Origin of the sequence: Blastococcus carthaginiensis (genome assembly GCF_030731085.1) — a bacterium.
Classification (GTDB): Bacteria; Actinomycetota; Actinomycetes; order Mycobacteriales; family Geodermatophilaceae; genus Blastococcus; species Blastococcus carthaginiensis.
Genome location: NZ_JASNFN010000010.1, coordinates 1 through 57,671 on the forward strand (window position 1 = coordinate 1; position 57,671 = coordinate 57,671).

The 57,671-nt window shown below is 73.6% G+C and carries 51 protein-coding genes and 5 tRNA genes (1 of these 56 running past the window's edge); 42 read left to right on the forward strand and 14 right to left on the reverse strand.

The genetic code is table 11. The annotated features are described in order from the left end of the window. From QOZ88_RS09555 to QOZ88_RS09590, 8 genes are all read left to right on the forward strand, one after another. Positions 1 to 1,341: HNH endonuclease signature motif containing protein (locus QOZ88_RS09555; RefSeq protein WP_305999549.1), on the forward strand; the 1,341-nt coding region annotated here is incomplete at its 5' end. 120 nt (positions 1,342 to 1,461) lie between these two features. Beyond that, positions 1,462 to 2,898, forward strand: a complete 1,437-nt coding sequence (gene trpB / locus QOZ88_RS09560) for a tryptophan synthase subunit beta (protein WP_305999550.1) — start codon at positions 1,462 to 1,464, stop codon at positions 2,896 to 2,898. Then, positions 2,895 to 3,695, forward strand: a complete 801-nt coding sequence (gene trpA / locus QOZ88_RS09565) for a tryptophan synthase subunit alpha (protein WP_305999551.1) — start codon at positions 2,895 to 2,897, stop codon at positions 3,693 to 3,695. The genes trpB and trpA overlap by 4 nt, the downstream gene beginning before the upstream one ends. Further along, positions 3,692 to 4,660, forward strand: a complete 969-nt coding sequence (gene lgt / locus QOZ88_RS09570) for a prolipoprotein diacylglyceryl transferase (protein ID WP_305999552.1) — start codon at positions 3,692 to 3,694, stop codon at positions 4,658 to 4,660. The genes trpA and lgt overlap by 4 nt, the downstream gene beginning before the upstream one ends. A gap of 355 nt (positions 4,661 to 5,015) precedes the next feature. After that, complete coding sequence (gene gltB, locus QOZ88_RS09575; RefSeq protein WP_305999553.1) at positions 5,016 to 9,731, forward strand: glutamate synthase large subunit; 4,716 nt, start codon at positions 5,016 to 5,018, stop codon at positions 9,729 to 9,731. Further along, positions 9,724 to 11,214 (forward strand): glutamate synthase subunit beta, encoded by a 1,491-nt coding sequence (locus QOZ88_RS09580; RefSeq protein WP_305999554.1) that lies wholly within the window; start codon positions 9,724 to 9,726, stop codon positions 11,212 to 11,214. The genes gltB and QOZ88_RS09580 overlap by 8 nt, the downstream gene beginning before the upstream one ends. Before the next feature lie 228 nt (positions 11,215 to 11,442). Further along, a complete protein-coding gene (gene pyk, locus QOZ88_RS09585; RefSeq protein ID WP_305999555.1) occupies positions 11,443 to 12,858 on the forward strand; it encodes a pyruvate kinase in 1,416 nt (471 codons plus the stop codon). After that, positions 12,855 to 13,733: an acyl-CoA thioesterase gene (locus tag QOZ88_RS09590; RefSeq protein ID WP_305999556.1), complete on the forward strand. Its 879-nt coding sequence runs from the start codon at positions 12,855 to 12,857 to the stop codon at positions 13,731 to 13,733. The genes pyk and QOZ88_RS09590 overlap by 4 nt, the downstream gene beginning before the upstream one ends. Positions 13,734 to 13,770: 37 nt before the next feature. On the opposite strand, the gene QOZ88_RS09595 is transcribed toward QOZ88_RS09590, so the two are convergent. Then, positions 13,771 to 15,408, reverse strand: coding sequence for an aminotransferase class V-fold PLP-dependent enzyme (locus QOZ88_RS09595; protein ID WP_305999557.1), 1,638 nt, complete (start codon positions 15,406 to 15,408; stop codon positions 13,771 to 13,773). A 300-nt stretch (positions 15,409 to 15,708) separates the two neighbouring features. Beyond that, positions 15,709 to 15,782, reverse strand: a tRNA-Leu gene (locus tag QOZ88_RS09600). Between the two features lie 75 nt (positions 15,783 to 15,857). Between QOZ88_RS09600 and QOZ88_RS09605 the strand changes: the two genes are divergently transcribed. Together QOZ88_RS09605 and QOZ88_RS09610 are read left to right on the forward strand one after the other, a co-directional pair. Then, the gene (locus QOZ88_RS09605; RefSeq protein ID WP_305999558.1) at positions 15,858 to 16,454 is read left to right on the forward strand and encodes an ANTAR domain-containing response regulator; all 597 of its coding nucleotides are present in this window, start codon (positions 15,858 to 15,860) and stop codon (positions 16,452 to 16,454) included. Positions 16,455 to 16,689: 235 nt separating this feature from the next. After that, positions 16,690 to 18,033 carry an ABC transporter substrate-binding protein gene (locus tag QOZ88_RS09610; RefSeq protein ID WP_305999559.1) on the forward strand — a complete coding sequence of 448 codons (1,344 nt, stop codon included), beginning with the start codon at positions 16,690 to 16,692 and terminating at the stop codon, positions 18,031 to 18,033. A 558-nt stretch (positions 18,034 to 18,591) separates the two neighbouring features. Here QOZ88_RS09610 and QOZ88_RS09615 read toward each other — a convergent pair. The 5 genes from QOZ88_RS09615 to QOZ88_RS09635 form a co-directional block, all read right to left on the reverse strand. After that, positions 18,592 to 19,506, reverse strand: coding sequence for an ABC transporter ATP-binding protein (locus QOZ88_RS09615; RefSeq protein WP_305999560.1), 915 nt, complete (start codon positions 19,504 to 19,506; stop codon positions 18,592 to 18,594). Continuing rightward, on the reverse strand, positions 19,503 to 20,516 hold the full coding sequence (locus tag QOZ88_RS09620; protein WP_305999561.1) for an ABC transporter ATP-binding protein: 1,014 nt from the start codon (positions 20,514 to 20,516) through the stop codon (positions 19,503 to 19,505). The genes QOZ88_RS09615 and QOZ88_RS09620 overlap by 4 nt, the downstream gene beginning before the upstream one ends. Continuing rightward, positions 20,506 to 21,504 (reverse strand): branched-chain amino acid ABC transporter permease, encoded by a 999-nt coding sequence (locus QOZ88_RS09625; RefSeq protein WP_305999562.1) that lies wholly within the window; start codon positions 21,502 to 21,504, stop codon positions 20,506 to 20,508. The genes QOZ88_RS09620 and QOZ88_RS09625 overlap by 11 nt, the downstream gene beginning before the upstream one ends. Before the next feature lie 3 nt (positions 21,505 to 21,507). Continuing rightward, on the reverse strand, positions 21,508 to 22,755 hold the full coding sequence (locus QOZ88_RS09630) for a branched-chain amino acid ABC transporter permease (protein WP_305999563.1): 1,248 nt from the start codon (positions 22,753 to 22,755) through the stop codon (positions 21,508 to 21,510). Between the two features lie 247 nt (positions 22,756 to 23,002). After that, entirely contained in the window at positions 23,003 to 23,419 is a 417-nt protein-coding gene (locus tag QOZ88_RS09635) for a PaaI family thioesterase (RefSeq protein ID WP_305999564.1), read from the reverse strand. A gap of 66 nt (positions 23,420 to 23,485) precedes the next feature. Between QOZ88_RS09635 and polA the strand changes: the two genes are divergently transcribed. Further along, the gene (gene polA, locus QOZ88_RS09640) at positions 23,486 to 26,224 is read left to right on the forward strand and encodes a DNA polymerase I (protein WP_305999565.1); all 2,739 of its coding nucleotides are present in this window, start codon (positions 23,486 to 23,488) and stop codon (positions 26,222 to 26,224) included. Between the two features lie 105 nt (positions 26,225 to 26,329). Further along, positions 26,330 to 27,397 (forward strand): AI-2E family transporter, encoded by a 1,068-nt coding sequence (locus tag QOZ88_RS09645; protein WP_305999566.1) that lies wholly within the window; start codon positions 26,330 to 26,332, stop codon positions 27,395 to 27,397. A gap of 15 nt (positions 27,398 to 27,412) precedes the next feature. Here QOZ88_RS09645 and QOZ88_RS09650 read toward each other — a convergent pair whose 3' ends face one another. After that, positions 27,413 to 28,261: a class I SAM-dependent methyltransferase gene (locus tag QOZ88_RS09650; RefSeq protein ID WP_305999567.1), complete on the reverse strand. Its 849-nt coding sequence runs from the start codon at positions 28,259 to 28,261 to the stop codon at positions 27,413 to 27,415. A gap of 220 nt (positions 28,262 to 28,481) precedes the next feature. Here QOZ88_RS09650 and rpsA point away from each other — a divergent pair, with 220 nt between their 5' ends. Then, positions 28,482 to 29,945: a 30S ribosomal protein S1 gene (gene rpsA, locus QOZ88_RS09655; protein ID WP_305999568.1), complete on the forward strand. Its 1,464-nt coding sequence runs from the start codon at positions 28,482 to 28,484 to the stop codon at positions 29,943 to 29,945. Positions 29,946 to 30,222: 277 nt separating this feature from the next. On the opposite strand, the gene QOZ88_RS09660 is transcribed toward rpsA, so the two are convergent. Then, the gene (locus QOZ88_RS09660; RefSeq protein WP_305999569.1) at positions 30,223 to 30,483 is read right to left on the reverse strand and encodes a hypothetical protein; all 261 of its coding nucleotides are present in this window, start codon (positions 30,481 to 30,483) and stop codon (positions 30,223 to 30,225) included. A gap of 145 nt (positions 30,484 to 30,628) precedes the next feature. On the opposite strand from QOZ88_RS09660, the gene coaE reads away from it, so the two are divergent. Beyond that, complete coding sequence (gene coaE / locus QOZ88_RS09665; protein ID WP_305999570.1) at positions 30,629 to 31,225, forward strand: dephospho-CoA kinase; 597 nt, start codon at positions 30,629 to 30,631, stop codon at positions 31,223 to 31,225. Next, a complete protein-coding gene (locus QOZ88_RS09670; RefSeq protein WP_305999571.1) occupies positions 31,218 to 31,970 on the forward strand; it encodes a GNAT family N-acetyltransferase in 753 nt (250 codons plus the stop codon). Before coaE ends, QOZ88_RS09670 begins: the two co-directional genes overlap by 8 nt. A gap of 53 nt (positions 31,971 to 32,023) precedes the next feature. On the opposite strand, the gene QOZ88_RS09675 is transcribed toward QOZ88_RS09670, so the two are convergent. From QOZ88_RS09675 to QOZ88_RS09690, 4 genes are all read right to left on the reverse strand, one after another. After that, a tRNA-Val gene (locus QOZ88_RS09675) sits at positions 32,024 to 32,098 on the reverse strand. 57 nt (positions 32,099 to 32,155) lie between these two features. Beyond that, positions 32,156 to 32,226 (reverse strand) — tRNA-Cys (locus QOZ88_RS09680). Positions 32,227 to 32,267: 41 nt separating this feature from the next. Beyond that, positions 32,268 to 32,340 (reverse strand) — tRNA-Gly (locus QOZ88_RS09685). Between the two features lie 95 nt (positions 32,341 to 32,435). Next, entirely contained in the window at positions 32,436 to 32,900 is a 465-nt protein-coding gene (locus QOZ88_RS09690; RefSeq protein ID WP_305999572.1) for an SsgA family sporulation/cell division regulator, read from the reverse strand. A gap of 127 nt (positions 32,901 to 33,027) precedes the next feature. Between QOZ88_RS09690 and QOZ88_RS09695 the strand changes: the two genes are divergently transcribed. The 25 genes from QOZ88_RS09695 (at position 33,028) to QOZ88_RS09815 (ending at position 55,798) form a co-directional block, all read left to right on the forward strand. Continuing rightward, on the forward strand, positions 33,028 to 33,678 hold the full coding sequence (locus QOZ88_RS09695; protein WP_305999737.1) for a sigma-70 family RNA polymerase sigma factor: 651 nt from the start codon (positions 33,028 to 33,030) through the stop codon (positions 33,676 to 33,678). Next, positions 33,675 to 34,469, forward strand: a complete 795-nt coding sequence (locus QOZ88_RS09700) for an anti-sigma factor (protein WP_305999573.1) — start codon at positions 33,675 to 33,677, stop codon at positions 34,467 to 34,469. Before QOZ88_RS09695 ends, QOZ88_RS09700 begins: the two co-directional genes overlap by 4 nt. Positions 34,470 to 34,495: 26 nt before the next feature. Beyond that, a complete protein-coding gene (locus QOZ88_RS09705) occupies positions 34,496 to 34,960 on the forward strand; it encodes a TIGR02611 family protein (RefSeq protein WP_305999574.1) in 465 nt (154 codons plus the stop codon). 26 nt (positions 34,961 to 34,986) lie between these two features. Then, positions 34,987 to 35,058: transfer RNA gene (locus QOZ88_RS09710), tRNA-Val, on the forward strand. Between the two features lie 110 nt (positions 35,059 to 35,168). Further along, on the forward strand, positions 35,169 to 35,552 hold the full coding sequence (locus QOZ88_RS09715) for an HNH endonuclease (RefSeq protein WP_305999575.1): 384 nt from the start codon (positions 35,169 to 35,171) through the stop codon (positions 35,550 to 35,552). 10 nt (positions 35,553 to 35,562) lie between these two features. Beyond that, entirely contained in the window at positions 35,563 to 36,108 is a 546-nt protein-coding gene (locus tag QOZ88_RS09720; RefSeq protein WP_305999576.1) for an MOSC N-terminal beta barrel domain-containing protein, read from the forward strand. A gap of 11 nt (positions 36,109 to 36,119) precedes the next feature. Beyond that, on the forward strand, positions 36,120 to 37,238 hold the full coding sequence (locus tag QOZ88_RS09725; protein WP_305999577.1) for a CapA family protein: 1,119 nt from the start codon (positions 36,120 to 36,122) through the stop codon (positions 37,236 to 37,238). A 77-nt stretch (positions 37,239 to 37,315) separates the two neighbouring features. After that, positions 37,316 to 39,346: a threonine--tRNA ligase gene (gene thrS, locus QOZ88_RS09730; RefSeq protein WP_305999578.1), complete on the forward strand. Its 2,031-nt coding sequence runs from the start codon at positions 37,316 to 37,318 to the stop codon at positions 39,344 to 39,346. Then, on the forward strand, positions 39,343 to 39,921 hold the full coding sequence (locus QOZ88_RS09735) for an HIT family protein (protein WP_305999579.1): 579 nt from the start codon (positions 39,343 to 39,345) through the stop codon (positions 39,919 to 39,921). The genes thrS and QOZ88_RS09735 overlap by 4 nt, the downstream gene beginning before the upstream one ends. Next, positions 39,922 to 40,539, forward strand: a complete 618-nt coding sequence (pgsA, locus tag QOZ88_RS09740; RefSeq protein ID WP_305999580.1) for a phosphatidylinositol phosphate synthase — start codon at positions 39,922 to 39,924, stop codon at positions 40,537 to 40,539. Further along, positions 40,536 to 41,474 carry a phosphatidylinositol mannoside acyltransferase gene (locus tag QOZ88_RS09745; protein ID WP_305999581.1) on the forward strand — a complete coding sequence of 313 codons (939 nt, stop codon included), beginning with the start codon at positions 40,536 to 40,538 and terminating at the stop codon, positions 41,472 to 41,474. Before pgsA ends, QOZ88_RS09745 begins: the two co-directional genes overlap by 4 nt. Next, positions 41,474 to 42,685, forward strand: coding sequence for a glycosyltransferase family 4 protein (locus tag QOZ88_RS09750; protein WP_305999582.1), 1,212 nt, complete (start codon positions 41,474 to 41,476; stop codon positions 42,683 to 42,685). The genes QOZ88_RS09745 and QOZ88_RS09750 overlap by 1 nt, the downstream gene beginning before the upstream one ends. A gap of 11 nt (positions 42,686 to 42,696) precedes the next feature. Further along, entirely contained in the window at positions 42,697 to 43,266 is a 570-nt protein-coding gene (locus QOZ88_RS09755) for a LemA family protein (RefSeq protein WP_305999583.1), read from the forward strand. 50 nt (positions 43,267 to 43,316) lie between these two features. Next, positions 43,317 to 44,225: a pyridoxal 5'-phosphate synthase lyase subunit PdxS gene (gene pdxS / locus QOZ88_RS09760; RefSeq protein ID WP_305999584.1), complete on the forward strand. Its 909-nt coding sequence runs from the start codon at positions 43,317 to 43,319 to the stop codon at positions 44,223 to 44,225. Beyond that, entirely contained in the window at positions 44,222 to 45,319 is a 1,098-nt protein-coding gene (locus QOZ88_RS09765) for a heparan-alpha-glucosaminide N-acetyltransferase domain-containing protein (RefSeq protein WP_305999585.1), read from the forward strand. The genes pdxS and QOZ88_RS09765 overlap by 4 nt, the downstream gene beginning before the upstream one ends. A 23-nt stretch (positions 45,320 to 45,342) precedes the next feature. Continuing rightward, entirely contained in the window at positions 45,343 to 45,984 is a 642-nt protein-coding gene (gene pdxT, locus QOZ88_RS09770) for a pyridoxal 5'-phosphate synthase glutaminase subunit PdxT (RefSeq protein ID WP_305999586.1), read from the forward strand. Continuing rightward, on the forward strand, positions 45,981 to 46,742 hold the full coding sequence (locus tag QOZ88_RS09775; protein ID WP_305999587.1) for a YebC/PmpR family DNA-binding transcriptional regulator: 762 nt from the start codon (positions 45,981 to 45,983) through the stop codon (positions 46,740 to 46,742). The genes pdxT and QOZ88_RS09775 overlap by 4 nt, the downstream gene beginning before the upstream one ends. A 200-nt stretch (positions 46,743 to 46,942) precedes the next feature. Beyond that, the gene (gene ruvC, locus QOZ88_RS09780) at positions 46,943 to 47,512 is read left to right on the forward strand and encodes a crossover junction endodeoxyribonuclease RuvC (RefSeq protein ID WP_305999738.1); all 570 of its coding nucleotides are present in this window, start codon (positions 46,943 to 46,945) and stop codon (positions 47,510 to 47,512) included. Next, positions 47,488 to 48,147, forward strand: a complete 660-nt coding sequence (ruvA, locus tag QOZ88_RS09785) for a Holliday junction branch migration protein RuvA (RefSeq protein WP_305999588.1) — start codon at positions 47,488 to 47,490, stop codon at positions 48,145 to 48,147. Before ruvC ends, ruvA begins: the two co-directional genes overlap by 25 nt. After that, on the forward strand, positions 48,144 to 49,268 hold the full coding sequence (gene ruvB / locus QOZ88_RS09790; protein ID WP_305999589.1) for a Holliday junction branch migration DNA helicase RuvB: 1,125 nt from the start codon (positions 48,144 to 48,146) through the stop codon (positions 49,266 to 49,268). Before ruvA ends, ruvB begins: the two co-directional genes overlap by 4 nt. Positions 49,269 to 49,415: 147 nt before the next feature. Continuing rightward, positions 49,416 to 49,727 carry a preprotein translocase subunit YajC gene (yajC, locus tag QOZ88_RS09795; protein WP_305999590.1) on the forward strand — a complete coding sequence of 104 codons (312 nt, stop codon included), beginning with the start codon at positions 49,416 to 49,418 and terminating at the stop codon, positions 49,725 to 49,727. A 14-nt stretch (positions 49,728 to 49,741) separates the two neighbouring features. Beyond that, a complete protein-coding gene (gene secD, locus QOZ88_RS09800) occupies positions 49,742 to 51,328 on the forward strand; it encodes a protein translocase subunit SecD (RefSeq protein ID WP_305999591.1) in 1,587 nt (528 codons plus the stop codon). Then, positions 51,325 to 52,677: a protein translocase subunit SecF gene (gene secF / locus QOZ88_RS09805; RefSeq protein WP_305999592.1), complete on the forward strand. Its 1,353-nt coding sequence runs from the start codon at positions 51,325 to 51,327 to the stop codon at positions 52,675 to 52,677. Before secD ends, secF begins: the two co-directional genes overlap by 4 nt. Next, positions 52,674 to 53,261, forward strand: coding sequence for an adenine phosphoribosyltransferase (locus QOZ88_RS09810; protein WP_305999593.1), 588 nt, complete (start codon positions 52,674 to 52,676; stop codon positions 53,259 to 53,261). Before secF ends, QOZ88_RS09810 begins: the two co-directional genes overlap by 4 nt. Positions 53,262 to 53,353: 92 nt before the next feature. After that, entirely contained in the window at positions 53,354 to 55,798 is a 2,445-nt protein-coding gene (locus QOZ88_RS09815) for a RelA/SpoT family protein (protein ID WP_305999594.1), read from the forward strand. A gap of 127 nt (positions 55,799 to 55,925) precedes the next feature. On the opposite strand, the gene QOZ88_RS09820 is transcribed toward QOZ88_RS09815, so the two are convergent. Beyond that, the gene (locus QOZ88_RS09820) at positions 55,926 to 56,765 is read right to left on the reverse strand and encodes a peptidylprolyl isomerase (RefSeq protein ID WP_305999595.1); all 840 of its coding nucleotides are present in this window, start codon (positions 56,763 to 56,765) and stop codon (positions 55,926 to 55,928) included. A gap of 146 nt (positions 56,766 to 56,911) precedes the next feature. Between QOZ88_RS09820 and QOZ88_RS09825 the strand changes: the two genes are divergently transcribed. Together QOZ88_RS09825 and hisS are read left to right on the forward strand one after the other, a co-directional pair. Beyond that, positions 56,912 to 57,595, forward strand: a complete 684-nt coding sequence (locus tag QOZ88_RS09825; RefSeq protein ID WP_305999596.1) for an MBL fold metallo-hydrolase — start codon at positions 56,912 to 56,914, stop codon at positions 57,593 to 57,595. Positions 57,596 to 57,668: 73 nt separating this feature from the next. After that, positions 57,669 to 57,671: the beginning of a histidine--tRNA ligase gene (hisS, locus tag QOZ88_RS09830; RefSeq protein ID WP_305999597.1), read on the forward strand. 1,260 nt of this gene lie beyond the right edge of the window; 3 of the gene's 1,263 nt are visible here — the first part of the coding sequence; it begins with the start codon at positions 57,669 to 57,671; its stop codon lies off the right edge, out of view.

Sequence of the window (57,671 nt, forward strand, 5' to 3'; positions counted from 1 at the left end):
AGTGAGTTCGTGCCCGACGAGTTGGCCATGGTGCACAACTGCAGCCGGACGGCGGCGGTGACCCTGCTGGAGCACGCCGATGTGCTCACCACCCGGCTGCCGGGCACCTTCGCGGCGCTGCGGCTGGGGTTGCTGGACTGGCCGCGGGCCCGGGCGATCGCCGCCGAGGTCGCCGCCGCCGGGTCCGACACCGACCCGGGAGTGATCGCCGGGGTGGAGGCCGCGGTGCTGCCCGGCGCGAGCGGCCTGGGGGTGGGCAAGCTGCGCGAAGCCGTCCGCGCCGAGCTGCTGGCCCGTGACGCCGACGCCGCCGAGCGGCGCCGGAAGGCCCGGCAGCGCGGCGCGGATGTGACGGTGCGCCCGGTCGGGGACGGCATGAGCGAGCTGCGCGCGCTGCTCCCGCATCCCGAGGCCCGCGCCTGCCGGGACGCCGTGGACCGGCATGCCCGCGCGGCGAAGGAGGCCGGCGACGAGCGGCCGATCGGCATGCTGCGCGCCGGCGCGGCCGCCGATCTGCTGCTGCGGCCCTGGCAGGAGCGGCCGGCGGTCACCGCGCAGCTGACCGTGGTGGCCCCGCTGACCGCGCTCACCCCCGCCGGGTTCCTCGCCGCCGGCGCCCCGACCCCGGACGCCTTCACCCCACCCGGCACCCCACCCGGCACCCGACCCGGGGTTCCCGAGCCGGTCGGGGAGGTCGACGGGGAGCCGATCACCGCCGCCCACCTGCGCGAACTGCTCGCCCAGCTCGACGCCTGCGGCATCCAGGCGCCACCGGCGGGCAGCCTGCAGATCGCGATCACCGACGCCACCGGGAAGCTGCGGGCGGTCACCGGCCGCCGAGAAGTGGAACGGCTGGCCCGCGCCGGCTGCCCCCACCACCCCGACCACCCCGACCACCCCGACCACCCCGAGCATCCCGACTCATCGTGCGGCTGCCCGCTGCTGGGCCCACCGGCGGCGGTGGACCGCTACCGCCCCTCGGCCGGCCAGCAGCAGTTCCTCCGCCTGCGCGACCGCACCTGCCGCCACCCCGGCTGCACCGTGCCCGCCGGCTGGGCCGACCTGGACCACGTCATCGCCCACACCGCCGGTGGGGCGACCGCCTGCGAGAACCTGTGCTGCCGGTGCCGCCGCCACCACCGGCTCAAGACCTTCCCCCCCGGCTGGCAGCACACGATGAGCGACGACGGCGTGCTCACCGTCACCACCCCCACCGGCGTCACCCGCACCAGCCGACCACCCGGCTACCGCGTCCTCACCGCACCACCGCAACCACCACCGGAACCGGACCCGAACCCGGACCGGCAGCTCGACCTGGACGACGACCCACCACCGTTCTGACTGCGCGGCCGGTCCGCCGATCGGATCCGTTCTACGGCGGAGCCGGTGCGCTGGTCCGATCCGGTGATGTCGCGCGCACCCCTGCGGCGATCGTGGTGCCCGGCGCGGGACACTGTGCGCATGACGACGACCAGCCCACCGCAGACCGGAGACCTCTCGCTCCCGGCGCGGCCGGGCTGGCCCGACGCCACCGGGCACTTCGGGGTCTTCGGTGGCCGGTTCGTGCCCGAGGCGCTGATCGCCGCACTCGACGAGCTCACCGAGGCCTACGAGGCCATGCGCGTCGACCCGGCGTTCCTCGCCGAGTTCGCCGCTTTGCAGCGCGACTACACCGGCCGGCCGAGCCCGGTGACCGAGGTGCCCAAGTTCGCCGCCCACGCCGGCGGTGCGCGGATCCTGCTCAAGCGGGAGGACCTCAACCACACCGGCTCGCACAAGATCAACAACGTGCTGGGCCAGGCGCTGCTCACCAAGCGGATCGGCAAGACCCGCGTGATCGCGGAGACCGGCGCCGGGCAGCACGGCGTCGCCACCGCGACCGCGGCGGCGCTCATGGGGCTGTCGTGCACCGTCTACATGGGCGAGGAGGACACCCGCCGTCAGGCGCTCAACGTCGCCCGCATGCGACTGCTCGGCGCCGAGGTCGTCCCGGTCACCACCGGCTCCCGCACCCTCAAGGACGCGATCAACGAGGCGTTCCGCGACTGGGTGACCAACGTGGAGACGACGAACTACGTCTTCGGCACCGTCGCCGGCCCGCACCCCTTCCCGGCGATGGTCCGCGACTTCCAGCGGGTCATCGGCGACGAAGCCCGCGCCCAGGTGCTCGAGCGCGAGGGGCGGCTTCCCGACGCCGTGCTCGCCTGCGTCGGCGGTGGCTCCAACGCCATCGGGATCTTCACCGCCTTCGTCCCCGACGAGGGTGTGCGGCTGGTCGGCCTGGAGGCCGGCGGCGACGGCGTGGACACCGCGCGGCACGCGGCGACGATCACCGGCGGGACGCCGGGCGTGCTGCACGGCGCCCGCTCGTTCCTCCTCCAGGACGAGAACGGCCAGACGGTCGAGTCGCACTCCATCAGCGCCGGCCTGGACTACCCCGGCGTCGGCCCCGAGCACTCCTACCTCCACGACATCGGGCGGGCCGAGTACCGGCCGGTCACCGACGCCGAGGCGATGGAGGCGTTCGCGCTGCTCTGCCGCACCGAGGGCATCATCCCGGCGATCGAGTCGGCGCACGCCCTGGCCGGCGCGCTGGTCCTGGGCAGGGAGCTGGGGTCGCGCGGGGCCGGTGGGCGGGGGGACGAGCCTCCGCTGCTCCTGGTGAACCTCTCCGGCCGCGGGGACAAGGACGTCGAGACGGCGTCCCGGTGGTTCGGGCTGGGCGACCGCCAGGAGGTCGACCCCGGCCCGGGCCTGGACACCGACCAGCGACCCACCGAGGGCGCGGTCAGCAACGCCGAGGCGATCCCACCGGACCGGGTCGGCGTCGATGCGGTCGGTGACGTCGCCACCGGCGGTCGGACGAGTGCCGGACCAGGAGCGGGGGAGACGGCGTGAGCGCGCTGCAGGAACGCATCGGGGCCGCGAAGGCGGAGGGGCGCTCTGCGCTGATCGCCTACCTGCCCGTCGGCTACCCGGACGTCGAGGGCTCGATCGAGGCCATGGTGGCCGCGGTCGGGGCCGGGGCGGACGTCATCGAGGTCGGCGTCCCGTACAGCGACCCGGGCATGGACGGGCCGGTGATCCAGGAAGCCGTGGACGTCGCCGTGCGCGCCGGGGTCGGCATGCGCGACGTGCTGCGCGCGGTCGAGGCGGTGACCGCGGCCGGCGCCGTCCCGGTGGTGATGAGCTACTGGAACCCGATCGAGCGCTACGGCACCGACCGGTTCGCCGCCGACCTCGCCGCGGCCGGCGGAGGCGGCGCCATCACCCCCGACCTCATCCCCGACGAGGCCGGAGCGTGGATCGCCGCGGCGCAGGAGCACGACCTCGACCGCGTCTTCCTCGTCGCGCCGTCGTCCACCGACGCCCGGCTCCGCTCGACCACCGCCGCCTGCCGGGGGTTCGTCTACGCGGCCTCCACCATGGGGGTCACCGGCACGCGCGCGACGGTCGGCGACGCCGCCGAGAAGCTGGTCGCTCGCACCCGCGAGGCCGCACCCGACCTCGCCGTCTGCGTCGGCCTCGGCGTCTCGGACGGCGACCAGGCCGCCGAGGTCGCCGCCTTCGCCGACGGCGTGATCGTGGGCTCGGCCTACGTGCGCGAGCTGCTGGAGGGCCGGGGGGCGGAGGGGGTCCGGGCGCTCACCCGGGACCTCGCCGCAGGGGTCCGCCGGGCGGGGGTGCGCGCGTGAGCGTCCTCGCCGCCATCCCCAGCCCGACGCAAGGCGTGTGGGAGCTGGGCCCGCTGCCCATCCGCGCCTACGCGCTCTGCATCGTGGCCGGCATCGTCGCCGCCGTCGTCCTCACCGAACGGCGCTGGGTCGCCCGCGGCGGGGCGCCCGGCGACGTGCTGGACATCGCCGTCTGGGCGGTGCCGTTCGGCATCATCGGCGGCCGCCTCTACCACGTCGTCTCCAGCCCGCGGCCGTACTTCGGCGAGGACGGCGACCCGCTGCGCGCCTTCGCGATATGGGAAGGCGGCCTAGGCATCTGGGGCGCCATCGCGCTCGGCGGCGTGGGGGCGTGGATCGCCTGCCGCCGCCGCGGCATCCCGCTGCCGGCGTTCGCCGACGCCCTCGCACCGGGGCTGCTGGTCGCGCAGGCGATCGGCCGGCTGGGCAACTGGTTCAACAACGAGCTGTACGGCGGTCCCACCGACCTGCCGTGGGCGCTGACGATCTACGAGTGGAGCGGCGGGCAGGCGGTCACCGGGCCGGACGGGGAGCCGGTGGTGCTCGGCACGTTCCACCCGACGTTCCTCTACGAGCTGCTGTGGAACCTCGCCGCGGCGGCGCTGGTCATCTGGGCCGACCGCCGCTTCCGCCTCGGGCACGGCCGGGCGTTCGCGCTCTACGTGGCCTCCTACTGCGCCGGCCGGCTGTGGATCGAGCTGCTCCGCACCGACCCCGCGGAGACCTTCTTCGGGGTGCGGATCAACGTCTTCACCTCGATCGTCGTCGGGCTGCTGGCCGTGGCCTACTTCGTGTGGCAGCGCGGCCGCCCGCGCGAGGTCATCGACCGCGGTGCCGCGGCGGCGGACGGCCGGCCGACCGAGCCGGGGTCCCCGGCGTCGTCCGGGACGTCGTCCGAGCAGGCGTCCGGGGCGACGGCGGCCGGGGCGCGTGAGGACGATCACCGACCGCCGCCGGCGACCTGAGCGGTCGGGCGGCGCAGCGCTCGACGAGCCCCCCGGCGCCCAGCGTGGGGCCGGTCACGGATCGGCGCCAGCCGTGTCAGGACGGTGTTACGGCTGTGTACGCTTCCGCCTGACCCGCCAGCGATCCTGGCGAGGTCGTAGTGTCGGACCGGGCCAGTGCTGCCCCGCGGACGACGGCTCGCCGGCACCCACCGGTGGGCTCGCGCGTCAGCCGGTCAGGGCCACCTGAGCCTCCCCGGTGTCCCGCGATCCGCATGTGCCGCCATCTCCGCCGCCCTTGAACCTCCGGCCCGGGCCCCGCCCCCGTCCGACCCTCGCCCCCGAGGGACGACGGTGCGCCGACGACGGGAGTGACATGACCGACCTTCCCGCCCCCGCCACCGCGGCAGCCACCACCGGCGCCGTGCCGCCGGCCGTGCCGTTCCCGGCCGTGCCCGCGGCTGTGCCCTTCTCCGCCCTCCCCGCCCCGACCGGTCTCTACGACCCGGCCAACGACAAGGACGCCTGCGGTGTCGCCTTCGTGGCCGACGCCCGCGGGCGCAAGAGCCGGCGCATCGTGCAGGCCGGCCTCACCGCCCTCCACAACCTCGACCACCGGGGTGCGGCCGGCTCCGAGCCGAACTCCGGTGACGGCGCCGGAATCCTCACCCAGGTCCCCGACGCCCTGCTGCGCGCCGACGTGGACTTCGACCTGCCACCCCTGGGCGAGTACTCGGTCGGCATCGCCTTCCTGCCCACCGACGCGGCCGAGCGCGCCGCCCGGTACGAGGACGTCGCCCGCCTCGCCGAGGAGGAGGGGCTCACCGTCCTCGGCTGGCGCGACGTCCCGGTCGACCCCGACGGCGCCGACCTCGGCCCCACGGCGCGGGCGGTCATGCCGCACTTCGCCCAGGTGTTCGTCGCCGAGACCATGGGTGCCCGGGCCGACGAGAAGGCCTTCGGCGGCAACGTCGTCTGCAACGGCGTCACCCGGCTGGAGCGCCGGTCGTTCGTGCTGCGCAAGCGGGCTGAGCGGGCCGCGGTCGACGCGGGCAGCTCGCTGTACCTCACCTCGCTGTCGTCGCGGACGATCACCTACAAGGGCATGCTGACCACCGACCAGCTGCCGCTGTTCTTCCCCGACCTGCGCGACGAGCGCTACGAGTCGGCGATCGCCCTGGTGCACAGCCGCTTCTCGACCAACACCTTCCCGAGCTGGCCGCTGGCCCACCCGTTCCGCTTCATCGCGCACAACGGCGAGATCAACACCATCAAGGGCAACCGCAACCGCATGCGCGCCCGCGAGGCCAAGCTCGCCACCGAGCTGTTCGACGGACCGGCCAGGGTGGGCGGGGAGGACAGCACGGAGCTCGGGCTGGACCGGATCTTCCCGGTCACCGCGAGCGACTTCAGCGACTCGGCCACCTTCGACGAGGTGCTGGAGCTGCTGCACCTGTCGGGCCGCTCGCTGCCGCACGCGGTGCTGATGATGATCCCGGAGGCCTGGGAGAACCACGACGAGATGGACCCGGCCCGCCGGGCCTTCTACCGGTTCCACTCCTCGATCATGGAGCCCTGGGACGGGCCCGCCGCCGTCTGCTTCACCGACGGCACGCTCATCGGCGCGGTCCTGGACCGCAACGGCCTGCGCCCGGGCCGCTGGTGGCACACCCGCGACGACCTGGTGGTCATGGCCAGCGAGGTCGGCGTACTGGACATCCCGGCCTCCGACGTCGTCGCCAAGGGCCGGCTGCAGCCGGGCCGCATGTTCCTCGTCGACACCGCCTCGGGGCGGATCGTCTCCGACGAGGAGGTTAAGGGTGCGCTGGCCGCGGAGCACCCGTACGAGGACTGGCTGCACGCCGGCCTCGTGCACCTGCCGCAGCTGCCCGAGCGCCGCCGCTCGCGCCCCAGCCACGAGTCCGTCGTCCGCCGGCAGATGCTCTTCGGCTACACCGAGGAGGACCTGCGGATGCTGGTCACGCCGATGGCCGCCAGCGGCGCCGAGCCGATCGGCTCCATGGGCACCGACACCCCGATCGCGGCGCTGTCGGACCGGTCCCGGCTGCTCTACGACTACTTCGGGCAGCTGTTCGCCCAGGTGACCAACCCGCCGCTGGACGCCATCCGCGAGGAGCTGGTGACCAGCCTGGGCCGCACCTTCGGCCCCGAGCAGAACCTGCTGAACGCCACGCCGGCGTCCTGCCGGCAGGTACACCTGCCGTTCCCGGTCATCGACAACGACGAGCTGGCCAAGATCCTGCACATCGACGACGACGGCGACCTGCCCGGCTACGCCGCCGTCCGGATCACCGGTCACTTCGACGTGAACGGCGGCGGCGCCGCCCTGGCCGAGGCCGTCGAGCAGCTGCGCACCAAGGTCTCCAAGGCCATCTCGGCCGGCGCCCGCATCATCGTGCTCTCCGACCGCGACTGCGACGAGCAGCGCGCCCCCATCCCGTCGCTGCTGATGACCGCCGCGGTGCACCACCACCTGGTGCGGGAGAAGACCCGCATGGAGGTGGGGCTCGTCGTCGAGTCCGGCGACTGCCGCGAGGTGCACCACGTCGCGCTGCTGCTGGGGTACGGCGCGGCCGCGGTCAACCCCTACCTGGCCTTCGAGTCGATCGAGGACCTGATCCGCGACGGCGTGCTCACCGGCGTCGAGCCCGCCCAGGCGGTGCGCAACGTGGTCAAGGCGCTGGGCAAGGGCGTCCTGAAGGTCATGAGCAAGATGGGCATCTCGACCGTCGGCTCCTACACGATGGCGCAGATCTTCGAGGCCGTCGGGCTCTCCCAGGAGGTCGTCGAGGAGTACTTCACCGGCACGTCCTGTCCCCTCGGCGGCGTCGGCATCGACGTGCTCGCCGAGGAGGTGGCCATGCGCCACCGCCGGGCCTACCCGGCCAACCCCACCGAGCGGGCGCACCGCCGGCTGGAGACCGGCGGGGAGTACCAGTGGCGCCGCGAGGGCGAGGTGCACCTGTTCAACCCCGAGACGGTGTTCCTGCTCCAGCACGCCACGCGGTCCCGGCAGTACGAGGTCTTCGAGAAGTACACCGAGAGCGTCGACAAGCTGTCGGAGGAGGCCGCCACGCTCCGCGGCCTGTTCTCGCTGAAGACCGGCGTGCGGCCGCCCGTGCCGCTCGAGGAGGTCGAGCCCGCGAGCGAGATCGTGCAGCGCTTCAACACCGGCGCGATGAGCTACGGCTCCATCTCGCAGGAGGCGCACGAGACCCTCGCCATCGCGATGAACCGCCTCGGCGGGCGGTCCAACACCGGCGAGGGCGGTGAGGACCCCGACCGGTTCACCCCCGACCCGAACGGCGACCTGCGCCGCTCGGCGATCAAGCAGGTGGCGTCCGGCCGGTTCGGCGTCACCAGCGAGTACCTGGTCAACGCCGACGACATCCAGATCAAGATGGCGCAGGGCGCCAAGCCCGGCGAGGGCGGGCAGCTGCCCGGCGGCAAGGTGTACCCGTGGGTGGCCCGCACCCGGCACTCCACGCCGGGCGTGGGCCTGATCAGCCCGCCGCCGCACCACGACATCTACTCGATCGAGGACCTCAAGCAGCTCATCCACGACCTGAAGAACGCCAACGACGCAGCGCGGGTCCACGTCAAGCTGGTCGCCGAGGTCGGCGTCGGGACGGTGGCGGCGGGCGTGAGCAAGGCGCACGCCGACGTCGTCCTCATCTCCGGGTTCGACGGCGGCACCGGCGCCGCGCCGCTCACCTCGCTCAAGCACGCCGGCTCCCCGTGGGAGCTGGGCCTGGCCGAGACCCAGCAGACGCTGCTGGCCAACGGGCTGCGCGACCGCATCGTGGTGCAGGTCGACGGGCAGATGAAGACCGGCCGCGACGTGATCGTGGCGGCGCTGCTCGGGGCCGAGGAGTTCGGCTTCGCGACCGCGCCCCTGGTGGTCTCCGGCTGCGTGATGATGCGGGTCTGCCACCTCGACACCTGCCCGGTGGGCGTGGCCACGCAGAACCCGGAGCTGCGCAAGCGGTTCACCGGCCGGCCGGAGTTCGTCGTCACCTTCTTCGAGTTCCTCGCCGAGCAGGTGCGCTCCTACCTGGCCGAGCTGGGCTTCCGCTCCATCGACGAGGCCGTCGGCCACGCCGAGCTGCTCGACACCCGCCAGGCCGTCGACCACTGGAAGGCCGCAGGCCTGGACCTCTCGCCGATGCTGGTCGTGCCCGAGCTGCCCGAGGGCACCCCGCGGCGCGCGGTCCGCGGTCAGGACCACGGTCTCGACGTCGCCCTGGACCAGACGCTGATCCAGCTGTGCGAGGGCGCGCTCCTCGACGCGCGGCCGGTCAGCCTCGAGCTGCCGGTGCGGAACGTCAACCGGACCGTCGGCACGATGCTGGGCTCGATGGTCACCCGTCGCTTCGGCGGCGAGGGGCTGCCCGACGGCACGATCGACCTCACCTTCGGCGGGTCGGCCGGCCAGTCCTTCGGTGCCTTCGTGCCGCGCGGCATCACCATGCGGCTCTTCGGCGACGCCAACGACTACGTCGGCAAGGGCCTGTCGGGTGGGCGGATCGTCGTGCGGCCCTCCCGGGAGGCGCCGTTCCTCGCCGAGGACAACGTCATCGCCGGCAACGTCATCGGCTACGGCGCGACCGGCGGGGAGATCTTCCTGCGCGGCCGCGTCGGCGAGCGGTTCTGCGTGCGCAACTCCGGTGCGCTGGCCGTCGTCGAGGGCGTCGGCGACCACGCGCTGGAGTACATGACCGGCGGCCGCGCCGTGATCCTCGGGGCGACCGGCCGCAACATCGCGGCCGGCATGTCCGGTGGCATCGGCTACGTGCTCGACCTCGCAAGGCACCGGGTGAACCCGGAGATGGTGGACGTCGAGCCGCTGGACGTCGAGTCCGCGCAGTGGCTGCGCGACGTGCTCGTGCGCTACGCGGCCGACACGGAGTCCAGCGTGGCCGCCGCGCTGCTGGCCGACTGGGGCCGCTGGTCGGAGCGGTTCAGCGTGATCATGCCGCGCGACTACCGGCGGGCGCTGGAGGCCCGGCGGGCCGCCGAGGCCGCCGGCACCGACGTGGATCGAGCAGTGATGGAGGCAGCACGTGGCTGACCAGACCGGTTTCCTGAAGTACGAGCGCGCGCTGCCGCCGCGCCGGCCCGTCGAGGTCCGCCTCCTGGACTGGAAGGACGTCTACAGCCGGCGGGAGAACGGCGAGGACCCGCTGTTCCCGACGGCCGAAGTGCGCACCCAGGCGGCCCGCTGCATGGACTGCGGCATCCCGTTCTGCCACCACGCCTGCCCGGTGGCGAACCTGATCCCGGAGTGGAACGACCTCGCCCGCCGCGACGACTGGCAGGACGCGATCGAGCGGCTGCATGCGACGAACAACTTCCCGGAGTTCACCGGGAAGCTCTGCCCCGCGCCGTGCGAGGGCTCCTGCGTGCTGAACCTGCAGGAGTCGCCGGTCACGATCAAGCAGATCGAGTGGGAGATCATCGACCGCGCCTGGGACGAGGGCTGGGTGCAGCCGCAGACCCCGGCCGAGCGCTCGGGCAAGAAGGTCGCCGTGGTCGGGTCCGGCCCCGCCGGGCTCGCGGCCGCCCAGCAGCTCACCCGCGCCGGGCACGAGGCCACCGTGTACGAGCGCGCCGACCGGATCGGCGGCCTGCTCCGCTACGGCATCCCCGAGTTCAAGATGGAGAAGTCCGTCCTGGACCGGCGGCTGGACCAGATGCGCGCCGAGGGCACCCGCTTCGTCACCGGGGTCGAGGTGGGCAGCGGCCGGGACGGCGACCCGACCGTCGAGCAGTTGCGCGCCGACCACGACGCCGTGGTGCTCGCCGTCGGCGCCACCATCGGCCGCGACCTGCCGGCTCCCGGCCGCGAACTGGCCGGCATCCACCTGGCCATGGAGTACCTGCCGTTCGGCAACCGGCAGGCCCTGGGCGAGCTGGACGACCCGCCGATCGACGCCCACGGCAAGCACGTGGTGATCATCGGCGGCGGTGACACGGGCGCCGACTGCCTGGGCACCGCGCACCGGCAGGGCGCGGCCTCGGTCACCCAGCTCGAGATCATGCCGGCGCCCCCGGACCTGCGGGACCAGGCGAGCAACCCGTGGCCGACCTACCCGATGGTCATGCGCGTCTCGAGCGCGCACGAGGAAGGCGGCGAACGGCTCTACTCGGTCAACACCGAGAAGTTCCTCGGCGACGACTCGGGCAACGTGCGGGCCCTGCTGCTGCACGAGGTCGAGCGGGTCGACGGCCGCTTCCAGAAGATCGAGGGCACCGAGCGCGAGCTCCCCGCGGACCTGGTGTTCCTCGCCATGGGCTTCACCGGCGCCCAGCGGGAGGGACTGGTCGACGCCCTCGGCGTGGAGGTCGACGGGCGCGGCAACGTCGTCCGCGACGACGAGTTCATGTCCACCGTCCCCGGCGTCTTCGTGGCCGGCGACGCGGGCCGCGGCCAGTCGCTGATCGTGTGGGCCATCGCCGAGGGCCGGGCCGCGGCCGCCGGCGTCGACACCTGGCTGACCGGGGAGTCCATGCTGCCCCGGCCGGTGACCCCCATGGCGGTCGCCCTGCGATGACATTGCGCTCCTCCGGACCGCACCGCGGCCACGTGCCGTCCCCCGGTCCGGAGGAGCGCGTCCGTCGCGCCTGCGCGGAACCCTCCGGGCCCCACTCGGCGCGACCAGGCCGGTGAGCCGTCCCGCCTGCGCGGAACCCTCCGGGCTCCACCCGGCGCGACCAGGCCGGTAGCCGACACGCCGGTCCCGCCCCGCCGCGCAGTTCGTCGTGGCACTAGCGTTATCGCCATGTCCCGCCGCGCGAAGATCGTCTGCACCCTCGGTCCGGCCACCAGTTCCGCCGAGCAGGTCACCGCCCTCGTCGAGTCGGGCATGGACGTCGCCCGGCTGAACTTCAGCCACGGCGCGCACGAGGACCACGCCACCGCCTACCACCTGGTGCGGAAGGCCTCCGACAGCACCGGGCGCGCCGTCGCCATCCTGGCCGACCTCCAGGGCCCCAAGATCCGGCTGGGCACCTTCGCCGACGGGCCGGTCACCTGGGCCACCGGCAGCCAGGTCTGCATCACCGTCGAGGACGTCGAGGGCACCGCCGAGCGCGTCTCCACCACCTACAAGAACCTCGCCAACGACGTCCGCGTCGGCGACCGGCTCCTGGTCGACGACGGCAACCTGTCGCTGAGCGTCGTCCGGGTGGAGGGGCCCGACGTCTTCTGCCTGGTCGTCGAGGGCGGCAAGGTGTCGAACAACAAGGGGCTCTCGCTGCCCGGCGTCGCCGTGAGCGTGCCGGCGCTGTCGGACAAGGACGAGCGGGACCTGCGCTTCGCGCTGCACCTGGGCGTCGACTTCATCGCGCTGTCCTTCGTGCGCTCGCCCACCGACGTCGCGCTGGTCCGCGACATCATGCGCCAGGAGGACATCCACGTCCCCGTCATCGCCAAGCTGGAGAAGCCCGAGGCGGTCCGCAACCTCGACGCGATCGTCGAGGCCTTCGACGGCATCATGGTCGCCCGCGGCGACCTCGGCGTGGAGCTGGCCCTCGAGCAGGTGCCGCTGGTGCAGAAGCGGGCGATCCAGGCCGCCCGCGAGCGGAACAAGCCGGTCATCGTGGCCACCCAGATGCTCGAGTCGATGATCACCAACTCGCGGCCGACGCGCGCCGAGGCGTCGGACGTGGCCAATGCCGTCCTCGACGGCGCCGACGCGGTCATGCTTTCGGGGGAGACCTCGGTGGGGCAGTACCCGATCGGCGCGGTCCGGACGATGGACCGGATCATCAGCGCCGTCGAGGGCGACCACCTGTGGGTGCCCGAGCTCGCGCGCCGGTCGCGCTCCCGGTCCGGCGCCATCGTGCGCGCCGCGCGGGACATCGGGGAGTCCCTAGACGTCAAGGCGCTGGCCACCTTCACGCAGACCGGTGAGACGGCGCGCCGGCTGGCCGCCCTGCACCCCCGCCAGCCGTTGCTCGCGTTCACCGTCGACGCCCGCGTCCGCAGCCTGCTCGCGCTCTCGTGGGGCGTCGAGACGTTCCTGGTGCCCGCCGTCGAGCACACCGACGACATGGTCGAGCAGGTGGACTTCTCCCTGCTGTCGATCGGTCGCCTGCAGGTGGGGGACCGGGTCGTCGTCGTCGCCGGGAGCCCGCCGAACACCGTCGGGTCCACCAACCTCATCCGCGTGCACGAGGTGGGTACCGACTCGTGAGCGGCGGGCCGGAGGGCACCCAGGCGGCGGCGCTGCTGTCGGTGCTCGACCTCAGCGAACGGGAGCCCGACGTCTTCGTGGGCAAGACGCCCAGCAGCGAGCGGCAGCGCATCTTCGGCGGGCAGGTGGCCGGCCAGGCGCTCGTGGCTGCTGGGCGGACCGTGCCGGCCGGGCGGGGGGTGCACTCGCTGCACTCGTACTTCCTCCGGCCCGGTGATCCGTCGGAGGAGATCCGCTACTCCGTCGATCGCATCCGGGACGGGCGGTCCTTCTCCACGCGGCGGGTGATCGCCTGCCAGCGGCGCAAGGGCGAGGACGTCGCCATCTTCGCGCTGACCGCCGACTTCCACATCGGCGAGCCGGCCGTGGCTGAGCACTCCCTCCCGATGCCCGGGGTGCCCGGTCCCTCGGAGATGGTCGGCACCGACGAGATCGTCGCCCGGCACGGTGAGCGGGCGGCCGTCATGGCGGCCATGGGGCGGGTCGTCGAGCAGCGGTTCCTGCACGACCCGTTCGCGGCGCCGCCCAAGTCACCACCGCACACCCAGTCGTGGACCTGGTTCCGGGTCGCCGGCGAGCTCCACGACGACCCGGTGGTGCAGGCGGCCGCGCTGACCTTCGTGAGCGACCTGACGCTGCTCTCGGCCGGGTTCGCCCGCCTCGGCGGCGGCTGGCCGGACTTCATCGGTGCGAGCCTGGACCACGCCGTGTGGTTCCATCGCCCGGTGCGCGCGGACGACTGGCTGCTCTACGAGACCGACAGCCCCGCGGCGTCGGCGGGGCGGGCGTTGTGCTTCGGGCAGATCTGGTCCGCCGACGGCACCCACGTCGCGACCGTGGCCCAGGAGGGGCTGATCCGGTCCCCGGAGCGCTGAGCGCCGCTCCCGGGGACCCTGACCGGCGCGCCGCGGCTCAGGTGGTGGTCCCGGCGTCCTCGCCGACCGGCTCGGCCGTCGGATCCTCCTGGACCGGCTCCTCGGCGCCGTCCTCGTCGGTGTGCGTCGCCCCGGTCTGCTCGCGCCCGGTCCGCTCCTGCCCGGCCCGCTCGCGCTCCGCGGCCCGTGCGGCCGCCTGCTCGGCGGCCTGGGCGGCGAAGTCGGCGGCCAGCCAGTCGTGCCCCTCGACCAGCAGGGCCCACACCCGCTCGACGTGGGCCCGCGTGGTCGCGGGCGAGCCGATCGCCACGCGCAGGACGGCCTGCCCGCGGACGGTCGTGTGGGTCAGGAAGACCTCGCCGCCGTCGTTGAGCCGGTCGAGCAGCGTCATGGTCGCGACGTCGCCGTCCACCGCATCCGGCCAGCGCGGCTTCAGGCAGACCAGCGACAGCGGGTGCGGGGCGACGACGTCGAACCGCTCGTCGGCCTCGGCCCACCCGGCGAGCTCCTGGGCGAGGGCGACGTGCCCGCGCACGTGCGCGCGCAGCCCCTCGGCCCCGTACCAGCGGACCACGAACCAGAGCTTGAGGGCGCGGAAGCGCCGGCCGAGCTCGATCTGCCAGTCGCGGTAGTCGACGACGGCGCCGGCGTCGGTGGCGGCGTTGCGCAGGTAGTCGGGGAGGATCGCCAGCGCGCCGGTGAGGGCCGCGCGGTCGCCGACCCAGAACAGGGTGGCGTCGAAGCCGGTGAGCAGCCACTTGTGCGCATCGGTGGTGTAGCTGTCCGCCCACTCGACGCCGGCCTGCAGCTCGCGCAGCTCGGGGTCGACCGCGCTGACCCCGGCGTAGGCGGCGTCCACGTGCAGCCACACGCCGTGGCGCTGGCAGATCGGCCCGATCGCGGCGAGGGGGTCGACCGCCGTGGTGGAGGTGCTGCCCACGGTGGCGCAGACCAGCACGGGCCGGTACCCGCGGGCGACGTCCCGCTCGAGCCGGGCGGCGAGCGCGGCGGGGTTCATGGCGAGGTCGCCGTCGACCTCGACGATCCGGACCGCCTCGGTGCCCAGGCCGGCGATGCGGACGGCCTTCTCCATCGAGGAGTGGGTCTCGCTGGAGACGTACACCGTGGCGCGTTCGGGCTGCACGCCCTGGCGGACGGTCGCGCCGCCGCTGGCCCGGTGCAGCGCGGCGAGCAGGGCCACGAGGTTGGCCCCGGAGCTGGAGTCCTGGACGACGCCGCCACCGCTGCCCGTGGAGCGGAACGACCCGGGGAGCCCCAGGAGGTCGGCGAACCAGTCCATGACGTGCTGCTCGAGCTCGGTCGCGGCAGGGCTGGTCACCCACGACATCCCCTGCACCCCCAGACCGGCGGACACCAGGTCGCCCAGCACCGAGGGACCCGAGGTGTTCGCGGGGAAGTAGCCGAAGAAGCCGGGGTGCTGCCAGTGGGTGACGCCGGGCAGGACCACCCGGTCGAGGTCGGCGAGCACCGCGGCGAACGGCTCACCCTGCTCGGGGGCCGAGGCGGGCAGCGAGGCGCGGACGTCGCCGGGGGAGACCTGCGAGCGCACCGGGAAGGAGCCGATGCGCGTCCAGTAGTCGGCGATCCAGTCGACGACCTCGTGGCCGTGCTGCCGGAACTGCTCGGGCGTCATGTGCGGCGCGGGCTCGGTCACCAGCCGAGACTATTCGGCATGCCGGGCGGGGCCCGGAGGGTCCCCGAGGCATGTCGAGACGTGAGCCGAAGAGGCTGGGACGCGAGCCGCCCCGCGAGGCGAGCTGCCGAGCGGGGGCCGGAGGCTCCTCGAGGAGAGCCGGCGACGGCTCAGCACGAAGACGCCGGCACGGGAGCCGCAGTGCGGCGGGGTCGTGCCGAGTGGGCCCGGAGGGTCCGCGCAGGCGCGACGGGAGGGCTCCAAGGCGGTCGGGAACGGCACCTGGTGGCGGTGTCGTCCGGAGGACGACGATGTGCACAGTGCCCCCGGTGCGACTCGAACGCACACTGCGCGGGTTTTGAATCCGCTCCCTCTGCCGATTGGGGTACGGGGGCGTGCCGGGTGCGACCGGCGCCCGAGAAGAGTAGCGGGGCGGTGCCCGGCGGCCGACGCCGATAGGCTGCCGTCCCGTGAGCAGCGAGCCGATCCGGGTCCTGATCGCCGAGGACGAGGCGCTGATCCGTCTCGACCTCAAGGAGATGCTCGAGGAGGAGGGGTACCGCGTCGTCGCCGAGGTCGGCGACGGCCAGCAGGCCGTGGAGCGCGCGGAGGAGCTGCGTCCCGACCTGGTCATCCTGGACATCCAGATGCCGGTGCTCGACGGTCTCTCCGCCGCGGAGCGGATCGCCTCGGCACGGATCGCGCCGGTCATCGTGCTCACCGCCTTCAGCCAGCGCGAGCTGGTCGAACGCGCCCGCGACGCGGGCGCGATGGCCTACCTGGTCAAGCCGTTCTCCAAGAACGACCTCGTGCCGGCCATCGAGGTTGCGCGCGGCCGTTTCGCCGAGATGACGGCGCTGGACGGGGAGGTCAAGGACCTCGGGGAGCGGCTGGAGACCCGCAAGGTCGTCGAGCGGGCGAAGGGCCGGCTGATGACCGATCAGGGCATGACCGAGGCCGAGGCCTTCCGCTGGATCCAGCGCACAGCGATGAACCAGCGGACCAGCATGAAGGCCTTGGCGGAGTCCATCCTGGCGGCGACGACGGCCGGCGAAGGCCCCGCCTGACCTTCGGGTCGCGCCCCGATCGCGCGTGCCGAGCGGCAGCATCATCCGTCCTCCACGCACCGTGCTGCCGGTTCCACGGTGCGGAGACGCAGGTCACGACCTCATCACGGTCGTTCCGCAGCAGGGTGCAACCCCCCGGACGGAGGCTAGGTTCTGCGCACCGATCGGCGCCCGGTCGATCGCCGTCGCGTACGCGCCGGCGTCCGGGCGCACTGATGACACTGGGAGTTGCTTGATGCGCACTGGCACTACTGCCCGCAGCATCGCCGTCACCGGTGCTGCCCTGCTGGCGCTGACCGCCTGCGGTGGCGGCGACGAGGATGGCGGCACCACGGACGCCGGTGGTGACACCGGCGGCGGCGAGAAGCAGGTCAACGTCTACGGCACCGACGGCAACATGGGTAACGCCCTCGGTGAGTCCTTCACGACGGAGGGCGCCCTGGCCGGCATGAGGGGGACCACCCCGCTCACCGACCTGGGCACGGAGTTCCAGGAGAGGCTGCTGGCGGTCGACCCGAATCTGCAGGACTTCAACTACTCGGCCGAGACTTACGACGCGATCATCATCAGCGCGCTGGCCTCGGTGCTGGCGGGTAGCACGGTGCCCACGGAGTTCGCCCCGTACATCAACGGCGTCACCTTCGGGGGCGAGGCGTGCGACAGCTTCAGCTCCTGCTTGGACATCATCAACGCCGGTGGGAACCCCGACTACGACGGCGTCTCCGGGCCGCTGAGCTTCACCGAGCCGGGTGAGCCGGCTCAGGCGAGCTTCGGCATCCTGGAGTTCGGTCAGGACAACGCGCTCGACGAGGGCCAGACCACCTTCGAGATCTCCGGTGACGAGGGCAACGCAGCCACCGACGAGGGCCCGGCGCCGGCCGCGCCCGGCACGACCTCCACGGACCCGCTGGTGATCGGCACGCTGCTGCCGCTGACCGGCAACCTGGCCTTCCTCGGCCCGCCCGAGGTCGCCGGTGCCCGCCTGGCCGTCCAGGAGATCAACGAGGCCGGCGGCGTGCTCGGCCAGGAGGTGCAGCTGATCGAGGGTGACTCGGGCGACGCCTCGACCGACACCGCCTCGCAGACGGTGGACCGGCTGCTGCAGCAGAACGTCGACGTCATCGTCGGTGCCGCGTCGTCCGGGGTGAGCCTGACCGTCATCGACGCCATCACCCGCGCCGGTGTGGTCCAGTTCTCGCCGGCCAACACGTCGGACCAGTTCACGACCTACAACGACAACGGGCTGTACTTCCGGACGGCTCCGCCGGACACCCTGCAGGCCCGGGCGCTGTCGGACCTGATCATCAACGACGGCAACAACACCGTCGGGATCATGGCGCTGAACGACCCGTACGGCACCGGTCTCATGGAGAACACCGTCGCGAACCTGGAGGCGGCCGGACTCTCCGCGGACAGCATCGAGACGCTGACCTACGACCCGCAGGCGGCGAACTTCGACGCCGAGGTCCAGCAGATGGTGGAGTTCAACCCCGACGCCATCGTGGTCATCGGCTTCGAGGAGTCGGCGCGGATCATCGAGGCGCTCAACGCCGAGGGCATCGGTCCCGCGCGCAGCTGAGGTCACCCGGCCGCGTCGCGTCGTCACGGTGACGCGGCACGGCTGACCGCCGGTCACAGTGGCCCGGCCCCCCCCCCGGGGGCGGGGGGCGGCGGCGGCGGGGCGGCCGCGGGGGGGCCCGCCCCCGCGGGCCCCGCCCCCCCGGGGGGGCGCCGGGCCACTGTGCCGTCCGGGACCCGGCGGGCACGACCCGACGGTGCAGTCCGGGGGCACCCCCCGCGGTGGCCGTGCTGCTCGCCGAGCGACCGCGGTGGGTGGCCCCACCGGTGGGGCCGGGCCATCGCCAGTGGGTAGCGAGAGGTGGCGACGGCGCGGCCGTGGCCGACGGCAGGTGCGAGCGACCTCGTCCAAGACGAGCTCACCGGCGGCGTCCGACGCGGCTGCCGGTCCGCCTCAGTGTCTGGACCGGCCGGTCGGGAGCTGGACGGCGTCCGGGGTCGTGGACGGCCGGCAAGGGTCTCAGGTGCCCTGTCCGGGCCCTGCGGGCCGGTAGACGGCTCCGGCGCCGTTCCCCGAGAGGGACGGCGCCGGGCGCTGAGGGGGAGGGGCTGGGACCGGTCAGTGCGCCTTGGCCAGCGTGCCGAGGTACAGCTCGATGACCTTGGGGTCGTGCATAAGCGACTCGCCGGTGGCCGTGTACGCGTTGCGGCCCTGGTCGAGCACGTAGCCGCGGTCGCAGATCTGCAGACAGCGGCGAGCGTTCTGCTCGACCATGATGATCGAGACACCGGTGGCGTTGATCCGCCGGCAGCGGATGAACACCTCGTCCTGGTAGGCGGGGGACAGGCCGGCAGACGGCTCGTCGAGCAGCAGCACCGACGGCTCCATCATCAGCGCCCGGCCCATCGCGACCATCTGCCGCTCACCGCCGGACAGCGAGCCGGCCTTGATCTTCCGGCGCTCCCCGAGCATGGGGAACAGCTCGGCGACGTAGTCGAACCGCTCCTTGACCACCTTCGGGCGCAGGTAGGCACCCATCTCCATGTTCTCCTCGATGGTGAGGGAGGGGAACACGTTGTTGTTCTGCGGGACGTAGCCCACGCCCAGGGAGACCAGCCGGTGTGCCGGCGCCGACGTGATGTCCTCGCCGCGCAGCGTCACCGACCCGGACCGCACCGGGATGAGGCCGAACAGCGCCTTCAGCAACGTGGACTTGCCGGCGCCGTTCGGACCGATGATCCCCACCAGCTCGCCGTCGTTCAGGTAGAAGTCGCACTCGTTGAGGATGTTCACCCCCGGCAGGTAGCCGGCGACGAGTTCGTCGGCCCGGATGAGTGCGTCCGCGGCGAGGCGGACGTGCTCCCCGCGGGTGGCCGCCTGCTCGGCGGGCGAGAGGTCGCCGGAGGACTCGGCCCGGGTCGGTCCCCGGTCGACGGCCGCTGATGCGTCCCCCTGGTCGACCGGCCGGTCGAACTCGTACTCCGGGTCGGTGCTCTCGCGCGGGTCCTTGCCCTGGCCGGGGTCGATGCTCATCGGTCCGTGCCCTTCTCGTCGGGGCGTCCGGGGCGCCGGAGGTCGTCGGGGTGCTCCTCGCGGGAGATGCTCTCCTCCGCCTCGGCGAGGACGCGGTCCTCCTCCTCGATGGTGAGTGCGGCGTCGTGGTGCGCACCGAGGTAGGCGTCGACCACCGCCTGGTTCTGGCTGATGGACTCCGGCGGGCCTTCGGCGATGACCTTGCCCGCGGCCATCACGACCACCCAGTCGCTGATGTCACGGACGACGTCCATGTCGTGCTCGACGAAGACCACCGTCATGCCTTGCTCGCGCAGGTCCTTGACGTGTCCGAGCAGGCTCTGCGTCAGCGCCGGGTTCACCCCGGCCATCGGCTCGTCGAGCATGACGACCTGGGGGTCGCTCATCAGCGCGCGGGCCATCTCGAGCAGCTTGCGCTGTCCCCCGGAGAGGGTGCCGGCGAAGTCGTCCTTCTTGGCGTCGAGCTTGAACCGGCGGAGCAGCTCCATGGCCTTCTCCGTGTTGGCCTTCTCCTGTGCCCGCCACGTACCGGGAACGAGAGCGCGGAGGAAGCTCTCACCCTTCTGCCCCTGCGCGCCCAGCAGCATGTTCTGCAGCACGGTGAGCCGGGACAGCGCCTTGGTGAGCTGGAAGGTGCGGACCACGCCGAGCCGCGCCACCTGGTGCGGGGCGAGCTTCCCGAGCGGCCGGCCGTCGAACGACCAGGTGCCGCCGTCGGGCTGGTCGAACCCGGTGAGCAGGTTGAACAGCGTGGTCTTGCCGGCTCCGTTCGGCCCGATCAGCCCGGTGATGCCGCCGCGCTGGATCTCCAGGTGGTCGACCGAGACGGCCGTGAGGCCGCCGAAGGTCCGGACCACGCCGTCGACCACGATCGCGGGGTCGGGCTTGGCGATCCCGACCTCCCAGGGCAGGTCCCGCAGCGCGGCCTGGGCCAGCCGCTGCGGGGCGGCGCCGGCACCGCCGGTCGTGGACAGGGCGTGCGCCCCGGTGGGCGTCGGCTCAGCGGGCATCGAGCATCACCTCTCGTCGGTCGCCGAAGATGCCCTGCGGCCGGAAGATCAGCAGCAGGATCAGGCCGAGACCGATCAGGACGAACCGGATCTGGGCCACGTCGGTGGCCGACAGCACGTTCTCCGGGATGATCCCGTTGCTGATCAGCGTACGCAGCCCGGTGTCGGCGAACTGGATGATGAAGTACAGGATCATGGCGCCGATCACGGGCCCGAGGACGCGGGCCGCTCCACCCAGGATCAGCGCCGCGTAGGCCAGGAACGTGTTGGCGTTCTGGTACTGGTCCGGAGTGGCCGAGGCGGTGCCGAGCGCGTAGACCATGCCGCCCAGTGCACCCAGGACGCCGCCCAGCACGAGCGCCTGCATCTTGTAGACGTAGACGTTCTTGCCGAGCGCCCGCACGGCGTCCTCGTCCTCGCGGATGGACCTCACGACCCGGCCCCAGGGGCTGCGGACCAGCAGCCACACCAGCAGGCAGGCCAGCGCCACGAGCACCCAGCCGACCAGCGTCACCCAGAGGTCCGCTCCGCTCCAGCGGGTGCCCAGGATGCTGTAGCGCTGGGCGGTGTCCCACGGGGCGAGTTCGACGAAGGGGTCGCTGAAGCCGGACAGACCCCGGGTACCTGCGGTGATCGGCGTCGCCGAGACCGACCGGAACGTGAGCCGGAGCCCCTCCGCGGCGGCGATGGTGGCGATCGCCAGGTAGTCGGCGCGCAACCGCAGCGTCGGGATGCCCAGCAGCAGCGCGAGGACGACGGCGGCGGCGATGCCGATGACCACGCCGACCCAGAAGGGCAGCCCCCACTGGGAGACGGAGATGGCGATGCCGTACCCGCCGAGCATGGCGAAGGCGATCTGACCGAAGTTCAGCAGTCCCGTGTACGCGAACTGGATGTTGAGCCCGATCGCGAGCAGGGCGAAGAAGGCGGCCTGGAAACCGAGCCCGGCCTTGAGTGCGACGGCGAGTGCGTCGATGAGTTCAGCCATGGCTCAACCAATCCGGGCCCGGCTGCCGAGGATGCCCTGCGGCCGCACGATGAGGATGACGATGAGGAGGAGGAGCCCGCCGACGTACTTCATGTCGTTGGGGATCACCAGCGTCGACATCTGGACGAAGACGCCGACGACGATGCTGCCGATGAGGGCGCCGTAGGCGGTGCCGAGACCGCCGAGCGTGACGCCGGCGAACATGAGCAGCAGCAGGCGGAAGCCCATGTCCCACTGGACCTCGTCGGAGAGGCCGAGGAGGACGCCGCCCAGCGCGGCGAGTGCGCCACCGACCATCCAGACCACGAGGATCACCCGGTTGACGTCGATGCCGGAAGAGGCAGCGAGGTCGCGGTTGTCGGAGACGGCCCGCATGGCCTTGCCCATCGTGGTCCGCTGCAGCATGAAGGCCACGAGCACCAGGACCGCCAGCGCGATGACCATCGACGCGAGGTCCTTGTTGGTCATCGAGAAGGCGCCGTAGTCGACACTGCGCTGGCCGCGGTAGTCGGCGAAGGCGTTCGACCGCCCGCCGTAGAAGACCTGGTACAGGTAGCGGAGCAGCAGGGACAACGCGATCGAGATGACCAGCGCGGCCACCAGCCCGGTGCCCCGCCGGCGCAGCGGCCGCCACAGGCCGATCTCGTTGAGCGCACCGATGCCGGCGCCGACGACCATCGCGAGGATGGCCGCGGGGATCAGCGGTACGCCGGCGCCCACGTTGATGAACCACGCGGCGATCGCACCGATGGTCACCAGTTCGCCGTGGGCGAAGTTGACCAGGCCGGTGGTGCCGAAGATCAGCGAGAGACCGATGGCGGCCATGGCGATCAGCAGGCCGAAACGGAGCCCCGAGACCAGCAGCTCCACCCAGCGGATGGAACCGCCGCCGGAGTTCCGGCTCCCGTCGTTGAGCCCGATGATGACGCCCTGCTGCCGGCCCTCGTCCACGGTCACCGACCGGCTGGGCTCGCCGTTGAGGGTGACGCCTTCGGGGAGATCGCCCGCGTCGACCGTGACCGTGTACTGGCCGGGGCCGGGCAGGTCGACCGACCAGCGGCCCTGCTCGTCGGTCTCCACCGTGTCGATCTCGGCGCCGGACATCTCGGCGACCTCGACGGAGATGCCTTCGATCGGCCCGCTCACGCTGGTCTGCAGGGTGCCGAAGATCCGTTCACCGGCCTCCTCGGCGGCGTGGGCGGCGCCCGGCACCAGGGCGGTGAGCCCGGCGACGAACAGGCCGACCAGCACCAGGCGTACAGCGGTGAGACCTGGGTGCGGTGGTCCACCGGCCGGTATCCGAGCCCCCGCTCTCGCGGTACTGCTTCGTCGACCGTGCCGGCGGACACGGTCCGTCGGGTGCGTCACTCGACCTCCTCGGCGGTTTCGTTGAGGAGGGAACCTAACGCAGTTGTGTGATCTGTCCCCCACCGTGCACCGACCTGTGACCTTTCCGCGACACGCCGGGCACCCGTTCGTGGTGGCGCAGGACGCCGGCTCAGGGCTCTCGCGGCGCCTTCAGCGTCATGCAGGTGAGCCTGGCGGTGGCGGTCTGCCGGCCCCGGTCGTCGCTGATCTCGATGACGAAAGTCGACAGCGTGCGGCCCCGGCGCACCGGCGTGCAGACGGCGGTGACCGTGCCGGCTGTCGCGGCGCGCAGGTAGCTCACGTTGAGCTCGATGCCGACGACCTGCTTGTCCGGTCCGGCGCTCACCGCCGCGGCCATCGACCCGATCGTCTCGGCGAGCGTGCAGGTGGCCCCGCCGTGCAGCAGGCCGAAGGGCTGCTCGTTGCCTGCGACCGGCATCGTCGCGACCAGCCGGTCGGGGTCCCAGTCGGTGATCCGCACGCCGAGCTTGTCGTCGAGGGGGCTGCTGATGCCGTCGGGCAGCCAGTCCGGGGGAGGGGTGCTCACCCCGGCACCGTAGCGACCGGTCCGGCGCGTCCCGGGTGTCGGTGGCTGGCCCTACGATCGGCGGCGATGTCCGCTCCGGTCTCCACCTCCGCACCCGCCGCCCCCTCGAGCCAGGGCGCGCGCCCGCGGCTGCTGCTCCTCGACGGGCACTCGCTGGCCTACCGCGCGTTCTTCGCGCTGCCGGTGGAGAACTTCTCGACCACGACGGGGCAGCCGACGAACGCCGTCTACGGCTTCACGTCGATGTTGATCAACATCCTGCGCGACGAGCAGCCCACGCACCTCGCCGTCGCCTTCGACGTCGGGCGCAAGACCTTCCGCAGCGAGATCTACGCCGAGTACAAGGCCAACCGCGCCGAGAGCCCGACCGACTTCCGCGGGCAGGTCAGCCTGGTGCAGGAGGTGCTCGGCGCCCTGCGCGTCCCGGTGATCACCGCCGAGGGCTACGAGGCCGATGACGTGATCGCCACGCTCACCGTGCAGGCCGTCGAGCAGGGCATGGACGTGCTGATCGCCACCGGCGACCGCGACGCGCTGCAGCTGGTGAACGAGCAGGTCACCGTGCTCTACCCGCGCAAGGGCGTCTCGGACATGACCCGCTTCACGCCGGCGGAGGTCGAGACCAAGTACGGCCTGTCTCCCGCGCAGTACCCGGACTTCGCGGCGCTGCGGGGCGACCCGAGCGACAACCTGCCCAGCATCCCGAGCGTGGGGGAGAAGACGGCCGCCAAGTGGGTCCGGGAGTACGGCTCGCTGGACGCGCTGGTCGACCAGGTGGACACGGTCAAGGGCAAGGTCGGGGAGAAGCTGCGCGAGCACCTCTCCTCGGTGCTCCAGAACCGGCGGCTCACCGAGCTCGACCGGCAGGTGCCCCTGGAGGTGGGGCCCGTCGACCTCGCCGTCCAGCCGTGGGACCGCAACGAGGTGCACACGCTCTTCGACAACCTGCAGTTCCGGGTGCTGCGGGACCGGCTCTTCGCCACCCTCACCAGCGCCGAGCCGGAGGTGGAGGGCGGCTTCGAGGTCACGGTCGACGAGGTGCCCGCCGGGGAACTGGGCGCCTGGCTGGAGGCGCACGCCCGCACCGGCCGCACCGGCGTGATCTTCCGGGGCAGCTGGGGCCGGGGTGCCGGCGAGCTCGCCGGCCTCGCGCTCGCCGCCGCCGACGGCCACACGACCTTCGTCGACCTCGGCCCCGGGCTGCACGTCGCGGACGAGCAGGCGCTCGCCGCCTGGCTCGCCGACGCCGACCGGCCGAAGGTGGTGCACGAGGTCAAGGGCCCGCTGCTGGCGATCTGGGCCCGCGGCTGGGAGCTCGCCGGGGTCGTCGGCGACACCGCGCTGGCCGCCTACCTCGCGCTGCCGGGGCAGCGCTCCTTCGACCTCGGCGACCTGGCGGTCCGCTACCTGCGCCGCGAGCTCAAGGACGCCGCCGAGCCCGAGAGGCAGCTGACCCTCGACGGCCTGGGGCCGAGCGAGGACGACGTCGCCGCCGAGGCCGCGAAGGCCGACGTCCTCAAGGCGGTGGCGGTCAACGACCTCTCCGACGCCCTCGAGCAGGTGCTCGGCCAGCGGGGCGGCGGTCACCTGCTCGGCGAGATCGAGCTGCCCCTGACGTTCGTGCTGGGCCGCATGGAGCACCGGGGCATCGCCGCCGACCTCGACTTCCTCCACGACCTGCAGCGCGAGTTCGCCGAGGGGGTCGCCGCGGCCGCGGCCGAGTGCTACGCCGTCATCGGCCGCGAGGTGAACCTGGGCTCGCCGAAGCAGTTGCAGATCGTGCTCTTCGACGAGCTGGGGCTGCCCAAGACGAAGAAGAACAAGACCGGCTACACCACCGACGCCGAGGCGCTGACCAACCTGCTCGCGCAGACCGGGCACCCGTTCCTCGAGCACCTGATGCGCCACCGCGATGTCACCCGGCTGCGGACGGTCATCGACGGGCTGATCCCGATGGTCGACGACGCCGGGCGCATCCACACCACCTTCCAGCAGACGATCGCGGCGACCGGCCGGCTCTCCTCGACCGACCCCAACCTGCAGAACATCCCGATCCGCACCGCCGAGGGGCGGCGGATCCGGCAGGCGTTCGTCGTGGGCCAGGGCTACGAGTCGCTGATGACGGCCGACTACAGCCAGATCGAGATGCGGATCATGGCGCACCTCTCGGGCGACGAGGGGCTCATCGAGGCGTTCACGTCGGGGGAGGACCTGCACTCCTTCGTCGCCTCGCGGGCCTTCGACATCCCGATCGAGGAGGTCGACCCTGAGATGCGCCGCCGGATCAAGGCGATGAGCTACGGGCTGGCCTACGGGCTCTCCGCCTACGGGCTGTCCGGGCAGCTGCGCATCTCGGTCGACGAGGCGCGCGAGCAGATGCACGCGTACTTCGAGCGCTTCGGCGGCATCCGCGACTACCTCGACGGCGTCGTGGACGACGCCCGGCAGACCGGCTACACCGAGACCACGCTGGGTCGGCGGCGCTACCTGCCCGATCTGACCAGCGACAACGGGCAGCGGCGGCAGATGGCCGAGCGCATGGCGCTCAACGCCCCCATCCAGGGTTCGGCCGCCGACGTCATCAAGGTGGCGATGCTGAACGTGGAGAAGGCGATCGCGGCCGAAGGGCTGGCGTCGCGGATGCTGCTGCAGGTCCACGACGAGCTGGTGCTCGAGGTCGCGCCGGGGGAGAAGGACGCCCTGGAGGCGCTCGTCCGCCGCGAGATGGCGGGCGCCGCGCAGCTGTCGGTGCCGCTGGAGGTCTCGGTCGGCGTCGGGTCCAGCTGGGACGCCGCGGCCCACTGACGGCGGCGCCCCGGCCGGAGCGCCCCGCGTTACAGGCTGTTGTCGATCCGCGGCGGCGGGCCCGGTGGATGTGTCAGGGGCCGATCCCCGGTCCACACCGGATCCATGAGCTCCCCACCCCCCAGCGGTCCGACCCGTCCCGCCGTCCCCGCCTGGCTGGCGCGGTCGTCGGCCGTGGGCGGCCGGCTGCTCGTCCTCGCGGTCCTGCTCTGGCTGCTCGCCGGTTTCGCGGTCAAGGTGACGCTGCCGCTGGTGGCCGTCCTGATCGCCCTGCTCGTCGCCGGCATCCTGGCGCCGCTCGTGGAGTGGGCGCACGTCCGCGGCGCGCCCCGCTGGCTGGCGGCGGGCGGGGCGGTGCTGCTCCTGGTCGGTGTCCTCGGCGGCGGGTTCCTGGCCCTGGGCGCGCGCATCGCCGGCCAGCTGCCGCGGTTGCGAGAGCAGTTCCAGCAGGTCTCCTCGGACCTGTCGCAGCGTTTCGGCGTCGAGCTGCCGAGCTTCGGCTCGTCCGGGGGCTCCGGCGGCGGCTCCGGCGGCGGGACCAGCGCCGGCGACCTGCTCGGCCCGGCGCGGACGCTGGCCGAGGTCGTGGTCGCCGCCTTCCTCGTCGTGGCGCTCGCCTACCTCTTCCTGCACGGGGGGCCGGGCATCTGGCGCTGGCTGCTGGGGAAGTTCGGCGGCCGGGTGCGCGAGGACGTCGACGACGCCGGCCGGGCGGCCTGGACGACCGTGGGCGCCTACGTCCGCGGCCTGACGATCGTGGCGGTGTTCGACGCCGTGGGCATCGGCGTCGGCCTGCTCCTGCTCGGCGTCCCGCTGGCGCTGACCCTCGCGGCGCTGCAGTTCCTGGCGTCCTACATCCCCACGATCGGTGCGTTCGTCGCCGGGCTCGTCGCGGTGGTGGTCGCCTACGCGTCCGGCGGGCTCGTCACGGCCGCCCTCGTCCTGGGGCTGGTGGTGGTCGTGCAGCAGCTCGGCAACTCGTTCGTGGAGCCGTACGTCATGCGCAACCGGCTGCCCCTCAACGCCGCGACGGTGCTGATCGCGGTCACCGTCGGCGGCGTGCTGTGGGGGATCGCCGGGGCGCTGCTGTTCGTCCCGCTCGCCGCGGCGATCTCGGCCGCCGCCCACGAGCTCTGGGTGCGGCACGGGTCGAGACCCATCGCCGGAGGCTGAACCTCGACCAGAGGTTCAGGGCCGGGTGGCGACCAGGATCAACGTCCCGGGGACGAGTGCGCCGCGCTCGGGCGACCACTGGCCCCAGTTCTCCGTGCGCCCGGGCGTCCACTCCGGTTCCACCAGGTCCTCCAGCACGAGGCCGGCCCCGACGACGGCCCGCACCCAGTCGCCGACCGTGCGGTGGTGCTCCACGTACACGGCGCGGCCCGCGTCGTCGGTCTCCACGTAGGGCGTCCGGTCGAAGTAGGAGGAGGTGATCCGCAGGTCCGCGGGGTCGGGGGAGTCGGGGAACGGCCAGCGCATCGGGTGGTTGACCGACGCCACGAAGCGCCCGCCGGGACGCAGCACCCGTGCGACCTCCCGCAGCGCGGCCCCCACGTCGGCCACGAAGGGCAGCCCGCCGAACGCCGAGCAGACGGCGTCCAGGCCGGCGTCGGCCAGGGGCAGCGCACCGGCGTCGGCCTGGAGCAGCGGGACGGCGATCCCCGTCGTCCGGTTGAGCTCGGCGGCGCGGGCGAGCATGCCGCCGGAGAGGTCGAGGGCCACGACGTCGGCCTCGGCGGCCCGCAGCCAGCGGGCGCAGGGCGCCGAGCCGCAGCCGATCTCCAGCACCCGCCGGCCGGCGACCTCGCCGAGCAGGTGGGCGTCGGCCTCGCGGAGGCCCTCGGGGCACCACAGGAAGTCGACGTCGCCGAGGTCGGTGCCGTGCTCGGCCAGGTAGGCCGGGGCCGCGGCGTCCCACCAGCGGCGGTTCGCGCGAGCCGACTCCTCGGTGCCGGCCGCGCGGCGGGCGACCCCGCCCGCGGCGGGGTAGCCGTCGCTGCCGAGAGGGAGGCCGGGGCGGGGAGGGGGTGCGGTCATGACACGCCGATCGTGACACGCCGCCGGCCGGGCAGGAGCGGTCCCACCCAGGTGGACCGGAGGCTCCCGGCGTCCGTACCATTGAGGAGCGCCAGAGGTCTGTCGTGCTCTTCCCCTCCGGGGGACGCCCGCGTCGGTTCTCCCCGCTGCACCTCCCCGCGGTCCGACAGCCGCGGGTCGTCCTGTCCCTACGCATAAACCGTCCGGAGCAACCAACCACATGACCTCCACTCAGGTCCGTCCTTCCAGCACCCCCCAGGTCGCCATCAACGACATCGGTTCCGCCGAGGACTTCCTCGCCGCCATCGACCTGACGATCAAGTACTTCAACGACGGCGACATCGTCGAGGGCGTCATCGTCAAGGTGGACCGGGACGAGGTGCTGCTGGACATCGGCTACAAGACCGAGGGCGTCATCCCCTCGCGCGAGCTCTCCATCAAGCACGACGTCGACCCGAACGAGGTCGTGAAGGTCGGCGACGAGGTGGAAGCCCTGGTTCTCCAGAAGGAGGACAAGGAAGGGCGGCTGATCCTCTCCAAGAAGCGCGCGCAGTACGAGCGCGCCTGGGGCACGATCGAGGCCAAGAAGGAAGCCGACGAGGTCGTCACCGGCACCGTCATCGAGGTCGTCAAGGGTGGTCTCATCCTGGACATCGGCCTGCGCGGGTTCCTCCCGGCGTCGCTGGTCGAGATGCGCCGCGTCCGCGACCTGCAGCCCTACGTGGGCCGCGAGCTCGAGGCGAAGATCATCGAGCTCGACAAGAACCGCAACAACGTCGTGCTGTCCCGCCGCCAGTGGCTGGAGCAGACCCAGTCCGAGGTGCGCAGCGAGTTCCTCAACAAGCTCGCCAAGGGCCAGGTCCGCAGCGGCGTCGTCTCCTCGATCGTCAACTTCGGTGCCTTCGTGGACCTGGGCGGCGTCGACGGCCTGGTGCACGTCTCCGAGCTGTCCTGGAAGCACATCGACCACCCGTCCGAGGTCGTCGAGGTCGGCCAGGAGGTCACCGTCGAGGTCCTCGACGTCGACCTGGACCGCGAGCGCGTCTCCCTGTCGCTGAAGGCGACGCAGGAGGACCCGTGGCGCCAGTTCGCCCGCACGCACCAGATCGGTCAGGTCGTGCCGGGCAAGGTCACCAAGCTCGTCCCCTTCGGTGCGTTCGTGCGCGTCGACGAGGGCATCGAGGGCCTGGTGCACATCTCCGAGCTGGCCGAGCGCCACGTGGAGATCCCCGAGCAGGTCGTGCAGGTCGGCGACGAGATCCTGGTCAAGGTCATCGACATCGACCTGGACCGCCGCCGGATCTCGCTGTCGCTCAAGCAGGCCAACGAGGGCGTCGTCGGCGACGAGGAGACCTTCGACCCGGCCGCCTACGGCATGGCCGCCTCCTACGACGAGCAGGGCAACTACATCTACCCCGAGGGCTTCGACGCCGAGACCGGCGAGTGGCTCGAGGGCTACGACGAGGCCCGCGAGACGTGGGAGCGGCAGTACGCCGAGGCCCAGGCCCGCTTCGAGGCGCACCGCAAGCAGATCGCGGCGGCCAAGGAGGCCGACGCCGAGGCTGCGGCCGGCGGCAGCTACTCCAGCGCCGACGCGACGCCGGACGTCCCCAGCACCGGTGGCACGCTCGCCAGCGACGAGGCGCTCGCCGCGCTCCGCGCCAAGCTGGCCGGCGGCGAGTGACCTGAGGGTCTGACCCACCAGCACCGCACGTCGGAGGCCCAGGACCGTTCGGTCCTGGGCCTCCGTCGTCCCCGGGTGTAGCGGCACCCCGTCGCCGGTGGTCGCGCGGCGTGCCGGCTCTCGGATCCGGGCACGCGGAAGGCCCGTGGACGGCGTCCACGGGCCTTCAGTCGCACTCCGGGTGCGCGTCGCGGCGGCGTGCGGGCGGTGCGGGGGAGCAGGAGGACCCCGCCCTCCGCACCCCTCGCAGGCTCGGGGCGAGCCGCGGGACGGGGCCTTAGAGGCTCAGGATGATGGCGAACGCCGTGCGGGGCCGCCCGCCGGAGCCCGCGAGGAAGCTCCAGGTGTGCCGGCCGGTGGTCGGCGTCGAGAACATCCAGCGCAGCAACGAGCTGCGGTGGGCGACGGCCGGGCGCTGGAACTCCATCCGCTCGCGGACGGCCGGGATGTCGGCGCAGCGCACGCCCGAGGCGGAGCCGAGCCGGTGCCGGCCGGCGGCGCGGGACGACGGGGACGCAGCAGGCGTGTGACGGGACATGTTCTCGGTCTGCCTCTCTCGGCGGGGAAGATCGCCGAGGCAGACGTTAACGGTGGTGCGCGTGTGACTGGAGCGACGCGCCGGGCGCGTCGGCCGCGTGTTACCTCGCCGTGATCTCGAGTCGGGTGGTCGCTACTGTCCGTGCGTGCTGAGGATCGGACTGACGGGCGGGATCGGCTCGGGCAAGAGCACCGTGTCCGGGCTGCTGGTCGAACGCGGTGCCGTGCTGGTGGACGCCGACCGGATCGCCCGCGAGGTGCTCGAACCCGGCACCCCCGGGCTCGCCGCCGTCGTCGCGGAGTTCGGTGACGGGGTGCTGTCCGCCGACGGCTCCCTGGACCGCGCCGCCCTGGCGGCGATCGTCTTCTCCGACGAGAGCGCGCGGCGGCGGCTCGACGCGCTCGTCCACCCGCTCGTGCGGCAGCGCTCGGTAGAGCTCGTCGCCGCGGCCCCGGACGACGCGGTGCTGGTCAACGACGTCCCACTGCTCGTGGAGACCGGGCAGGCGGGGAGCTACGACCTCGTCGTCGTCGTGGCGGCCGAGCGGGAGACGCGGGTGGCCCGGCTGGTCGGGCGGGGGCTCGCCGAGGCCGACGCCCGCGCACGGATCGCCGCCCAGGCCACCGATGAGCAGCGCCGCGCGGTGGCGGACGTCGTGCTGGACAACAGCGGGACGCCGGAGCAGCTGGCCGAGCAGGTCGACCGGTTCTGGGCGGAGCGCGTCGAGCCGGCACGTGGCTGACGCGGGGTCGCTGGTCCGGCGTCGGCGGGAGGCGCGGCAGGAGGTCACCGGCGCGCGGTGGCAGCTGCGCCTGCAGGCCGGTCTGGGCGGGGTGTGGGGGGTGCTGGCCGGCCTCCAGTGGGTGGACGGCGACACGTCGTCGTGGCTGCGGTGGGGATGGGTGGTCCTGGCCGTGGCCTACCTCGGCATCGCTTTCACCTGGCGGCGCAGGCTCGGGCGCGCGAAGGCGCGGCTGGCCGAGCTCTCCGTGGTCGACCTGGCGCCCGTCACCGAGGCGGCCCTGTCGCGACTGATCGCCGCGGCCCTGCACGGGGTCGCCGCTGACGAGGTGACACCGCGGGTCACGCCGGGGGAGCGGTGGTCGCCCGAGCGCGTGGAGTGGCTGCGCGCGTTCCACCGCGAGCGGCGCGCGGGGCTCGACGGGCCGGCGCGGGAGGCGACCTGGGTCGTGGTCGAGGCTGCCGGGGACGGCGAGCGGGTCGTCGGCGCCGCCCGGCTGCGGCGGACCGACGAGCCCGGCGTCCTGGAGGCGGGGCTCTGGCTGGTCACCGAGGCCCGGGGCCGGGAGATCGGGCGGGCCGCGGCGGAGCTGCTGCTGCAGCGCGCACGGGAGGCCGGTGCCTCGACGGTGCGGGTCGGGCCGACCGCCGCCGGCCTGCCCCCGCTGCTGGGTGAGCTGGGGTTCGCCACGGTCACCGACGGGGAGCGCATCGTCGCGGAGCGGGTGCTGCACGACCGGGCGTGAACTCCCGGGAACGGCAGAACCCCAGGCGCCCGACCGGCGTCCTGGGGTTCGTCTGGTGGGCGATACTGGGTTCGAACCAGTGACCTCTTCCGTGTCAAGGAAGCGCGCTACCACTGCGCCAATCGCCCGATCCGGTCAGCTGACCGGCTCCCTCCTCCGCGCTCGTGCCCCGCGAGGAAGCGACGAGGTGGAGACGGGATTTGAACCCGTGTAGACGGCTTTGCAGGCCGTTGCCTCGCCTCTCGGCCACTCCACCGCACGCGGGCACCAGTCTCTCGACCGGTGCCCGAGGTTCCGAGCGGACGACGGGATTCGAACCCGCGACCCTCACCTTGGCAAGGTGATGCTCTACCAGCTGAGCCACGTCCGCGTTACGAGGAGAACTCTAGCGGACGTCCTGAGGGGGTGTGCAGGGGGGTCCCCCCGCCCCCTCCCAGGGGAGCTCTGCCGGAGCGTCCTCGCAGGTCAGCGCCCCGGCGAGTCGGGTCCGCCGTTGGACAGCAGGGCGTCGAGCTCCTGGTCCAGCTGCAGCAGCTCACCCTCCGAGCCGGGGGGCACCAGGGCCTCGGTGTGCCGCAGGAAGGCCGCGACCGTCGCGCGGGAGAGCTCGAAGAGCGCCTCGCCCGACGGGGCGCGCAGGTGCAGGTACAGCAGGTCGGCCGTCGCGCGAGCCGGCCAGATGCGGACGTCGCCGTCGCCCACCGGGTGCTCGAGCCCGGCCTGGAGCAGTTCCCGGCTCACCAGCCAAGCGATGCCCTCCTCGCCGCCGGCCCCGCCGTCCTGGTCGTCGGCGTCACCGAAGGCGATGCGCACGGCATAGGGGTCGGTGGGGTCGTAGCACAGCAGGGCCGGGACCTCGGTCCACGACCGCGGGCCGACCAGGTGAAGAGTGATGGGCGAGATGTGGCCGGGAGTCCATCGGCTCGTCATGACAGTTCCAACGACCGCGGTTGGCAGAAGTGACGTGCTTCGTGTCGTCGAGTCACTCCAGCATCATGCGTCACGGACGGGGGTTCTGAACCATCTGGACGCGTCCTTCCGAATGCCCCGTGTGACCATGGGAGCCGTGAGCCGACCGGTCCTCCGGCCGGAGGACGGCGTCGGCGACGTCGAGATCCTCCGGCGCATCCGTGCCGGGGACCGGACCGCCGTCGACGAGCTGTACGAGCGCTTCCGCCGGCCGGCCTTCGCGCTGGCCCGGCGGATCCTGGCCGACGACGGCCTGGCCGAGGACGTGCTGCAGGACGTGTTCCTCGGCGTCTGGCGCGATCCCGACGCCTACGACCGGGCGCGGGGGAGCTTCTCCTCCTGGCTGCTGGCCGTCGTGCACCACAAGGCGGTCGACGCCGTGCGCCGCGAGGAGTCCCAGCGCCGGCGGCAGAACCGGGCCGAGGACCAGGCGGTGCTCGAGGGCCCGGTGGCCGCCCGCGACGTCGAGGACGACGCCTGGTCCCGCGTGGTCTCCCAGCAGGTGCGCTCCGCGCTGGGTGAGCTCCCCGCGGCCCAGAAGGAGGCGCTGACGCTGGCGTACTACGGGGGCTACACGCAGCGGGAGGTGGCCGCGCTGACGGGGACGCCGCTCGGCACGGTGAAGACGAGGATGCTGGCCGGCATGCGCAGGCTGAGGTCGGAACTCGGTGGGCTGGGCGGCCCGCCGGGCGGCAGCGCGCTGGAGGGCGGCTCGCCGGTGGACGGGACGACGCGATGAGCGGCGAGCACGCGTACGACGAGCTCGCGGTCGGCTGGGCCCTGCACGCCCTCGAACCCGAGGACGACGCCCGCTTCGCGCGGCACCTGCCCACCTGCGAGCGCTGCGCCCGCACCGTGGCCGAGACGTCGGAGGTCATGGCGGCCATGGCGCACGACCTGCCGGCCGCCGAGCCGTCACCCCAGCTTCGGGACCGCCTCCGGGCCGCCGTCGAGGCCACCGAGCAGCTGCCGCCGCGGGCAGCCCCCGCGCCGCCGGCTCCCGCTCCCTCCCGCGAGGAGGCGCGTCCGGTGCCGCACCCGGCACCGGCGCGGCGGACGCTGCTGCCGCGCGCGCTGGTCGCTGCGGCGGTCGCCGCCGTCGTCGGGCTGGGCGTGTGGGTCGCCGCGCTCGACCGCGCCCGCGACGACCTGCGCTCCACCCTCGCCGCCCAGGAGCAGGCGGTGGCCGAGCTGCTGCGCCCGGGGCGGGCCACGATCGCACCGCTGACCGCCGATGAGCGGCAGGTGGCGACCGTGGTGGTCCGGGACGAGGCGGTCCAGGTGGTCACCGACGGGCTGGCGCGCAACGACACGTCGTCCTCGACCTACGTCCTGTGGGGGCTCGGCGCGGGCGACCCCGTGGCGCTCGGCGCGTTCGACGTCGAGCGTTCGCAGATCGAGGTCCGAGCCGTAGGCTCCGGGGAGACCGGTCTCGACGCCTTCCCCGGATACGGCATCAGCATCGAGCCCGGTCGGCAGGCTCCGTCGGCACCGACGGAGGTAGTCGCGACCGGGCAGGTGACCAGCTGAGCGCGCGAGAGACGACGTCGGCACCCGTGGCGGCAGGGCGCCAGCAGCCGGAGACCCCGGGCGAGCGGCGGGCGCGGTACGACGACGACGAGGTGCACAGCCTCCGTGAGCGGATCGCCGAGGCCCGCTGGCGCAGGGGGCTGGCGGCGCGCCGCGGCCTCAACCACGGCTACCGGGTAGGCGTCGGCATCGTCGGCAGCCTGGTCGTCGCCATGGGTCTGCTCACCATCCCGCTGCCCGGCCCGGGCTGGCTCACAGTGCTCGCCGGCCTGTTCATCCTCGCCACGGAGTTCACCTGGGCCGAGCGGACGCTGGAGTTCACCAAGCGCCACGTCACCCGCTGGACCGAGTGGGTCGGCGCCCAGCGGGTGTGGGTGCGGCTGCTCATCGGGCTGGCGACCGCCGCGTTCGTGTACGGCATCCTCGTCGTCTCGCTGCACCTCATGGGGGTGCCCGACTGGGTGCCGGGGTGGGTGCCGCTCTGGCGGTGAGCGTCTGGCACAATCGGATGCGCAACGGGCGATTGGCTCAGTGGTAGAGCGCTTCGTTCACACCGAAGAGGTCACTGGTTCGAACCCAGTATCGCCCACCGGCGCGCAGGGCCAGGGAAACCCGGAGACGGGGGAACCTGGCCCTCCGTCGTTCCCGCCCGTCCCGCCCTTGCGGCGCCGGCAGGCGGATCGCGGGACCATGGCCGTGATGACCGCCCAGCCCGACCGCGCGACCCGGCTCCAGCTGGTCCTGGACCGCGACGGGCCCACCTGCGTGTGGTGCGGGCGCACCTTCTCCCCGCTGGTCCGCCCCACGACCGAGCATGTCGTGCCCCGCGTCAAGGGCGGGCCCTCGTGGCTGGCGAACGAGGTGGCGGCGTGCCGGCGGTGCAACGGGGAGCGGGGGCACCGCAGCCCGGTCGAGTGGCTCGAGGAGTGCCGCCGGCGGGGGTGGCCGGCCGACGCGGAGCGGTTGGCGCGTGCCCTGGACGACCTCGCCGCGGCGATCGCCCGCACCGGTGGGCAGCGGCGGGCCCGCCCCTACCTGGACGCCCAGCTGCGCCGCCTGCGCCGGTCCCGCCCTGCGGCCTAGGGTCGGTGCCGTGACGACGAGCGGGCGCGTGGCGCGGATCTGGGTCTACCCCGTCAAGTCCCTCGGCGGCACGGCCCGCGAGCGGGTCCACCTGCACCCGGCGGGACCGGAGGGTGACCGCGCCTGGACGGTCGTCGACGCGGCGAGCGGGGAGGTCGTGCGCGGCAAGCACGCCCCCGGCCTGGCGGCGCTCACGCCGACCGGCGACCCGGGTGCCGACGCCGGAGCGGTCGCCGGCGCGCTGGGCCGGCCGGTGCGGATCGAGCCGGCGCCGGGCGGCTCCGCGGCCGATGCCGCGCCCGTGCACCTGGTCTCCCGGCAGGCGATCGACCGGGCCGCGGCGGGCGACGTCCCCGAGGGCTGCTCGGCCGAGGACCCGCGCGCCAACGTGCTGCTGGACCTGCCCGACGACGACGAGCGGACCTGGGTGGGCCGGGAGCTGCGCATCGGCACCGCGCGGCTGGCCGTCGTCCGGACGCCGAAACACTGCCTGGGCGTGTACGCCGAGGTGCGGCAGCCCGGCGAGATCGCCGTCGGCGACCCCGTCCTGCTCTAGCGTCGTCGACCGTGCGTCGCTGGTGGGCCGCGGGGGCGGCCGTGCTGCTGCTGACCGGCTGCGGGAGCGGGCCGGAGAGCCCAGGACCGGCGGGCGAGCCCGCCCCGGCGGCCACGGCCCCGGCTGCCGAGCCGCCCGCGGAGCCGGAGAGCTTCACGCTGGTGGCCACCGGTGACGTGCTGGTGCACCAGGGGCGGGCGCTGACCTCCGGGGCATCGCGGCCCGACGGTTCGTACGACTTCAGCGGGGTGTTCGCCCCGGTCTCCGGGATCATCGGCGGGGCCGACCTGGCGATCTGCCACCTGGAGACGCCGGTGGCGCCCGAGGGTGGTCCCTACCGCGGCTACCCGGGTTTCAGCGTCCAGCCCGAGATCGTCGACGCGCTCGCGGGCGCGGGGTACGACGTGTGCTCGACGGCGTCCAACCACTCGCTGGACGCCGGCTTCGACGGGCTCACCCGCACCGTCGACGCCCTGGAGGACGCCGGCATCGCGGTCACCGGCACGTACCGCAGCGAGGCGGAGAGCGCGCAGCCGACGGTCGTCGACGTGGACGGCGTGCGGGTCGGCCACGTCGCCGCGACGTTCAGCCTCAACGGGGTGCCGCTGCCGGCCGGGCGGGAGTGGTCGGTCGACCTCGTCGCCGTGCCCGACGTCACCGGGATGCTGGCGGGGGCGGCCCGGGCGCGGGCCGCCGGTGCCGAGGTCGTCGTCGCGAGCCTGCACTGCTGCCAGGAGTACGACCACGACCCGACGGCGGCCCAGGAGGCCGCGGCGCGCGCCCTGCTGGCCTCGCCCGACGTCGACCTCGTGCTGGGGCACCACGCGCACGTGGTGCAGCCCTTCGAGCGCATCGACGGCGAGTGGGTCGCCTACGGCCTGGGCAACCACGTCGCCGAGCACGCCACCCGGGGGTACGCGACCGAGGACTCGGTGGCCGCGCGGTTCACCTTCACCCGCGGGGCCGGCGGCCGGTTCACCGTCTCGGCGGCCGAGGCGGTGCCCCTGCGCATCGAGTTCGGCGCCGGCGTGCAGGTGGTGCCGGCCGACCCGGTGAGCTCCGCGCGGATCTTCGACGTCCTCGACCGGCGCGGCGCGGTGGCGGCCGGGCTGGAGGTCGTCCGGGACTGAGCCCGGCGCGCACTAGGCTCGGGGCCGCAGAACGGGCGTCGCGCGACGCCCGCCGCCTCGATCCCTGGAGCATGCTCGTGTCCACCCAGCCCTCGCCCACCGCCGTCGGACCGATCCGGGTGCCGGCCGGGACGACGGCGCAGGACGCGCTCAAGGCGGCCGGGATCCCGCTGAAGGGCGCCGACGGTGCGGTCGTCGTCCGCGAGGTGGCCACCGGTGACCTCAGGGACCTCGCCTGGGCGCCGGACGCCGACGCCGAGGTGGAGGCCGTGGCGGCGTCCAGCGCTGACGGCCGGGCGGTCATCCGCCACTCGGCCGCCCACGTGCTCGCCCAGGCGGTCCAGGAGCTGTTCCCGGGCACCCGGCTGGGCATCGGCCCGCCGGTCGAGAACGGCTTCTACTACGACTTCGACCCCGAGCGGCCCTTCACCCCCGAGGACCTCACCGCCCTCGAGAAGAAGATGACCGAGATCGTCCGGGCCGGGCAGCGGTTCACCCGCCGCGAGATCAGCGACGCCGACGCCCAGGCCGAGCTGGCGCACGAGCCCTACAAGCTGGAGCTGATCGGGCTCAAGGGCGGCGAGGCTGCGTCCTCGGATGATGGCGCCTCCGTCGAGGTCGGCGGCGCGCAGCTGACCATGTACGACAACCTCGACGCCCGCACCGGCGAGCGGGTCTGGACCGACCTGTGCCGCGGCCCGCACCTGCCGCGCACGAGCGGCATCCCGGCCTTCAGCCTCACCCGGTCGGCCGCCGCCTACTGGCGGGGCAGCGAGAAGAACCCCCAGCTCCAGCGCGTCTACGGCACCGCCTGGGAGAGCAAGGAGGCGCACAAGGCCTACCTGGAGCACCTGGCCGAGGCCGAGCGGCGCGACCACCGGCGGCTCGGCGCCGAGCTGGACCTGTTCAGCTTCCCCGACGAGATCGGCTCCGGCCTCCCCGTCTTCCACCCCAAGGGCGGGGTGATCAAGCGGGAGATGGAGGACTACGTCCGGCGCCGGCACCTGGAGGAGGGCTTCGACTACGTCGGTACCCCGCACATCAGCAAGAGCGGGCTGTTCGAGACCTCCGGTCACCTCCCGTACTACGAGGAGACCATGTTCCCGGGCATGGACCTGGACAACGCGAAGTACTACCTCAAGGCCATGAACTGCCCCATGCACAACCTGATCTTCCGGTCGCGCGGGCGGTCCTACCGCGAGCTGCCCCTGCGGCTGTTCGAGTTCGGGTCGGTCTACCGGTACGAGCAGTCCGGCGTGGTGCACGGCCTGACCCGGGTGCGCGGCTTCGCCCAGGACGACTCGCACAGCTACGTGACCCCCGAGCAGGCCCCGGGGGAGATCCGGCACCTGCTGCACTTCGTGCTCGGTCTGCTGCGCGACTTCGGCCTCGACGACTACTACCTGGAGCTCTCCACGCGCGACGACTCCGACAAGTTCATCGGGTCCGACGCGGAGTGGACGGTCGCCACGGCCGTCCTCGAGGAGGCGGCGAAGGAGACCGGCCTGGAACTGGTGCCGGATCCGGGCGGGGCGGCCTACTACGGGCCGAAGATCTCCGTCCAGGCCCGGGACGCCATCGGCCGCACCTGGCAGATGTCGACCATCCAGTACGACTTCAACCAGCCGGCCCGGTTCGGCCTGGAGTACACGACCGGCGACGGCTCCCGGCAGCAGCCGGTGATGATCCACTCGGCCAAGTTCGGGTCGATCGAGCGGTTCTTCGGCGTGCTCACCGAGCACTACGCCGGCGCGTTCCCGGCCTGGCTGGCCCCGGTGCAGGTGGTCGGCATCCCGGTCACCGACGAGCAGGTGCCCTACCTGACCGACGTCGCCCTGAAGCTGCGCGCCCGCGGCATCCGCGTGGAGATCGACGACTCCGACGACCGGATGCAGAAGAAGATCCGGACGGCGAGCAAGCAGAAGATCCCGTTCGTCCTCATCGTCGGCGCCACCGACGCCGAGGCCGGCGCGGTCTCCTTCCGGTTCCGCGACGGCAGCCAGGACAACGGCGTGGCGGTGGACGCCGCCGTCGAGCGGATCGCCGGCTGGATCGCGGCCCGCAGCAACGCCGACCCGACGGCGGAGACCGGGGCGGTCCCCGGATGAGCGAGGACAACGCCCCTTACCGGGTGCCGGTCTCCTCCGACGACGGCGGCCCGGCGACGGTGTTCGAGCACCTGTGGACGCCCTACCGGATGGCCTACATCAGGGGCGAGGGCAAGCCCACCGGGGCGCACGACTGCCCGTTCTGCGTGATCCCCACGCTCGGCGACGAGGAGGGGCTGGTGGTGGCGCGCGGCTCGTCGGTGTTCGCCGTGCTCAACCTCTACCCGTACAACGCCGGCCACCTGATGCTCGTGCCCTACCGGCACGTGCCCGACTACACCGACCTCACGCCCGAGGAGGTCGCCGAGCTCGGCGCCTTCACCCAGACGGCGATGCGGGTGGTGCGCGCGGTGACCGGGGCCCACGGGTTCAACATCGGCATGAACCAGGGGGCCGTGGCCGGGGCGGGCATCGCCGACCACCTGCACCAGCACGCCGTGCCGCGCTGGGGCGGGGACACCAACTTCATGCCGGTGGTCGGGCTCACCCGCGTGCTCCCGCAGGTGCTGGGGGAGACCCGGGCACTGCTCGCCGGTGCGTGGGCCGACCACGCCGTCCCGGTACCGGAGGCCTGAGTGCTCGGCGTCAACGCCCGGCCCGTGGTGGCCAAGGTGGTCAACCCGCTGGCGGTCCGGCTGGCCCGCGTGGGAGTCACCCCCGACGTGGTGACCATCACCGGCACGGTCGGCGCGATCGCCGGGGCCGCCGGGCTCATCGCCACCGGGCACCTCTTCTGGGGCGCGTTCACCGTCACGGTGTTCGTCCTGCTGGACATGCTCGACGGCGCGCTCGCCCGCCTGCGCGGCGGCGGCTCGGTGTTCGGTGCGGTGCTGGACTCCACCGGCGACCGCGCGGCCGACGCCGCCATCTTCGGTGCACTGGTCTGGTGGTTCTCCGGCAGCGGCGACAACCGGCTGCTGGTGCTGCTCGCCCTGCTCTGCCTCGTGCTCGGCGTGCTCACCTCCTACATCAAGGCGCGGGCCGAGGGCATGGGCCTGACGTGCGACGTCGGGGTCGTCGAGCGGACCGAGCGGCTGATCCTCGTGCTGACCGGCACCGGGTTCACCGGGCTGGGCATCCCGTACGCCGTGCACGTGGCGCTCTGGGTGCTGCTGGCCGGCAGCGCGGTGACCGTGGCCCAGCGCGTCCTGGCGGTGAAGCGCGCCGCCGACGGCCGGCGGATCGCGTCGTGAGCGGTGCCCGGGAGCGGCTCGCCGGCCGGCTGTCCGACGCCGGGTACGCGGCCGGCTGGCGGGCGGTGCGCACGCTGCCGGAGCCGGCCGCGCGGGCGCTGTTCGACCGGGCGGGGGAGTGGGCCGCCGGCCGTGACGGAAGAGGCGTGCGCCAGTTGCGGGCCAACCTGCGCGTGGTCACCGGCGGGCGGCTGACCGAACCGGATCTCGCCGAGCTCACCCGCCGCGCGATGCGCTCCTACGCCCGCTACTGGCAGGAGGCCTTCCGGCTGCCGACGCTGACCGCGGAACGGATCCGCCGCGACAGCGACGTCCCCGGGATCGAGCACATCGCCCGCGCGCGCGCCGAGGGGCGCGGGGTGGTCGTGGCCCTGCCGCACAGCGGCAACTGGGACGCCGCCGGCGCCTGGTTCACCGGCTGGCTGGACGGGCCGTTCATGACCGTCGCCGAGCGGCTGCACCCCGAGTCGCTCTACCGCCGCTTCCTCGACTACCGCGAGTCGCTGGGCTTCCGGGTGGTGCCGCTCACCGGCGGGGAGCGCCCCAGCTCGGAGGTGCTGCGCGGGTGGCTCGCCGACGGCGGCGTCGCCTGCCTGCTGGTCGACCGCAACCTCGGGGCCGGCGGGGTCCCGGTGACGTTCTTCGGTCGGGCGGCCACCATGCCGGGCGGCGCGGCGCTGCTCGCCGAGCGCACGGGCGCGGCGCTGATCCCGGCCGTCTGCCAGTTCGCCGGAGGCGGGTGGCGGATGTGCGTGCACCCGGAGGTTCCGGTGCGCGGCCCCGGCCGGCTGGCCGACCGGGTGGGGACGGCGATGCAGCAGGTCGCCGACGTCTTCGCCGCCGGCATCGCCGAGCGCCCCGAGGACTGGCACGTGCTCGGCCGGATCTGGCCCGATGTCCCGCCCGACCCGCCCCGCTCGGAGGCGGCGGCCTGATGCGCATCGGCCTGGTCTGCCCCTACCGGTGGGACGTCCCCGGCGGCGTCCAGTACCACGTGCGCGACCTCGCCGGGACGCTGCGCGACATGGGCCACCACGTCGAGGTGCTGACCCCCGCGCAGCACGAGGAGTCGGTCACCGATCCCTCCCTCACCTTCGCCGGGCGCACCGTCCCGGTCCCGTACAACGGCTCGATGGCCGGCCTGCAGTTCGGGCCGGTGTCGGCCGCGCGGGTGCGCCGCTGGCTGCGCGAGGGCCGCTTCGACGTCGTCCACGTGCACGAGCCGTCGTCGCCGTCGGTGTCCCTGCTGGTGTGCATGATCGCCCGGGGGCCGATCGTGGCGACGTTCCACACGGCCACCACCCGGTCGAAGGTGCTGGCCGTCCTCGGGCCGATGGTCCGTCCCTGGCTGGAGCGCATCGCCGGGCGGATCGCCGTCTCGGACTTCGCCCGCCGGGTGCAGGTGGAGCATCTGGGCGGGGACGCGGTGATCATCCCCAACGGCGTGCACGTCGGGTTCTTCGCCCAAGGGCCCACGCTGACCGGGCGTCCGCGCGGCGACGGCCCGCCGACGGTCGGCTTCGTGGGGCGCTTCGACGAGCCGCGCAAGGGCCTGCCGGTGCTGCTCCAGGCCATGCGCACCGTCGTCCGGGCGCACCCGGACGCACGCCTGCTCATCGCCGGCCGCGGTGACGCCGACCAGCTGTGGTCGATGGTCGGCACCGACCTCCGGCCCCACGTGACGCTGCTGGGTGAGGTGTCGGAGGCGGACAAGGCGGCGCTGCTGCGCAGCGTCGACGTCTACTGCGCGCCCAACCTGCTCGGCGAGTCCTTCGGCGTGATCCTGATCGAGGCGATGGCCGCCGGGGCGCCGGTCGTCGCCAGCGACCTGGACGCCTTCGTCCGGGTGCTCGACGACGGCGCGGCAGGCGTGGTGGTGCGCCGGGACGACCCCGCGGCCCTCGGGCGGGCGCTGTCGGACCTGCTCGCCGACCCCGGCCGGCGCGCCGAGCTGGCCGCGCGCGGATCCCGGGCGGCCGCGACGTACGACTGGCAGCTGCTCGCCCGTCGCATCCTCGCCGTCTACGAGACCGTGCTCCCGCCCGGCGGCGGCGTGGTGACCGCCTCGCCCGAGCACGAGTTCCCCGGGGTGCCGCTGACGGGCACCGCGGCCGGACGTCCCCGCATCCGGCGCCCGCGCCGCTAGCCTCGGGGACCGTGACGCCCGAGGCCTGGTTGCTGCTCGCCGCCGGAGTGCTCCTGCTCCTGGTGGTCTGGACCGGGTGGACGCTCACCCGGCTGCGCCGGCTGGCCGCACGCGTGGACCGGGCCTGGGCCGCGCTGGACGCCCAGCTGCAGCGCCGTGCCGGCCTGGCCGAGGAGCTGGCCCGGCACCACCCCGCCGCGCTCGGCGACGACGTCCGCTCCCGGCTGGCCAGCGGTGCCGCCGGGGCGCGGGCCGCCCGGGACACGGGGGACCGGGAGCTGGCGGAGAACGCGCTGGGCCACGAGCTGCGGGAGCTGCCGCCGGACCTGCCCGGCGTCCCGGCCGCGCTGCGCACCGAGCTGGCGGGCACGCAGACGCGGGTCACCCTGGCCCGCCGCTTCTACAACGACGCCGTCCGCGACACCCGGGAGCTCCGCGGCCGTCGCGCCTCCCGCTGGGCGGGGCTGCACCGCAGGCGCCCGCTGCCCCGCTACTTCGACATCGACGACCGGCTGGGCGACGACGACCGGCTGGGCGACGTGGGGGCGGGTGCCGACGTCGCCGGCCGCCTCGCGTCCTGACGGCCGTAAGGTTGCTCGCAACTCAGCTGGGCTAGCGAAGGCGGACAACAGTGGCAGGGCACCTCGACCGGACGGACGACGGGACCGGGACCGAGCGCGTGAAGCGCGGCATGGCCGAGCAGCTCAAGGGCGGCGTCATCATGGACGTCGTCACCCCGGAGCAGGCCAGGATCGCCGAGGACGCCGGCGCGGTCGCCGTCATGGCGCTGGAGCGGGTGCCGGCCGACATCCGCGCCCAGGGCGGGATCGCGCGGATGAGCGACCCCGACATGGTGCAGGGGATCATCGACGCGGTCTCCGTCCCGGTGATGGCCAAGGCCCGCATCGGGCACTTCGTCGAGGCGCAGGTGCTCCAGTCCCTGGGCGTCGACTACATCGACGAGTCCGAGGTGCTCACGCCCGCGGACGAGGCGCACCACATCGACAAGCACGCGTTCACCGTGCCCTTCGTCTGCGGCGCCACCGACCTCGGCGAGGCGCTGCGGCGCATCTCCGAGGGGGCGGCGATGATCCGCTCCAAGGGTGAGGCGGGCACCGGCAACGTCGTCGAGGCGACCCGCCACATGCGGGCCCTGCGCGCCGGCATCCGCCGGCTGGCGAACCTGGACGAGACCGAGCTCTTCGTCGCGGCCAAGGAGCTGCGGGCCCCGCACGACATGGTCGCCGAGGTGGCGCGGCTGGGGAAGCTCCCCGTGGTGCTCTTCACCGCCGGCGGCATCGCCACCCCCGCCGACGCCGCGATGATGATGCAGCTCGGCGCCGAGGGCGTGTTCGTCGGCTCGGGCATCTTCAAGTCGGGCGACCCGGCGCAGCGCGCGGCCGCCATCGTGCAGGCCACCACCTTCCACGACGACCCCGACGTCATCGCCAAGGTCTCGCGCGGGCTGGGGGAGCCGATGGTGGGGATCAACGTCGCGACGCTCCCGGAGAGCGAGCGGTACGCCACCCGCGGCTGGTGAACGTGGACGTCCGGCGACGCATCGGCGGGCTGGACGTCGCGCGCGGGCTCGCCGTGCTCGGCATGTTCGCCGCCCACCTGCGCGTGGGCGGCGAGCTGCACCCGGACCCGCGGACGTGGACCGCGGTGGTCGACGGCCGCTCGTCGATCCTGTTCGCCACCCTGGCCGGCATCTCGGTGGCGCTCCTCTCCGGACGCGACCGGCCGCCCGAGGGGTCGGAGCTCGGCCGGGTGCGGGTGCGGATCGTCGTCCGCGCGTTGTGGGTCTTCGCCTTCGGGCTGGTCCTGGAGGCGCTGGGCACCTTCGTCGCGGTCATCCTGGGCGTGTACGGGGTGCTGTTCCTGCTCGTGCTGCCGTTCCTGCGGTGGCCGGTGCGCCGGCTGCTCGTGACCGCGGGCGTCGTCGCCGTCGTCGTCCCGCCGCTGCTCGTGATCGCCGGCCAGGCGCTCACCACGGCGGGGTCGGCGCAGGGGCTGCTCGCCTCGCTGCTGGTCACCGGCTACTACCCGGCGCTGCTCTGGATCGCCTTCGTGCTGGTGGGCCTCGCGGTAGGCCGGCTGGACCTGGCCTCCGGTGCGGTGCGTCTGCGGCTGGCCGCGGCGGGGGCGGCGGCCGCGGTCCTCGGCTACGGCGGGGGCTGGGTGAGCACGGAGCTCCTGACCGGCGGCATGCCCTCCGCGGGCCCGGAGACCGGCTTCGCCGTCCCGGGGATCTTCGACGTCGACTGGCTGACCGGCGCCGAGGCGCACAGCGGGACCACCTTCGAGGTCCTCGGCTCGACCGGGTTCGCCGTCCTCGTCGTGGTCGGCTGCCTGGTGCTCACCGAGCGGCTGCCGCGGCTGACCGCCCCGGTGGCCGCCGTGGGAGCGCTGGCGCTCACCGTCTACGCCACCCACCTCGTGGCCATCCGGGTGCTGATGGAGGTCATGCCCGGCCGGGTGCAGGGCCCCGTCCTGTGGGTGTGGTTCGCCGCCGCCGCGCTGGCCGGTGCGTGGGGGTGGCGGCGCACCGTCGGCCGCGGGCCGCTGGAGTCGCTGCTCACCTGGACGTCGAGCCGCGCGGCCGGGCTCACCCCGTCGGCGCCGGCGATCTGAGCCACGCCGTAGCGTGGGCGGCCGTGTCCACCGGCCCCACCCGCCCCGTCGTCGGGGTGCTGGCCCTCCAGGGCGACGTCCGCGAGCACCTCGCCGTGCTGCACGCCGAGGGCGCCGACGCCCGGCCGGTGCGCCGCCCCGAGGAGCTCGCCGACCTCCACGGGATCGTCCTCCCCGGCGGGGAGTCGACCACCATGGCGAAGCTGGCCGCGCGGTGGGGCCTGCTGCAGCCGCTGCGGGACGCCGTCGGCGCCGGGCTGCCCGCCTACGGCAGCTGCGCCGGGATGATCCTGCTCGCCGACCGGCTGCTGGACGCGCCGCCGGGCCAGGAGACCGTCGGCGGGCTGGACGTGACGGTCCGCCGCAACGCCTTCGGCCGCCAGGTGGACTCCTTCGAGACCCGGGTCGAGCTCGACGGGCTGGCCGGTGGGCCGGTGCACGCCGTGTTCATCCGCGCGCCGTGGGTGGAGGAGGCCGGGCCGGGGGTGCAGGTCCTCGGCCGGGTCGTCGGCGGACCGGCCGACGGTAGGATCGTCGCGGTCCGCCAGGGGGACGTGGTGGCCACCAGCTTCCACCCCGAGCTGACCGGGGATCGCCGGGTGCACGCGCTGTTCGTCGACATCGTGCGCCGTCACCTGGCCGACGCAGAGAGGGGAGAGCCGTGAGCGGCCACTCCAAGTGGGCGACGACCAAGCACAAGAAGGCCGGGATCGACGCCAAGCGCGGCAAGCTCTTCGCCAAGCTGATCAAGAACATCGAGGTCGCGGCCCGCACCGGCGGCGGTGACCCCGCCGGCAACCCGACGCTCTACGACGCCATCCAGAAGGCCAAGAAGAGCTCGGTGCCCAACGACAACATCGACCGCGCGGTCAAGCGCGGCGCCGGCCTCGAGGCCGGCGGCGTCGACTACCAGGGCATCACCTACGAGGGCTACGCCAGCGGCGGCGTCGCGGTGCTCATCGAGTGCCTCACCGACAACAAGAACCGCTCCGCCATGGAGGTCCGCACCGCCATGACGCGCAACGGCGGGTCGATGGCCGACCCCGGCTCGGTCTCCTACCTCTTCTCCCGCAAGGGCGTGGTCGTGGTCCCGACGTCCGACGAGGTCGACGAGGACAGCGTGCTCATGGCGGTGCTGGACGCCGGCGCCGAGGAGGTGCGCGACCTCGGCGACACCCTCGAGGTGCTCTGCGAGCCCACCGACCTGGTCGCCGTCCGCACCGCCCTGCAGGACGCGGGCATCGACTACGACTCCGCCGAGGCCGGCTTCCAGCCCAGCGTCCAGGTGGAGCTCGACGCCGAGGGCGCGGCCAAGGTCTTCCGGCTGATCGACGCACTCGAGGACTGCGACGACGTGCAGAACGTCTACGCCAACTACGACGTGCCCGACGAGGTCATGGAGCAGGTCGCGGCCGACGCCTGAAAGGACCCCGGTGCCCCCCTTCCCCTCGCTCCGCTCGGGGTGGGGCCCTGCACCGGGGCCGTTCCAGTACGTCACCGGGCTCGGCGTGGGGCCCTGCACCGGGACCGTTCCATCAGCTCACCAGGGCGTGTTGGCGGGGTTCGGTCGGGGGCTGCGGTTAGCCTCGGTCGAACACCAGTTCGGCTGACGGGAGCGTGACCATGCGGGTGCTCGGCATCGACCCGGGCCTCACCCGGTGCGGGTGGGGAGTGGTCGACGGGCGCCCGGGGGCGCGGCCGACGGCGGTCGGGGTCGGGGTGGTCCGCACCCTGGCGGAGCTGGACGTGGAGTTGCGGCTGCTGGAACTGCACACCGCGGTCACGGCGCTGCTGCGCGAGCACCGCCCCGACGTGGTCGCCATCGAGCGGGTGTTCACCCAGAACAACAAGGGCACCGCCACGGGGACGGCGCAGGCGGCCGGGGTCGCTGCGCTCGCCGCGGCCCAGGCCGACCGGCCGGTCGCCTGGCACACGCCCAGCGAGGTCAAGGCGGCCATCTCCGGCAACGGCCGCGCGGACAAGGAGCAGGTCACCCTCATGATCACCCGGGTCCTCGGGCTCGCGGCCGCCCCCAAGCCGGCCGACGCCGCCGACGCGCTCGCGCTGGCCGTCTGCCACGCCTGGCGCGGTCCGGCGCAGCAGCGGCTGCGCACGGCGGCGCTCGCCGGCGGCATCGGTGCGCCGGTGCGGTCCACCACGCTGCCGCGGTGGACGGGGGTGGCGGCGCGATGATCGCCAGCGTGAGCGGCCGGGTCGCCGCGGTCTCCCCGGACGGCGCCGTCGTTCATGTCGGCGGGATCGGCCTCGCGGTGCAGTGCACCCCGGGCACCATCGCCCGCCTGCAGGTGGGGGAGGCCGCCCGGCTGGCCACCAGCCTGGTGGTGCGCGAGGACTCGCTCACCCTCTACGGCTTCGCCGACGACGACGAGCGCCAGCTGTTCGAGCTGCTGCAGACCGCCAACGGCGTCGGCCCGCGCCTGGCGCAGGCGGTGCTGGCGATCCACCCGCCGCGCGAGGTGCGCCGGGCGGTCTCGATGGCCGACGTCAAGGCGCTCATGCAGGTGCCGGGCATCGGCAAGAAGGGCGCCGAGCGGCTGATCCTGGAGCTGCGCGACCGGCTGGGCTCCACCACCACCGACACCTCCCTGGACGCGCCCGCCCCCACCGGGCTGCCGTCGCTCACGCCGGTGGCCCCGTGGCGGGACCAGCTCTCCAGCGCGCTGGTCGGCCTGGGGTGGAGCGGCAAGGAGGCCGAGACCGCGGTGGGTCAGCTCGCCCCGGTGGCCGACGAGCAGATCGCCGCGACCGGGAGCGTGGAGGTCGCGGTGCTGCTGCGGCGGGCCCTCCAGCTGCTGGGTAGGTCGTGAGCGCCCCGTTCGACCGGTCGCTGACCGGCGACCTGGCCGCCGACGTGACGCCGGAGTGGGCGGTGTCGCCGCAGGCCGGCGACGAGGAGCGGGTCGTCGAGTCCGCGCTCCGGCCGCACTCGCTGCACGACTTCATCGGCCAGCCGAAGGTCGCCCGCCAGCTCGCCCTGGTCCTCGAGGGGGCCAAGCGGCGCGGGCGTACCCCCGACCACGTGCTGCTCTCCGGGCCGCCCGGGCTCGGTAAGACCAGCCTGGCGCTGATCATCGGCTCCGAGCTCGGCACCTCGGTGAAGATCACCAGCGGTCCGGCGATCGAGCGGTCGGGCGACCTGGCGGCGATGCTGTCGAACCTGGCGCCCGGCGACGTGCTCTTCATCGACGAGATCCACCGCATCGCCCGGCCCGCCGAGGAACTGCTCTACATGGCGATGGAGGATTTCCGCGTCGACGTCGTCGTCGGCAAGGGGCCGGGGGCGACGGCGATCCCGCTGGAGATCAACCCCTTCACCCTCGTCGGGGCCACCACCCGGGCCGGGCTGCTGACCGGCCCGCTCCGCGACCGGTTCGGCTTCGTCGGGCAGATGGAGTTCTACGAGCCGGCCGAGCTGCAGCGGGTGCTCGCCCGCAGCGCCGCGCTGCTCGGCGTCGAGCTCACCGACGAAGGGTCCGCCGAGATCGCCGGCCGCTCCCGCGGGACCCCCCGCATCGCCAACCGGCTGCTGCGCCGGGTGCGCGACTACGCCGAGGTGGAGGCCGACGGCCGCGTCACCCTGCAGGTCGCCGAGGCCGCGCTGGCGCTCTACGACGTCGACCACCTCGGGCTGGACCGCCTCGACCGCGCCGTCCTCGAGGCGCTCGTGGGCAAGTTCGGCGGCGGGCCGGTGGGCGTCGCCACCCTCGCCGTCGCCGTGGGGGAGGAGCCGCACACCGTCGAGGAGGTGTGCGAGCCGTTCCTCGTGCGGGCCGGGTTGCTGGCGCGCACGCCGCGCGGGCGGGTCGCCACCGAGGCCGCCTGGGAGCACCTGGGCCGGCCGGTGCCGCGGGGCGGCGTCCCCCTCGGGCGGGTCACAGCAGACCCACCGGTACCGGGGTCGTCGTCAGAGACCCTGTTCGACGCCTAGACTCCCGGACGCTGGCGCGCAACTCGCAGGCCGGGCCGTGCGCGTCCCGCCTGGTCGCCGCGCGCACGGCAACCGACGCACCCGAGCGGTCCCGTCCCGGGCCGCACCACCGCGAGGCACCTGTCGCGGAAGAGAGGCACACCTGTCGTGGAGTACTTCCCGCTGATCATGCTGGCCCTGCTGGCCGTCGTGCTGTTCGTCCTGCCCGCGCGGCAGCGCAAGCGCATGCAGGAGCAGCAGGCCGCGTTGCAGGCCTCCCTCGCGATCGGCACCCCGGTCATGACCACGAGCGGCATGCACGGCACCGTCGCCGCGCTGGGGGACACGACGCTGGACCTGGAGATCGCCCCGGGCGTCGTCGTCACCTTCGCCCGGCAGGCGATCCTCGAGGTGCGCCGCCCGGCAGGCGCCGCGCCGTCCGACGGGGACGCCGCGCGCCCGGCCGACGGCACCGTCTGACCCGGAGGAGCTCCGTGGCCAACCGCACGCTCCCGGCGGGGCGCTACTTCGGCGCGTTCGCGCTGATCGTCGCCCTGCTCTACGGGCTGGTGTTCTTCACCGGGGACACCCGCACCCCGCAGCTCGGCCTCGACCTGCGCGGCGGCACCACGGTGACCCTCGCCGCCCGGACCCCCGACGGTCAGGCGCCGGCCCAGGAGGACCTGGAGCTCGCCCGCCAGATCATCGAGCAGCGGGTCAACGGGCTCGGCGTCGCCGAGGCCGAGGTGGTCACCGAGGGCGACAGCAACATCATCATCTCCGTCCCGGGGGACGACGGCGAGCAGGCCCGCCAGCTCGGCGCCACCGCGCAGCTGCGGTTCCGGCCGGTGGTCCAGGGCCCCGCCCCGGCCGTCCCGGCCGAGGAGGACCCCGCCACGGAGGAGGGGGCCGAGGAGGGCGTGGACCCCGAGGTCGCCGACGGCGCCGTCGAGGACCCGACCCTGCCCGACCCGGACGCACCCGCCGTGACGCAGGAGGAGGCGGCGGCCGAGTTCGCCACCCTCACCTGCGAGGCGGACAACGTCACCGGCGACGTCGCGCGGCCGGATTCCTTCGTGGCCGCCTGCAGCGAGGACGGCACCGCCAAGTACCTGCTCGGACCCACGATCATCGAGGGCACCGAGATCGACGACGCCAACCCGGGCACCGAGCCCGGGACCGGTGAGTGGATCGTGCTGCTGGACTTCCAGTCCGACGGCCTCGCCACGTGGGCGACGTACACCACCGCCAACGTCGGCTCGCCGGTCGCCTTCACCCTGGACGGGCGGGTCATCTCGGCGCCGACCGTCAACAGCCCGATCACCACCAACCCGACGACGATCACCGGTCAGTTCGACCAGGAGTCGGCCACCGAGCTGGCCAACCAACTGCGCTACGGCGCCCTGCCGCTGACCTTCACCCAGGCGACGGCGCAGTCGATCTCCACCGAGCTCGGCGAGGAGCAGCTCGAGGCCGGGCTGATCGCCGGGGCGATCGGCATCGCCCTGGTGTTCGTGTACGCGCTCCTCTACTACCGGCTGCTCGGCCTGGTGATGATCGCCAGCCTCGCCCTCTCGGCGGTGGTGGTCTACGCCTGCCTGATCCTGCTGGGCCGCGAGATCGGCTTCACCCTGAGCCTCGCCGGCATCGCCGGGTTCATCGTGTCGATCGGCATCACCGCCGACTCCTTCGTCGTCTACTTCGAGCGGCTCAAGGACGAGATCCGCGAGGGCCGGTCGCTGCGGTCCGCCGTCCCGCGGGCCTGGGTCCGCGCGCGACGCACGATCCTGTCCGCGGATGCGGTGAGCTTCCTGGCCGCGGCGATCCTCTACCTGCTGGCGATCGGGGACGTGAAGGGCTTCGCCTTCACCCTCGGCATGTCGACCGTGCTGGACCTCGTCGTCGTCTTCCTCTTCACCCACCCGCTCATGGCCGTGCTGTCGCGGTTCAAGGGCTTCGGCCGGAACCGCTTCTCCGGGCTGGGACGGGTGGAGCACACCCGCCGGCCCGGTACGGAGGCGCCCGCCGGGGAACTCGTCGGCGCCGCCTCCGGTGGTCGCCAGGACAGGAGCACCACATGACCCGCCCGACGGACCCGGCGGAGCCGACGCCCGCGGACGAGCCGACGCCCGCGGACGAGCCGGTGGCCACCGGCGAGGAGGCGCTCGCCGACGCCGGCCTGCCCCAGGATCCGGCCGACGACGACGTCGCCGCGACCCCGGCCCCCCGGGCCGGGCGCGCGGGGCTCGCGCACCGGCTCTACAACGGCGAGGCCGGGTTGGACGTCGTCGGCCGCAGCCGGCTGATCTACAAGATCACCGCGATCGTGGTGCTGCTGTGCATCGCCTCCATGGTGTTCCGCGGCTTCAACTTCGGCATCGACTTCGCCGGCGGCAACAGCTTCCGCCTGCCCGGCACCCAGGAGCAGCTGCAGGACGCCCGGGCCGCGGCCGAGGACGCCGGGGCCGAGGTGGCGACGGCGCAGATCGTCGGCGGGGACACGCTGCTCATCCGCACGGCCCAGCTCGACAACGAGACCGAGCGCGCCGTGGTGGAGGAGCTGGCCGAGACCGTCGGCATCGCGCCCGAGTCGGTGAGCCCGGAGTCGGTCAGCGCCGAGTGGGGCCAGGACATCACCGACCAGGCGCTCGTCGCGCTGGCCGTCTTCCTCGTCGCGGTCGTCCTCTTCCTGGCCGTGCGCTTCCAGCCGAAGATGGCGGTCGGCGCCATGGCCGCGCTGGTGCACGACATCGTGATCACCGCCGGGGTGTACTCGCTGGTCGGGTTCGAGGTGACGCCGTCGACGGTCATCGGCTTCCTGACCATCCTCGGGTTCTCGCTCTACGACACCGTGGTGGTGTTCGACAAGGTCGACGAGAACACCCGCGACCTCGAGCGCAGCGCCCGGATGACCTGGGGCGAGGCGGCCAACCTGGCCGTCAACCAGACGCTGATGCGGTCGATCAACACCTCGGTCATCGCGCTGCTCCCCGTCGCGGGTCTCCTCTTCGTCGGGGCCGGGCTGCTCGGCGTCGGCACCCTCAAGGACCTCGCCCTCGTGCTCTTCGTGGGCCTGGCCGCCGGCACCTACTCCTCGATCGTGCTCGCCACGCCGATCGTCGCCGACCTCAAGGAGCGGGAGCCCGAGGTCCAGGCGCTGCGCCGGCGGGTGCTGGCCCGGCGCTCCTCGGCCGCCCGCACGGGCGGTGCTGCCGCCCCGGCCGGCCCGGTCGCCAGCGCGCGGCGGCGCCGGCCGGCCGGCGGGGTGGCCGTGGCCGACCTGCCCGAGAGCGTGCCGGCGGACGTCGTCGTGGAGTCACCCGCGTCGGTGCGCCCGGACGGGTCGCGGGGCGCCACCGCCGCGCCGCGGCCTGGCGTCCGGCCGCAGCGCCCGGGCGCCGGTCGGCCGTCGGGCAAGCGGCGCCGGTGAGCGCGGTGCCCGCCGAGCTCCCGCTCGACCAGCTCATCGCCTCGCTCACCGTCGACGTCCCGGACCACCCCGAGCCCGGGATCGTCTTCCGGGACCTGACGCCGGTCTTCGCCGACGGTGACGCCTTCCGGCGGATGGTCGACGGGCTGGCCACCCCGGGCGCGTCGGACCCCCGGACGGCCGCGCTGGCCACCCGGCACCCCGGTGGTCGTCCCTTCGACGTCGTCGCCGGGGTGGAGGCGCGCGGGTTCCTGCTCGCTGCGGCCGTCGCGCTCGACGCCGGCGTCGGGGTGGTGCCGGTCCGCAAAGCGGGCAAGCTGCCGCGCGAACGGGTCTCGGCCGAGTACACCCTGGAGTACGGCACCGCGACGCTGGAGCTGCACGCGGACTCCGTCCGGCCCGGGCAGCGGGTGCTGCTCGTGGACGACGTGCTCGCCACCGGTGGCACGCTCGGCGCCGCCATCGCGCTGGTGGAGCAGCTCGGCGGGGTCGTGGCGGGGATCTCGGTGGTCGTGGAGCTGGCCGCGCTCGGTGGCCGGCAGCTGCTGGCCCCGCACACCGTGCACGCCCTCTGGGCCACCTGACCGAGGGAGATCCCGGTCGCGAGCCCGGCGGCGGCGGGCGCGGTCCCGCTAGCATGGTGAGGGTCCCCCCTCTGCCAGCCGCAGGAGTCGCCGTGGCCTCCGAAGTAGCCGCCGACGCGGCTGCCGCGCGGGCCGGGGCAGCCACCGGTGGGGTCGTCGCCGAGCCCGTGGCCGAGGCGCCCGTGCGCAGCCCGCTGCCCGAGCGCCCGGCGGTCCGCCGTCCCGACGACGTCGGCGCGGAGCCCGACGCCGAGCCCGGCACCCCGCGCCGGCGCGTCCGCGACCGGCTCGCCCGCCGGATCGTCGCCGGCCAGCGCAGCGGCCTGGTCCGGCCGGTCCTGGAACCGCTCGCGGCCCTGCACCGGCAGAGCCACCCCAAGGCCGACCTGGTGCTGCTGCAGCGGGCCTACGACGTCGCGGAGAGCGCGCACAGCAGCCAGAAGCGCAAGAGCGGCGACCCCTACATCACCCACCCGCTCGCCGTCGCCACCATCCTCGCCGGCCTCGGCATGGACACCACGACGCTGATCGCGGCGCTGCTGCACGACACCGTCGAGGACACCGGCGTCACCCTGGAGACGATCACCACCGACTTCGGCTCGGAGGTGGCCCACCTCGTCGACGGCGTCACGAAGATCGACAAGGTGAAGCTGGGCGACGCGGCCCAGGCCGAGACGATCCGCAAGATGATCGTGGCGATGTCCCGCGACCCGCGGGTGCTGGTCATCAAGCTCGCCGACCGGCTGCACAACATGCGCACGCTGCGCTTCCTCCCGCCCGAGAAGCAGGAGAAGAAGGCGCGCGAGACGCTGGAGATCCTCGCCCCGCTGGCCCACCGGCTGGGCATGAACACGATCAAGTGGGAGCTCGAGGACCTCGCGTTCGCCACGCTCTACCCGAAGCGCTACGACGAGATCGTGCGGTTGGTCGCCGAGCGGGCGCCTTCCCGCGACACCTACCTGGCCGAGGTCACCGCGTCGGTCACCGAGCAGCTGCGGGCGGCCAAGATCGAGGCCGTCGTCACCGGCCGCCCCAAGCACTACTACTCGATCTACCAGAAGATGATCGTCCGGGGCCGGGACTTCACCGACATCTGGGACCTCGTCGGCATCCGGATCCTGGTCGACTCGGTGCGCGACACCTACGCGGCGCTGGGCATCATGCACGCCCACTGGCAGCCGGTGCCCGGCCGGTTCAAGGACTTCGTGGCGATGCCGAAGTTCAACATGTACCAGTCGCTGCACACGACGGTCATCGGGCCGCAGGGCAAGCCGGTCGAGCTGCAGATCCGCACCCACGACATGCACCGCACCGCCGAGTACGGCATCGCGGCGCACTGGAAGTACAAGGAGAAGGCCCGCGCCGGCGGCAAGCCCGCGGCGGGGGAGAGCGGCGCGCCGCCCAAGGCCGGCTCGGCCGACGACATGCTGTGGCTCCGCCAGCTGCTGGACTGGCAGCGCGAGGCCCAGGAGCCCGGGGAGTTCCTCGAGACCCTGCGCTACGACCTGGGGCCGCAGGAGGTCTTCGTCTTCACGCCCAAGGGCGACGTCGTCAGCCTGCCGGGCGAGTCCACGCCGGTCGACTTCGCCTTCGCGGTGCACACCGAGGTCGGCTACCGCACCATCGGAGCCCGGGTGAACGGCTCGCTGGTCTCGCTGGACAGCAAGCTCTCCAACGGCGACGTCGTCGAGATCTTCACCTCGAAGTCGCCCACGGCCGGCCCCTCGAAGGACTGGCTGACCTTCGTCGGCTCCTCGCGCGCCCGGACGAAGATCCGCCAGTGGTTCACCAAGGAGCGCCGTGAGGACGCGGTCGACGCCGGCAAGGAGGCGCTGACCCGGGCCATGCGCAAGGCGGGCCTGCCGCTGCAGCGGCTGCTCGGCGGCGAGGCGCTGTCGACGCTGGCCAAGGACCTGCGGTTCGCCGACGTCACCGCCCTCTACGCGGCGGTGGGGGAGAGCCAGCTCTCGGCCGCCTCCGTGGTCGAGAAGCTCATGGCCGCCCTGGGCGGCAGCGAGGGCGCGGCGGAGGACATCGCCGAGACCGCCATCCCGACCCGCCGGCCCTCGACGCGGCGCACGGCCCGCGGCGACCCGGGGATCATCGTCCACGGCATGACCGACGTCTGGGCCAAGCTCGCCAAGTGCTGCACCCCGGTGCCCGGCGACGAGGTGCTCGGCTTCGTGACCCGCGGCGGGGGTGTCAGCGTGCACCGCACCGACTGCACCAACGCCGGGGATCTGCGGAGCAAGCCTGAACGTCTGGTGGAGGTCGAGTGGGCCTCCTCGCCGGGGTCGGTGTTCCTGGTGGCCATCCAGGTGGAGGCCCTCGACCGGCACCGCCTGCTGTCGGACGTGACCAAGGCGCTCGCCGACGAGCGGGTGAACATCCTCTCCGCGTCGGTGCAGACCAGCCGCGACCGGGTGGCGATCAGCCGGTTCACCTTCGAGCTGGCCGACCCCGCGCACCTGGGCGCGGTGCTGCAGACGGTGCGCAACGTCGAGGGCGTCTTCGACGTCGAGCGCGTCACGGCCTGACCACCGCGGCCCCGCGCACCCCGCCGGCGCCGTTCCCTGGTGATCAGGTCACCTGATCGTTCCGGGTCCTGGCTCACCTCCGGTGGTGAGCCAGGAGCCCTGCAGGTGAGCCGGGAGGGCGGCCGGCTCAGCCGACGACGGCCATGTCCTCGATGGTGACCGGGATGTTCGGGGCGCCGTCGCCCGGGCCCTCGGCACCCTGGACCCCGCCGGCGGCGACCGCGTCGAGCACACCGAGGCCGGCCTCGTCGATCGTGCCGACCACCGTGTACTCCGGGGGCAGCTCGGTGTCGACGAAGGTCAGGAAGAACTGGCCGCCCGTGCTGTTCGGGGCCGCGGTCTTGGCCATGGCGACGGTCCCGCGGGGGTAGGTCGTGTCCGGGGTGACCTCTTCGGCGTACTTGTAGCTGGGCCCGCCGGAGCCGGTGCCGGTCGGGTCGCCGCACTGCAGCACCCCGAAGGTCTCGGCGTTGACCAGCCGGTGGCAGGGCGTGCCGTCGTAGAAGCCCTGCTCGGTGAGGTACGTGAAGCTGGCCGCCGCGCAGGGGGCCTGCGCCCGGTCCAGGGTGAGCGTGAGGTCGCCCTGGTCGGTGCTCATCAGCACGGTGGCGGTGCCCTGCGTGGGCGTGGCCTCCGGGTTGGGCGGGGTGCCCACGTCGGTGAGGTTGGTGTTGCCCGACTCGTCGGGCAGGTACTCGCAGGTGACCGTGCCGTCGGCGTTGGTGGTGCGCGCCGCCGACGAGGTGGCCGCCGGCGTGGTCGGCTCGGCCGCCAGGTCGTCGGTCGCGTCGTCGCCGCCGAACACGTTCGTGATGAGCAGGGCGGCCCCGACGACCACGACGACGGCGAGCGCGGTGAGCAGCAGCCCGAGGTTCCGGCGGCGCTTCTTCGCCTGCTCGGCGCGGCGCTCCAGCTGGCGCTGCAGGTGACGCTGCGCGGCTTCCCGACGCTGCTTGTTCGTGGGCACGGGGGCGGACTCCTCGGGCGGACGGGGCTTCGTGGGCGGCCGCGACGGCGGGCGGCGGCGCTGGTCGGGGTGGAAGTCTAGGTGGCGGGACTGGACGTTCCCTGGCAGCGCCGGAACGCCCGTGCGCCCCCGCGTAACCTGCACGGGTGCTCATCCGTTCGTTCCCCGCCGGCGCGTTCGGCACCAACTGCTATGCCGTGGCGTCCGGACCGGGGCAGGAGTGCGTCGTCGTCGACCCGGGCATGGACGCCGTCGAACCCCTCGCCCGGATGCTCGCCGAGGACGGTCTCAAGCCCGTCGCCGTGGTGCTCACCCACGGGCACCTGGACCACACCTTCTCGGTGCTGCCGGTCTGCGACGGCTACGACATCCCCGCCTACCTGCACCCCGACGACTTCGGGATGCTCAGCGACCCCGCCCGCTGGCACGGGCCCGCGCTGGCCCCGCTGATCACCGGCGTCCGGCTGCCGGACCCGTCGGACGTGCAGTCGCTCGACGACGGCGCGGTGCTGTCGCTGGCCGGGGTGGACCTCACCGTGCGGCACGCGCCCGGGCACACCCAGGGCTCGGTGGTCTTCGAGCTCGACCTCGGCGAGGCGCCCGGGCTGCTCGCCGGCGACGTGCTCTTCGCCGGCTCGGTCGGCCGCGTGGACCTGCCCGGCGGCTCGTGGGACGCGATGCTCTCGTCGCTGCGCGACGTCGTCCTGCCGCTCGCCGACGAGACCGTCGTGCTGCCCGGCCACGGCCCGGCGACGACGATCGGCCGCGAGCGGGCGACCAACCCCTACCTGGCCGAGGCCGCGGTCGCGCCGAAGGGGCGGGGGTTGTGAGCGAGCCTGCGAGCTCACCAGAGGGCACAGCAGCTCCGCGAACGCGGCTGACGAGGGCCAGCGAGGAGGACACGTG

Excerpts from the sequence above, each read along its gene's own strand:
- trpB (WP_305999550.1), top strand. The coding sequence starts at position 1,462 with ATGACGACGACCAGCCCACCGCAGACCGGAGACCTCTCGCTCCCGGCG.
- gltB (WP_305999553.1), top strand. The coding sequence starts at position 5,016 with ATGACCGACCTTCCCGCCCCCGCCACCGCGGCAGCCACCACCGGCGCC.
- pyk (WP_305999555.1), top strand. The coding sequence starts at position 11,443 with ATGTCCCGCCGCGCGAAGATCGTCTGCACCCTCGGTCCGGCCACCAGT.
- QOZ88_RS09610 (WP_305999559.1), top strand. The coding sequence starts at position 16,690 with ATGCGCACTGGCACTACTGCCCGCAGCATCGCCGTCACCGGTGCTGCC.
- QOZ88_RS09615 (WP_305999560.1), bottom strand. The coding sequence starts at position 19,506 with ATGAGCATCGACCCCGGCCAGGGCAAGGACCCGCGCGAGAGCACCGAC.
- QOZ88_RS09620 (WP_305999561.1), bottom strand. The coding sequence starts at position 20,516 with ATGCCCGCTGAGCCGACGCCCACCGGGGCGCACGCCCTGTCCACGACC.
- QOZ88_RS09625 (WP_305999562.1), bottom strand. The coding sequence starts at position 21,504 with ATGGCTGAACTCATCGACGCACTCGCCGTCGCACTCAAGGCCGGGCTC.
- polA (WP_305999565.1), top strand. The coding sequence starts at position 23,486 with ATGTCCGCTCCGGTCTCCACCTCCGCACCCGCCGCCCCCTCGAGCCAG.
- QOZ88_RS09645 (WP_305999566.1), top strand. The coding sequence starts at position 26,330 with ATGAGCTCCCCACCCCCCAGCGGTCCGACCCGTCCCGCCGTCCCCGCC.
- QOZ88_RS09650 (WP_305999567.1), bottom strand. The coding sequence starts at position 28,261 with ATGACCGCACCCCCTCCCCGCCCCGGCCTCCCTCTCGGCAGCGACGGC.
- rpsA (WP_305999568.1), top strand. The coding sequence starts at position 28,482 with ATGACCTCCACTCAGGTCCGTCCTTCCAGCACCCCCCAGGTCGCCATC.
- QOZ88_RS09660 (WP_305999569.1), bottom strand. The coding sequence starts at position 30,483 with ATGTCCCGTCACACGCCTGCTGCGTCCCCGTCGTCCCGCGCCGCCGGC.
- QOZ88_RS09690 (WP_305999572.1), bottom strand. The coding sequence starts at position 32,900 with ATGACGAGCCGATGGACTCCCGGCCACATCTCGCCCATCACTCTTCAC.
- QOZ88_RS09695 (WP_305999737.1), top strand. The coding sequence starts at position 33,028 with ATGGGAGCCGTGAGCCGACCGGTCCTCCGGCCGGAGGACGGCGTCGGC.
- QOZ88_RS09700 (WP_305999573.1), top strand. The coding sequence starts at position 33,675 with ATGAGCGGCGAGCACGCGTACGACGAGCTCGCGGTCGGCTGGGCCCTG.
- QOZ88_RS09715 (WP_305999575.1), top strand. The coding sequence starts at position 35,169 with ATGACCGCCCAGCCCGACCGCGCGACCCGGCTCCAGCTGGTCCTGGAC.
- QOZ88_RS09735 (WP_305999579.1), top strand. The coding sequence starts at position 39,343 with ATGAGCGAGGACAACGCCCCTTACCGGGTGCCGGTCTCCTCCGACGAC.
- QOZ88_RS09750 (WP_305999582.1), top strand. The coding sequence starts at position 41,474 with ATGCGCATCGGCCTGGTCTGCCCCTACCGGTGGGACGTCCCCGGCGGC.
- ruvC (WP_305999738.1), top strand. The coding sequence starts at position 46,943 with ATGCGGGTGCTCGGCATCGACCCGGGCCTCACCCGGTGCGGGTGGGGA.
- secF (WP_305999592.1), top strand. The coding sequence starts at position 51,325 with ATGACCCGCCCGACGGACCCGGCGGAGCCGACGCCCGCGGACGAGCCG.